The organism is Sphingomonas sp. (genome assembly GCF_042095875.1).
In the GTDB taxonomy this organism is placed as follows: domain Bacteria; phylum Pseudomonadota; class Alphaproteobacteria; order Sphingomonadales; family Sphingomonadaceae; genus Sphingomonas.
The window spans coordinates 1-55,701 of sequence record NZ_JBELMJ010000014.1; the positions used below are offsets into that span (position 1 = coordinate 1).

The window sequence follows — 55,701 nt, forward strand, 5'->3', positions numbered from 1 at the left end:
CGCGCCGATCCGCTGGCGCTCGCCGCGCTGCTGCCGGTCGCGGGGCATCTGGCGTTGCAGGTCGCGACGCTGGTGCCCGACAACGGTGCAGGCGCGCTCGCGCGGTTCCGCTCGAACCGGTTCGCGGGGCTGCTCATGTTCCTGGCGTGCGTGGTGGTGGGGACGCCGTTGTAGGTCTGCGGCAATCAAGAGCGGCTGGTGAACTAATTCGATCCGGCGCGTGTAGCACGGGACAAACTCCCCTCCCTGCAAGGGAGAGGTCGGGGGTGGGTCGAGGCGCGCGCCGCCGCTTCGAGGATTGCCGACATAACCCCGTCCGAATTGGCTAGCACGTCGTTGTTCCAGAAGCGGAGCACCGTCCAACCCTGCGTTTCCAAGTAGCAGGTTCGCTCCGCGTTGGTGACCAGCGTGGCGTGCTGACTGCCGTCGAGTTCGACGATGAGCTTGAGCGAGCGGCAGGCAAAATCGGCGATGTAGTGGCCGATGACGAGTTGGCGCGTGAAGCGCGGGTGGAGCGTGCGTAGGCAGTCAGCTCGGGTAGGATGCATTGCACATGGGGAAGCTTAGGACAGGGCAGCACGAGCCGCTACCCACCCCCGGCCCCTCCCTTCCAGCGAGGGGAGCTAGATCTGCATTCGGCTAATCCGTTAAGCCTCCAGCCCACACCCTAGCATCGCAGCGCCCTGCCCCCTAAGTCGCTCCGCATGCTTACCCCGGATCAAGCGCAGGAGCGCGCTCAGGATATCGTTCGTCGCGCCACTGCCGCGGGGGCCGACGCGGCCGACGCGGTGTTCGCCGCTGACGCATCGAGCGAGGTGTCGATCCGGCTCGGCAAGCTGGAGGATGTCGGCCGCTCGGAGGCGGAAGAACTGGGGCTGCGCGTCTTCGTCGGGCAGCGCTCGGCGAGCGTGTCGACCTCCGACCTGTCGTCGGCGGCGATGGATGAGCTCGCCGAGCGTGCGGTCGCGATGGCGCGCGAGGCGCCGGAGGACCAGTGGGCGGGGCTCGCACCTGCCGAGCGGTTGATGCACGGCGCGCCGCCGCTGCTCGACCTCGCCGACGACGGCGCGGTGACGCCGGCGGAGTTGCGCGAACTGGCCGCGCAGGCGGAGGAAGCCGCGCGCAGCGTGCCGGGCGTTACCAACAGCGAGGGCGGCGGCGCGGGCGCGTCGTCGGCCGTCTGGGCGCTCGCCACCAGCCACGGCTTCGCGGGCGCGTACGCGACGACCGGGTACAGCGTATCGGCGAGCGTGATCGCCGGACAGGGCGGCGGGATGCAGCGCGACTACGCGTTCCACTCGGCGCGGCACCGCGCGCGACTCGACGCGCCGCACGAGATCGGCCGGCGCGCGGGCGAGCGCGCGGTGGCGCGGCTCGACCCGTGCAAGGTGGCGAGCGGCGCGGTGCCGGTGGTGTTCGATCCGCGCGTGGGATCGAGCCTGCTGGGGCATCTGATCGGCGCGATCTCGGGCTCGGCGATCACGCGCAAGACGAGCTTCCTGCTGGACGCGCTGGGCACCGAGGTGTTCGCGCCCGGCGTGACGGTGTGCGACGATCCGCATCGCCCGCACGGGCTGCGCTCGCGCCCGTTCGACGGTGAGGGACTGCCGGTATCGCCGATGTCGATCATCGACAACGGGATGCTGGAGGCGTGGCTGCTCGACTCGGCCTCCGCGCGGCAATTGGGGCTGGCGCCGACCGGCCACGCCGCGCGCGGGGTGAACGGCGCGCCGGGCGTGACGACGAGCAACCTGTTCATGCAGGCGGGCCACGTGCCGGTGGCGACGCTGATCGCGGATATCGCGTCGGGCGTGTACGTCACCGAATTGATCGGACAGGGCGTGAACGGCGTGACGGGCGATTACAGCCGCGGCGCCGCGGGGTTCCTGATCGAGAACGGCGAGATCACGCGCCCGATTGCCGAGTTCACGATCGCGGGGAACCTGAAGGACATGTTCCGCGCGCTGGTGCCCGCGAACGACCTGGAGTTCCGGCAGGGGATCAACGTGCCGACGGTGCGCGTCGACGGCATGATGGTGGCGGGTGGCTGACGCCCCCACCGACACGAGCACGACCACCGGCGCCGACGCCCGCCACCTGCTCGCCGATGCCGTCGCCGACGCGGCGCGCGAGGCCGCGGCGATGGCGATGGCGCGCTGGCGCACCGATTTCGCGCGGACGGAGAAGAGCGACGGCAGCCCGGTGTGCGAGGTCGACTTGGACGTTGACCGGATGCTGCATGCGCGGTTGCGCGCGCTGCTGCCCGACGCCGGGTGGCTGTCGGAGGAAACGGCGGACAGCGCCGAGCGGCTGTCGGCGCGGCGGGTGTGGGTGGTCGATCCGATCGACGGCACGCGCGACTATATTCGCGGGCGCGCCGGATGGTGCGTGTCGGTCGCGCTGGTAGAGGACGGGCGCGTGGTGATCGCGGTGCTCGACGCGCCCGCGCGCGGCGAGGTGTGGCGCGCGGTCGCGGGGGGCGGTGCGACGCTCAACGGAGCGGTGCTGCGCGCGGGCAGACGCGACGCGATCACCGGCGCGCGGGTGCCTGCGGACGTGCTGCCCAGGGTTGATCGCGACCTGGTCGCGGTCGAGAAGCCCAATTCGATCGCGCTGCGGATGGCGATGGTGGCGGCGGATCGTGCCGACCTGGTCGCGACGATGCGCTGGGGCAACGAGTGGGACATCGCCGCCGCCGCGCTGGTGGCGCAGGAGGCGGGCGCGCGGGTTAGCGACGCGCTGGGTGCGCCGCTGCTGTTCAACAAGCCCCAACCGCGCGCGTTCGGCGTGCTGACCAGCACGCACGGGCTCCACGCCGCGGCGGTGGCGCGATTGGCGGAGCGGGCGAAGGCGGTGATCCGGTAGTCTTCGCGGTGCGGTTGGGTTGGCTGAGCGGCCGCTTTGCTAAGACTTGGCGTCTATCGTCTGGTCGCGGTCGCGTAGATGCGGTCAGCCTTCGTCCGAGTGTCTATTCGCGTTTCCTGGTAAATCCGATCCACACCCTTCCGTCACCCCGGACTTGATCCGCGGCCCTGCTTCTTCGCTAGAGCAGGAGAAGGCAGCGGGGTCCCGGATCAGGTCCGGGATCACGATAAAGGATCAGGTGGAAGCCGCCCTAGCCGACGATGATCGGCGGGTGGTCGCGCTCCGGTAATGAGCTGGCGGCGGTCGTGTGCTGCGCGACGTCGCGGGCGACCATCGGACGCAGGCGCACCGCCAGGCAGATGACCAATGGCCAGAACAGCGTGTTGGCGACGTCGCCGAGCGTGTCGGTCCAGCGCCACGAGCCGTAGTGGATGCGGTCGAGCAGCTCATTCGCGCCCTCTGCCGCGACCACGACCGAGAGCGGGATCAGCGTGCCGAGCGAGCGGCCGGTGACGAGCCGTGCGACGAGCAGCACGGCCAGCCCCGCGTGGACATGGAGGATGGTGTCGGGCAGGCCCGTGCCGTCGCCGACCCACACGGTGAAGTCGGTCCACAGCTTCGCCAGGTCCACGCGGATGCGCGCCTTATTTCTGGCAGGCGACGATCGTGGCGATCACCGACAAAGTGTCGTGCGGGTCGCGGACGCGGACGGTGTCGAGCCCGAGTTCCTTTGCCGGGTAATCGTTGCCGCCCGGGAAGATCGCATCGCCGATGAACATCATCTTGTCGAGCGCGATGCCGCTCTCGTCGCGCAGGCGCTTCAGGCCGTACGCCTTGTCGACGCCCTTCTGCGTGATGTCGATCGAGGTCGCGCCGCCCATGTTGATCGACAGCTCGGGCAGGCGCTTCTTCAGGTCCGCCTGGATCACCTTGCGCTTGGCGAAGTCGGGGTCCCACTTTTCCTTGGCCTCGACCGGCGCCTGCTGGCCGAGCGCGGAGAAGGTGATCTGTGAGCCGCGATCCTCGATCCGCTCGCCCCAGGTCTGCTCGGGCTTGAACCCGGTTTGATGGAGCGACGCGTCGAAGGCCTCGATGATCTTCTTCTTGGTCTCGTCCTCGAACAGCTCGGCGTAGACCGCCTTCCACGCGCCCGACTGGTGCGTGTAGAGCTTGGTGCCGGTGGTCGGCATCAGCCACAGCCGCGACAGGTCGGCGCGCGCGGGCAGGCGGCTCGCCACCTGCTTGTCGAACTGCGGCCAGTCGCCGCCCGAGATCACCGCGACGTGCGCGACCTGGAGCAGGTCGGCCATCGCCTCGGCCATGTCCTCCTTCATCGCCTGCTTGCTCTCGGCGAGCGTTCCGTCGAGGTCGAAGGCGACGAGTTCTTTCACTTGGATGTCTCCAGGCTGGGGAGGATGATCGTTTCGATGGCGTGCGCTACGCCATCCGCGTCGTTGTCGCGAGTGACATTGTGCGCCGCCGCCTTCACCTCGTCGGGCGCGTTGCCCATCGCGATCGGCAGCCCGGCGCGGGTGAGCATCGGCAGGTCGTTGCGCTGGTCGCCGATCACCGCGGTGTCGGCGAGGTCGACGCCGTTCGACCGGGCAAGCGCTGCGACGCCGTCGCCCTTGTTCGCTTCCAGCGCGGTGACGTCGAGGTAATAGGCCTGCGACTGCGCGATCGTCGCCTGCTCGCCGTAGCGGCCGTGCGTCTGCTCGTAGAGCGCGCGCAGCCGGTCCTCGTCGTCGCTGACGAAGGTGATCTTGTCCGCGCGCGCCAGCAGGTCGTCGAAGTCGGGGCGGACAACGGGTTCCTGGTTCGAGCTGACGCGCTCGCTCGCGGTATGCGGCCCCTCACCGTCGGTCGCGAACCACTGGTCGTCGGCGAAGACCCAGGTGTCGACCTGCGCGTCCGCCGCCATGTCGATCACCCCGCGCGCGACATTCTCCGCGATTGTGTGCCGGCTGACGACCGTGCCGTCGCGGCGGAAGATGACGCCGCCGTTGAACGCGCCGACATCCTCGTCGAGTTCGAGCGGTTCGAGCAGCGGCTGGACCCCCGACATCGGCCGCGCGCTGATGACGGTGAAGGCGATGCCAGCGTCGCGCAGCCGCTGCACCGCGGCAATCGTGCCGTCGGTCAGCTTCTTGTCCGCATCGACGAGCGTGCCGTCGACGTCGGAGACCACGAGGCGGATCGCGACCGCCTTCCTGTCTGCGTCGGCCATTACTGCGGCATCTCGACGTGCCCGCCGAAGCCGAAGCGCATCGCGGAGAGCACCTTGTCGCCGAACGTGTGGTCCACGCGGCTGCGATAACGCGCAAACAAGGCGGCGCTGAGTACGTTGAGCGGCACCGCTTCCTCCATCGCGGCGTCGATCGTCCAGCGACCCTCACCCGAATCGGCGACGTGGCCCGAGAAGCCTTCGAGCTTGCCGTCCTTGGCGAGCGCCAGCGCGGTCAGGTCGAGCAGCCAGGACGAGATCACGCTACCGCGGCGCCATACCTCGGCGATGTCGGTGAGGTTGAGGTCGTAGCGCTGATCCTCCGGCAGCTTGTCCGACGCCTTGCCCTTCAGCACGTCGAACCCCTCGGCATAGGCCTGCATCAGCCCGTACTCGATGCCGTTATGGACCATCTTGACGAAATGGCCGGCGCCCGCGGGACCGGCGTGGATATAGCCGTTCTCCGCGCGCGGGTCGGTCGCGTCGTCCAGCCGCCCATCGGTGCGCTCGATCGAACCGAGACCGGGTGCGAGCGTCGCGAAGATCGGGTCGAGCTGGCGCACGATCTCGTCCGGACCACCGATCATCATGCAATAGCCGCGCTCGCGACCCCAGACGCCGCCCGAGGTGCCGACGTCGACGTAGTGGACGCCCTTGCCGGCCAGCGCCTTCGCGCGGCGGATGTCGTCCTTGTAGAAGGTGTTGCCGCCGTCGATGACGATCTCGCCCTCGCCCGCGCCCTTGGCAATCGAGTCGATCACGCCGTCGGTGATCTCGCCGGCGGGGACCATCACCCACCAGACGACGGGCGAGCCCGCCTTGGCGCGCGCGTCGTCGATCGAGGTCGCGGCTTCGGCTCCCGCCTCGACCAGCTTCGCGACCGCGTCCTCGTCACGGTCGAAGGCGACGATCTCGTGCCCCTTGTCCATCAACCGGCGCGCCATGTTGCCACCCATTCGGCCGAGGCCGATCATCACCATCTTCATACAGCGCTCCTGACTTTACCCCGCCCAAAGCGGCAGCGTCGGCAAGGTTCCGCGGGCGGGCGGTCGGGCGTGGCGAAGGGTGGCGCGGTGTCGGCGGCGCGAAAGGTGAGGCGAAGGTGAGGCCAACGCGCGTCGTGGCGGGCCGTCCGATCGCTGGAAGGTGAGGCTAAGGTGAGGCCAATACGCGTTGTGGCGGGCAGGCCGATCGCCGGAAGGTGAGGCTAAGGTGAGGCTAAGGTGAGGCCTATACGCGTCGTGGCGGCGGGCGCTGGCGGCGGTGCGCGCGAGGAGTCGACGGTGTGAAAGAGCGGGCGCCGGGGCGCGTCGTGGGGCGTAGCGTGGGAAGCTCGTGTAGGACAGCGTGGGGGTGGGTCGGTTCTTCGAGGCTGGTTGGTCGTCGGAGGATGGATGGATGCTGAAACGAGTTCAGCATGACGGCGCTTGATGGGAGCTGGGTTGCTTCAGCCGTCGCCCCGGACTTGATCCGGGGTCCCGCTTTCTGGCGAGCTATGAGAAGGTAGCGGGATCCCGGGTCGAGCCCGGGATGACGGTGGGGCGGGGTGGCGTCAGCGCTTCACCGAGGCGGAGAAGGGGCGCGCGCGGCGGTCGGTGGCCCATTTGTAGTTCGGCTCGGCCGCCATCGCGAAGCGGAGCTCGCCGCCCGCCATGATCTCGTCGTGGGTCAGGTAGCTGCGCTCCAGCGCACGACCGTTGAGCGTCACCGCGCCGATATACGGGCGCGACTGGCCGACATTGTCGGCGACCATTGTGAAGCGCTTGCCGTTCGGCAGGGTGAGCGCGGCGCGGCGGACGAACGGGCGCCCGATCGCGTATTCCAGGCTGCCCGGCGTCACCGGATAGAAGCCGAGCGCGGTGAAGACGAGCCAGGCGGACATCTGCCCCAGATCGTCGTTGCCGGCGAGCCCGTCGGGCGCCGGCTTGTACTGCGAATTGACGATCTGCGTCAGGCGGTACTGCGTGCGCCACGGCTGGCCGGCGTGGTCGTAGAGGTAGGCGACGTGGTGGCTCGGCTCGTTGCCGTGGATGTACTGACCAATCAGCCCGGCGATATCTTCCGCGTGGGAGTAATCGAGCTTGGAATTGTCGTAGTCGAACATCCGGTCGAGCTTGGTCACTGCGGCCTCGTCGCCGCCCATCGCCTCGAACAGCGCGGCCTGATCCTGCGGCACGAACCAGGAATATTGCCACGCATTTCCCTCGGTATAGTCGGAGCCGTAATTGATCGCGGTGGGATCGAACGGTTCGCGGAAACTGCCGTCGGCGAGGCGCGCGCGGACGAAGCCGGTCTTGGAATCGAAGGTGTTGCGCCAGTAGCCCGAGCGCGCGTCGAACCAGGTGGCGACGTCGTCGCGCCCCATCGCGCGCGCCATCTGCGCGATCGTCCAGTCGTCATAGGCGTACTCGACCGTCTTCGACGCCGCCTCTGGCTCGCGGTCGATCGGCACGTAATGGAGCACGGGCAGGTCGGCGAGCCCGCCATAGGGCGCGTAGGTCGCGCTGCGGATCATCGCGGCGAGCGCCTCCGTCGCGTCGAAGCCGCGGATACCCTTCAGATACGCGTCGGCGATGACGGGGACCGAATGATAGCCGATCATCGTCCACGTCTCGCGCCCCTGGAACTGCCACACGGGAAGGATGCCGTCGGGCGAGTAGCGCTGGCTGGCGATGAGCGAGCGGATGATCTGCGAATTGACCTCGGCGGGCTGGACGAGCGTCAGGAGCGGATGCTCGGCGCGGAACGTGTCCCACAGCGAGAAGGTCGAGCGCTGCGTGTATCCTTCCGCGCGGTGGACCTGGTTGTCGGGGCCGCGCCAGCGCCCGTCGACGTCGCTCGTCACCGACGGCGCGATGAGGCTGTGGTAGAGCGCGGTCATCACGTTCTTGCGCATCGACGCGTCGCCGTCGACGTCGAGCACGCCGAGCGCCTGGCGCCACGCCGCGGTCGTGGCCTTGCGCACCGCGTCGAAGCCGCCGCTCTCGCCCTTGAGGTTGGCAACCGCGCCGTCCTCGTCGACGCTGGAGATCGCGACGGTGACCTCCAGCGGCTCGCCGAGCTTGCCGAAGTCGAACCGTGCGACGATCGCGCGCCCTGCCCGGTCCACCACGCGGTCGCTGCCGCGGCCGGGTCCCTGGAATCCCTTGTAGGTCACGTCCGCCTCGGTGCTGACGAAGGCGTGGCTGGTGATCGGACGCGAGAAGCGCATCGCGAAGAAGAGCTTGCGGTCGGGCGCCCAACCGCGCGTCTGGCGGCTGCCGGTGATCGTGCCGTCGGGGCGCAGCCGGATCGAGGACCAGAGCGTCTTGCCGGGGTAATTGTAGAGGCTGGATCGCAGGTCGAGGATCAGGTGCGCCTCGTCGCCGCTGCGAAAGGTGTAGCGGTGGACGCCGACGCGCGTGCCCGCGGTCAGCTCGGCACGGACGCGCGCGTCGTCGAGCTGGACCGAGTAATAGCCGGGCGTCGCCTGCTCGTTCCGATGGCTGAATCGCGAGCGGTAGCCCGAGCCGGGCTGTTTCGGGTCGCCCGGCTCCAGCTTGACCGCGTCGGCCGCACCGGTCGCGGGCATCAGCAGGAAGTCGCCGAGGTCGCTGTGCCCCGCGCCCGAGAAATGCGTGTGCGAGAAACCCTGGATCGTCGGGTCCTCGTAGCGGTAGCCCGCGGCGTGCGGGTAGCAGTCGCGCAACACGCAGGTGGTGTCGGTGTCGGGCGACAATTGCACCATGCCGAACGGCGCCACCGCGCCCGGAAAGGTGTGCCCCTGCCCGCCGGTGCCGATGAACGGATCGACCGACGCCAGTGGGTCGGCCTCGCGCTGCGCCGCCACCGGCGTGGCGAGCGGCGTCGTCAGCGAGAGGGCGAGGATGGCGGACAGGCAGCGGCGGGCGAGCGTCATGGCGCGCACTCTGCCCCGCCGCACGCGAGCGCGAAAGGGCCTCCTGCGCGGGCGTGAAGGTGTCGCGGCGCCAACCGACGGGTTTGTGCGAAACACGCACCCCGGTCGGCGCGTTGGGTGGATCAATCAGCACGAGTAGAGCCACGATGACCGACCCCAGCCGCCCGATGCGCCTAGGCTTCCCCGTCAAGGTGATGGGCAAGCCCGGCTTCAAGAGCAACGACACGCGGCGGTGGCAGAAGGACCCGCACCTCAAATGCTCGCTGGAGGAGGTGTCGAAGATCCTCGACTATCTCGCCAAGGAGAAGCTCGACATGTACCGGCTGTCGTCGGACCTCGCGCCATACGCGACGCACCCCGACATGCCGCAATTCCACAACATGGTGGCGGAGAGCGACGCGGAGCTCGCCGCGTTCGGCAAGAAGGCGCGCGAACTCGACATCCGGCTGTCGTTCCACCCGTCGCAATATGTGCTGCTCAACAGCCCCGACGCGGCGCTGACGGAGAAGAGCATCTGGGACCTGTCGAGCCAGGCGGAGATGCTCGACCGCATGGGGCTGGACGACGAGGCGGTGATGATCACGCACGTCGGCGGCGTGTACGACGACCATGACGCGAGCCGCGCGCGCTGGATCGAGGGATGGGAGAAATGCCCCGAGCACGTCCAGCGGCGGTTGGTGCTGGAGAATGACGATATCCGCTTCTCCGCCGCCGACGCCTTGTGGATCCACGAGCGGACGGGCGTGCGCCTGGTGTTCGACTACCAGCATTTCTGGTGCCTGAACCCCGAGCGGCTCGACATGCGCGCGACGTTCGAGCAGTTCCTGGCGACCTGGCCCGAGGGCGTGCGCCCGAAGATGCACTTCTCGTCTCCGCGGACCGAGATGCGCGAGGTGAAGCAGAAGATCACCGCGAAGCAGCGCGCGAGCGGCAGGACGACCAAGAAGGGCGAGCTGACCAAGGCGCCGGTCAAGGCCAACGCGCGCGTGAAGACGGTGCTGCGCCCGCCGATCTGGACCGGCCACGCCGATTTCACCAACCCGTTCGAGTTCGCGACCTTCATGCGGATGGCGGAAGGGCTCGTCTTCGACGTGATGATGGAGGGCAAGTCGAAGGACGTCAGCCTGTTGAAGCTGCGCCCCGACCTGCTGCGCTTCGCCCCCGACGTGGCGGCGCGGTTCGGCATCTATCCCGAGGACGCCGACGCGCTGGCGGCGGACGAGGCGGAGCTGGAAGGCGGCGTCGACGCGGAGGATACGCCCGACGTCGACGAGGGCGACGGCGAAGGTGGGAGCGGGGCGATGCTGGAGGCGGCGGAGTAAGCCGCCTCTCGGCTGGCGGCGGCGGAGTAGTCCGCCTCTGGGCTGGAGGCGGCGGAATAGCCCGCCTCCGGCGCGCTGGCGGCGGCGGCGTGACCCGTCGCTCGCGCGCTTACTCCGCGGCCTCGCGCACGCTGACCTCGGCGCCGACTTCCTCGGCGAACCATTCCGCGGTCATCGGCAGCCCTTCGCGCAACGAAACGCGCGGCGACCAGCCGAGCAGGCCCTGCGCGCGCGCGATGTCGGGGCGGCGGCGGCGCGGGTCGTCCTGCGGCAGAGGGGCGTTGACGACCTTGCCGGTGGTGGGGACGAGTTCGAGCACCATGTCCAGCAGCTCGTTGATGGTGAATTCGTCGGGGTTGCCGATGTTGACCGGCTCCAGCCCGTCGATCTCGCTCTCCATCAGCGCGATCAGCCCGCGCACCATGTCGGACACGTAGCAGAAGCTGCGCGTCTGCGTGCCATCGCCGTAGACGGTGATGTCGCGGCCCGTCAGCGCCTGGCAGATGAGGTTGGAGACCACGCGGCCGTCGTCGGGGTGCATGTGCGGGCCGTAGGTGTTGAAGATGCGCGCGACGCGCACCTGCGCGCGCCCCAGCCGCGCGAAGTCGAACGTCATCGCCTCCGCGGCGCGCTTGCCCTCGTCGTAGCAGGCGCGCGGGCCGGTGCAGCTGACCCAGCCGCGATAGCCCTCGACCTGCGGGTGGACTTCCGGGTCGCCGTAGACCTCGCTGGTGGAGGTGAGCAGGAAGCGCGCGCCGGTACGCTCCGCCAGCCGCAGCAGGTGGTTGGTGCCCACCACGTTGGTCAGCATCGTGTGCTCGGGGTCCGCCTGATACTGCGGCGGCGAGGCGGCGCAGGCGCAATTGTAGATGCGCGTGAGGTTCGCGGCCTCGGTCACGCTGGCGGGCAGCGCGTTGACGATATCGCCCTCGACGAAGGTGAAGTTGGGCAGGTCCTCCAGCAGCTTCAGGTTCGACGGCCGCGCGGTCTGGAGGTTGTCGAGGCAGATGACGCGGTGGCCGGCGTCGCTCAGCGCGCGGCACAGGTGCGATCCGATGAAGCCCGCGCCGCCGGCGATCAGGATGGTGTCCATGTTGTTCTCCCTCATGCCGGGACGCGCTTTCTGTCGCGCGCGTGCTCGGCGGCTTCGTGCAGGTGGCGCTCGAGCTCCTCGGCCCGGTGCGCGGCGGTGTGTTCGGCGAGCACGCGGGCGCGCCCGGCCTGCCCGATCTGGTCGAGGTCGCGGCGCGCCAGCGCGGCGAGCATGTCGGCGCAGGTGTCGACCAGCAGGATTTCGCGCCCGTCGCCCAGTATCTCGGTCAACCCGTCCCAGCGGTCGGAGATGATCGGCGTGCCGCACGCCGCCGCCTCGAAGATGCGGACCGAGGGCGACCAGCCGGCGGCGATCATGTCGGCGCGCGTCACGTTCAAGGTCGCGCGGCTCGCGCTGTAGAAGGCGGCGTGCTCGGCCGGAGGCAAATGCTCGATCCGCTCGACGTTGTCGGGCCACGCGATCGTGTCGGGATATTGCGGCCCCGCGACCGCGAAGCGGCGGTTGGGCGCGGCGCGCGCGACGTAGAGCAGCAGCCGCTCGAGCGTCGGCTGGCGATCGTCGCTGTAGGTGCCGAGATAGGTCAGGTCCCACTTCTTCGCCGCGCCGGTCGGCACGTAGGCATGCGCATCGACCGAGCAGTAGAGCGCGCGCGCCATCGGAGAGCCGTAATGGTCCTCCAGGTGGCGCAGCGTCGGACCGCCGGTGAACGACAGATAGACATCGTAACCGGAGATGACCGCGGGCGAGAGATACTCGAAATCGCCGCGCTCGAGCTTGGCGAGCGTGACGGGGGTGTCGATGTCGTAGAAGGCGGTGGTGCCCTCCGCCCAATCCTGCACGAGCTGGCCGACCGCGACGCCGTCGGGAACGTAGCTGCCGACGATCACCGCGTCGGCGGCGGCGATCTCGTCGCGCCACTCGGCCAAATGGTCCAGGTCGGAATAATAATCGAGGCGGCACCAGTCGGGGTCGACCAGGTCGCGGTGCGCGCCCGCGTACCACGGCACCTCGCGTTCGAGGAACACGATTTCGTGCCCGCGCGCGGCGAACGCCTTCAGGAGCGCGCGGAAAGTGGTGGCGTGGCCGTTGCCCCAGGACGAGCCGAGGCTGAGGCCGAGGACGACGAGCTTCATGCCGCGGTCACCTCGCGCGCGGCGTGGACCTTGAACAGCGCGTCGACCTGCTCCCCACGCAGATCATAGGTGTGTTCGGCGAGCACGCGTTTGAGCGCCGCCTGCCCGATCGCCGCGGCGCGCTCGGTGGTGAGCGCGGAGAGGTGGTCGGCGACGTCCTGCCCGTCGCGCGCGACCAGCACTTCCTCGTCGGGCTTTAGGAACAGCTCGATCCCCTCCCACGCGTCGGTGATGAGGCAGGCGGCGGCGCCCGCGGCCTCGAACACGCGGGTGGCGGGCGAGAAGCCGATGTGCGCCATCGAGTCGCGCGCGACGTTCAGCACCGCGCGCGGCGTGCAGTTGAACGCGTTGTGCTCGGCGGTGAAGACGTGGCCGCGGTGGCGGACGTTGCCGGGCATCGCCTTCGTCTCCCAGCCGTTGCCGCCGATCAGGAACTGCTGCTCGGGCAGGAGCGACGCGGGGCGGAGGAAGAACTCCTCCACGCGCGCCTCGCGGTCGGGCAGGCGGTTGCCGAGGAACGCGAGGTCGCAGGCGAAGCGCGGGTCCGGCTCGACGGGGTGGTGCGTCTGCGGGTCGAGCGCGTTATAGACCGGCACGCAGTCCTTCGCGCCGAAGCCGGTGTACGCGTCGACGACGGGCGCGCCGCCGCCGTAGGTCAGCACCATGTCGAGCCCGGGCAGCGCGGCACGTACGGGATGGCTCTGGTCGGCGCGCATCTCGTCGAGCGTTGCGGCGGCGTCGACGTCCCAGAAGATCTTGAGCGCGCGCGGGTTCGCATGGGCGATCACGCCTTCGAGCAGCTCGCGGTCGAACACGCCGACGCCGTTCGCCTTGACGACGATGTCGGCCGCCGCCGCCTCGGCCAGCACGCCGCGCATCGCCTCCTCGGTCGCGGGGTAGACGACGACCTTGGCATATTCGGGCGGGTCGATGTCGCGGTGCTGCTGCCGGTCGAACGCGTCGGGTTCGTAGAAGGTGATGTCGTAGCCGCGCTCGCCCAGCGCGCGCAGGATCCCGCGATAATAAGTGGCCGCGCCGTTCCAATAGGACGACAGCAGGCTCGATCCGTAGAAAGCGATCTTCATGCGGCAACTCCCACGCCGGTGTCGGTGCCCAGCGTGTCCAGGATGGTCATCAGTTCGTCGACGCGGTGCGCGCAGGTGTGGCGGGCATTGATCGTCTCCAGCCCGGAGGCGATCAGCGAGGCGCGCAGATCGGCGTCGTCGCGAATTTGGCGCAGCACGTCCGCCATCTGCTCGCCGTCGCGGGCGTAGAGGAAGTCCTGTCCGGGGCGGAACAGCCCCTCGGCATCGTCCCACGGTGCGCTGGCGAGCGGGATGCCGCAGGCGAGCGCCTCGAACACGCGGATCGTCGGGATGCCGGGCAGGATCGTGCGATAGTAATTGCGCGGGACGTGGACGGTCGCGCGCGCGCGCGCGAATATTTCGGGCGCGCGGGCGTTGGGCGCCCAGCCGTGATAGCGCGCGCCGTAGCGGGCGAGCATCGCGCGCGCCTCGTCCGGGTAGCGCACTCCGTAGATGTCGAGCGGCAGCTGCGCGGCCTGTGCGGGGCGGAGCAGGTAATCCTCGATCTCGCGCGTGCGCTCGCCGTCGCCCCAATTGCCGATCCACACGACGCCCTCGTGGCGGTCGCTGTCCAGCGGCTTGAAACGGCGCGTGTCGGCGGCCTCGTGCCACGTCCAGACGCGCTTGCCCCAGCCGCGCGCGCGATACTGCTCGGACAAGGTCTCGCCGAACGCGAGCACCCCGTCGTAGCCCGACAGGTCGTAGGCATCCATCTCGTGGGGCAAGCTGACGATGCGGTGGTGGGTGTCGTGGAACAGCAGTGTCCAGGGGGCACCCGCCTTGCGCAGGCGGCCGACCTCGGCGACGACGTCGTGCGCGTTCCACTCGTGGACGATCACCAGGTCGGCACCGTCGACCATCCGCGCGACGTCGTCATCTGCGCCGTAGCTGCGCGACGACAGTTCGGGATAGGACGCGCGATAGGGCGCGAGCGCGTCCTCGCCGCCGTCGGCGAGGAGGTTCTGCAGGCTCCAGCTGTCCGCCGGCTCCCACGCCTGCACGTCGTGGCCGCACGCGATCAGCTCCGACAGCACGCCGCGGACGAAATGCGCGTTGCCGTGGTTCCAGCACGAGGCAAGGCTGTGGGTGAAGTAGACGACCTTCATGCCGCGGCCCGGCGCTGCGGCGCGCACGCCTGCGCGTAGACGTCCGCCATGCCGCGCGCGTTGGCGGCGGGGGTGTAGCGCGCGGCGCGCGCGCGCGCGCGCTCGCCCGCCTCGCTCCGCCCGACCGGATCGGCGGCGAGCGCGTCGATCGCGAGCGCGAACGCGGCGTCGTCACCGGGTGCGACGAAGCGCGCCGCGCCGTCCCACAATTCACGGAAGGTCGGAATGTCGGACAGCACCAGCGCGCAGCCCGCCGAGGCGGCCTCGAGCACCGCGAGCCCGAACGGCTCGTAGCGCGCGGCCGAGGCGAAGATCGGGCGGGCGGAAAGGTGATCGGCGACGCTCTCGTCCGACAGCGCGCCGAGCGTGTCGAGCTGCGCGAAGGTGACCTGCTCGCCGTGGGGGCCGGCGAGCGGTCCGGCGGCCCTGACGGACGAGCGCGCGCGCGCGGCGGCGCGGTCGAGCGTGGCGACGTCCTTGCCGCGGTCCCACAGGCGGCCGGCGGTGAAGGCATAGTCGGCTAGCGCGCCGGTGCTCGGTATCGCGGTTCGGCCGTTGTGGACGACCCGCGGGCGGCGCGGCAGCGCGTAGACGCGCTGTATCGTGTCGGCGAGCGCGGCGGAGGGGCAGACGGCCACGTCGGCGCGCGCGAGGCCGTCGCCGGTCAGTGCCGCCTGCCACGCGAGATCGGCGGGGAGCGGCCCCTGCTCGACCGCGTCCCACCACGACGCGACGCAGGAATGCGCGACCGCGACGACCGGCATCGCGTAGTCGGCGAGCGCGAAGGCGGGCTGGTTGAGCTGCACCACGTCGGCGCCGTGCAGCGCGGCGGCGCGCGCGACCGCGGCGGCGGTGCGGCGTACGTCTGCGGCATCCTGCGCTAGCCAGTCGAGCGGCAGGCCCATCTCGGTGTACGTGACCCCGAGCGCGGCGGCGCGTTCACGCTGCGCGGGCGACAGCGCGGGGCCGATCAGCGCGAGGTGCGCGTCGACGCCGAGGGGGCTAAGCGCGGCGGCGAGTTCGAGCGCGTACTGCCACACGCCGCCGACCGCGTCCGCCGTCATCAGCAGGCGCAAGCTCACGCGGCGACCTCGAGTGCGGCATGCTCCTTGCGCAACCAGTCGGCGAGGCGGGCGACGCCGTCGCGCCAGTCGGTCCGGCGCTCGAGGCCGAGCGCTTCTTCCGCCGCGCGCGTGTCGGCGACGAAGTAGCGCTGGTCGCCCGCGCGCCAGTTGTCGTGGCGCACGTCGACCGCGCGGCCGGTCACCCGGGCGATATGGTCGAGCAGCAGGCGCAGGCTGACCGCATTGTCCGGCCCGCCGCCCAGGTTGAACGCGCGGCCCGAGATGTCGTCGATCCGCCGCCATGCCGCGAGATAGGCGTCGACCGCGTCCGACACGTCGAGGATGTCGCGCACCTGACAGCCGTCGCCGTAGAGCGTGATCGGGCGGCCCTTCAGCGCGCTGATCAGGAAATGCGCGACCCAGCCCTGATCCTCGGTGCCCATCTGGCGCTGGCCGTAGATGCAGCTCATCCGCATCACCGCGGTCCTGAGCCCGTAGCTGCGCGCGTAGTCGAGCACGTACTGGTCGGCCGCGCCCTTCGACACGCCGTAGGGGGTGTGGAAGTCGAGCGGGCGTGCCTCGGAGATGCCGTGCGCGCGCACCTCCGCGTCGACCGGCACGTAGCGGTCGCCCTCCAGCGCGAAGTCGAGGTCGGTCAGGTCGCCGTAGACCTTGTTGGTCGAGGCGAAGATGACGGGCGCCTCGGGCGCGTGCTGGCGCACCGCCTCCAGGACGTTGAGGGTGCCGGCGATGTTGGTCGCGAAATCGTCCATCGGGTCGGCGAGGCTGGTGGTGACCGCCACCTGCGCGGCGAAGTGGAACACCGCCGACGCGCCCTTCACCGCTTCCTGCACCCGGTCGGCGTCGCGCACGTCGGCCTCGACGAAGCGGACGCGATTGCCGTGGCGGCTGCGCAGCCAGTCGAGGTTGCGCCGCACGCCCGCGCGCGCGAGCGCGTCGTACACGATCACGTCGTGCCCGGTGTCGGCGAGGCGATAGGCGAGGTTCGCCCCGATGAACCCCGCGCCGCCGGTGACGAGAACCGGACCCTCTGAGATCGGCCCGGAGCTTTCCTCCGGCTCCGGCATCACGCGACCAGCCCGCGCTTGTCGAGCTCGGCGCGCATGGTCTCGACCTTGTCCTCGGCGGTCTGCTGCGCGACCCACTCGGCGAGCACGGCGAGCCCGGCCTGGAAGTCCTGGGTCGCCTCGAAGCCGAGCTGCTCCTTCGCCACCGTGGTGTCGCAGAAGCAGTGGCGGATGTCGCCGATCCGCGCCTTGCCGACGACCTGCGGCGAGATGTCGTTCTTGCCCATCGCCTGCGCCAGCTCGGTCGCGACCTCGCGCACCGAGCGATGGTGGCCCGAGCCGATGTTGAACGTGCCGCCCGCCGCCTGCGGCAGGGTGAGCGAATCGGCGAAGGCGCGCGCGACGTCGGAGACGTGGACGAAATCGCGGCGCTGCTCGCCATCCTCGAAGATCATCGGCTGCTGCCCGTTGAGCAGCCGCGAGGCGAAGATCGCGAGCACGCCGGTGTACGGGTTCGACAGCGCCTGGCCCGGACCGTAGACGTTGAACAGGCGCAGGCAGACGCCCTCCATCCCGTAGGGCGCGGCCATGATGTGCGTGGTGCGCTCCTGCACGTATTTGTTGAGCGCGTAGATCGAGGACAGGTTGGGGCGCTTCCACTCGGGCGTCGCGATCGCCTCCAGCGGGCGACCCTCGCCGTCGACTGGCTCCCAGTTGGTCAAACCGTCGCGCAGGCCCTTGCGCTCCGCGTCCTGCACGAGGTTGCCGTCGGCGTCGCGGTACAACCCCTCGCCGTAGATCGACATCGACGAGGCGGTCACGACGCGGCGCACGGGATTGTCGATCAGCTTCTCGAACAGCACCGCGGTGCCGACGTCGTTGGTCGAGGTGTAGCGCTCGACCTCGTACATCGACTGGCCGACGCCGACCTCGGCCGCGAGGTGGACGACGCTGTCGACGCCCTTCAGCGCCTTTGCCACCACATCGCCGTTGCGCACGTCGCCGCGGATCAGCTCGACCTCGTCGTTGAGGAGCGGCGGACGATCCACGTCGCCGTGCACCTGCTCGATCAAACTGTCGAGCACGCGCACCTTGTTGCCGCGCTCGAGCAGTTCGTCGGCGACGAAACGCCCGATGAAGCCCGCGCCACCCGTAATCAGAACCGTTTCCATCTTTCCCACCCCGCATTCGGTCGATGGGCGAAGCAGCATTGATCTGGATCAATGACAAAGCACGGCCATCGACGCCATGACATGAGGAGAACATCTTCTACTTAGCTTTGTTCCGCAAGTCGTTCCGGTGTCGTAATTTGCTCGGGGCCCGGTTGCCGCTCCGGCCGCGGCGTGGTTGAGCGATCGGCATGACCCGCACCATCCTGCTCGCGCGCCACGGCATCAACGCCGAGGTCGGCCACGTCCTGAGCGGCCGCTCCGAGATTGCGCTCGCCAACGAAGGGCGCGCGCAGGCCGAGCGGCTGGCGGTGTGGCTCAACCGTATCCGGCTGTCCTCGATCCACACCAGCCCGCGCGCGCGGACGCGGCAGACCGCGGCGCCCGCCGCCGCGCGCGCCGGGCTGGTGCCGGTGGTCGCGCCCGCGCTGGACGAGATCGACTTCGGCGCGTTCACCGGTCGCGACTTCGCCTCGCTCGACGCGGACGCGGACTGGCAGCGCTGGAACGCCGAGCGCGACACCGCGCGCTGCACGGGGGGCGAGACGATGGGCGAGGCGGTGGAGCGCGCGTGGCGCTACATTCACGCGATCCCCGCCGGCGACGCGCCCGCATTGTGCGTGACGCACTGCGACGTGATCCGCGGGCTGGTGGCGCGGCTGCTCGGCGTGTCGTTCACGCGCATCTACGCGTTCAACTGCGATCCCGGATCGGTCACGACGCTGGAGCTGGGTGCCTCGAGTACCAGGCTCGTCGCGCTCAACGAGCGGCCATGAGCCCTGCCCCGTTCGCGCGCGCCGGCGTGGCGACCGGCACCGGACGCATGTCGGCGTAGCTCTTCTCCTCGATCAGGTCGGAGCCCATCACCTCGTTGATCGCGCGCTTGATCGCCGCGCGCTCGTCGTTGCGGTGGTAGACCGCGCGCGCGAGGCCGATGAACTCGGCGCCGAACGTGCCTGCCGCCTCCTGCTCGCGGATCGCGTCCTCGATCTCCCACAGATCCTCGTTGACCGCCTTGAGCGTGGCGAACAGCGGGGCGACCCCGTCGCTGCGCAGCGCCATGTCGCCGAACTCGCTCAGCAGCCGGTGCTCGTTCATCACGTTGGCGCGCGCGTCGGGGCGCACGATCCGCTCGCGCTTGATCTCGAGGATGCTGATCTTGTCGAGCAGCTCGCCCCAGGAGACGGGAACGGTTGGGCTAATGCGGGAGGCCATGCGCTGCTTTCCTGTGGGGTGCTTGGAAGTCGGATAGGTCGCGCGCGATCGCGGCGACCACGCTCGCCCAGTCGCCCGCGCGCGGTTGCGCGTAGAGGCGCATCGTCGGGTACCAGGGCGTGTCGCGCGCGCCGGGGGTCCAGCGCCAGTCGGGCTCCGCCTTGAGCATCAGCCACGTCGGGCGGCCGAGCGCGCCCGCGAGATGCGCGATCATCGTGTCGACGGTGACGACCAGCGCGCAGGCCGCGACAAGCGAGGCGGTGGCTTGGATGTCGAACGGGCAGCCTGCGGGGTTGAGGACCGCGAGCTCGGTCGGCTCGGCAACGAGCGACAGGCAGCGGGCGCCGTCGCACAAGGGCGCGAGGAGCGTGGGCGGCACGCGACGGTCGTGATCCCAGTCGCCGGAGGAATAGCACAGGCCGATCGTGCCCGCGGGCAGCGCCGCCGGGCTCGCGCGCAGGTACGGTGCGCCTGCGTCGGCGGGCGTCGCGCGCAGCGCCTGCGGCAGCTCGGTGATCTCGAGGTCGCAGGCGAATGGCTTGGCGGGCGCGGCGTGATCGAAGGCGATCAGCCGGTCGACGCCGGGGATCGTCGCCAGCAGATCGTGCAGCCGCGCGGGCGCCTCCACCGTCACCGAGCGCGCGCGTTTGCTAAGCAGCGGGAGAAAGCGCGCGAACTGGATCGTGTCGCCCAGCCCGTGGTAGCAGCGCACCAGCACGTCCTCGCCGTCGAACGCGCGGCCGTCCCACACCCAGCGGCGGTAATAGTCGACGCTCGGATCGTCGCGCTCGGCGGGGTCACGCGCGGCGATCACCGCGTCGCCGATCGCGAACGCCGCGGCATAGTCGCCGCGGCGCATCGCGGCGGTCCACGCGTCGACCGGGACGGGATCGGCAGCATCTACCATCCCGGTGCAAATCCCCGGCGGGCGGCCGTTGTTCCATCGTTGCGGAGGCGTAATGCAGCTTTGTTGCTGGCGCTCCGGAACGGCACTGTGGCAGGATCGTTGGCCGACCGATTGCGAAGGGGGACGAATGAGCGAGACCGAGGAACGCGCGGGCACGCGCGAGGCGTTGCGGCAAGAGGTGGCGGCGCTGGCGCCGTGGTTCCACAACATCGACCTGGGCGGCGGGTTCCACACCGCGCCCGAGCATTTCCTGGGCGATTACCCCGCTTTCAAGTTCGCGATGTTCCGCGACTGCGTGCCCGACGACCTGACCGGCAAGACCGTGCTCGACATCGGGTGCAACGCGGGCTTCTACTCGATGGAGATGAAGCGGCGCGGCGCGACACGCGTCGTCGGGATCGATTCGGACGAGCGCTACCTGGCGCAGGCGCGGGTCGCAGCGCGCGCGCTGGGATTCCAGGACTCGGTCGAGTTCCGTAATCTGTCGGTCTACGACGTCGCGAAGCTCGGCGAGCGGTTCGACCTCGTGATCTTCATGGGCGTGCTCTACCACCTGCGCCACCCGCTGCTCGCGCTCGACCTGATCCGCGAGCATGTCGCGCGCGACCTGATGCTGTTCCAGACGATGCAGCAGGGATCGACCGAGGTGGCCGAGGTGCCCGAGGACCACCCTTTCTTCCTGCCCGACAGCTACACGCCGCCGCCGTATTTCGACGAGCCGGGCTACCCGAAGATGCACTTCATCGAGCGAAAGTTCGCGGGCGACTGGACCAATTGGTGGGCGCCCAACCGCGCCGGCTCGATGGCGATGCTGCGCGCCGCCGGCTTCGCGGTCGTCGAGAGCCCGCAGGACGACGTCTTCCTTTGCCGCGTCACCGACGTGCCTTATGCGAGCCACGGACCGGCCGCGGTATACCCGGCCAAGGGCGACAAGAACGACATGGGGGTGAACACGTGATCGAAGCGGCGATGATCTGGAACGAGCCGAACAACAAGTCGCACTGGGACCCGGAGGTCGACCCCGACTGGTCGAAGTTCGCCGACACGGTAAGCCGCACCGGAGCCGCGATTCACGCGGTCAACCCGGACGTGACGCGCGTGCTGGGCGGCATGTCGCCGATCGACCCAATGTGGGTGCGGCGACTGGAGGGGCACGGCTGTCTGGACGCAGTCGACGTGCTGGCGGTGCACGGCTTCCCGCTCGACTGGAATTTGTGGTCGATCCACGAATGGCCGAACAAGATCGCCGAGATCGAGGCGGTTACGACCAAGCCCGTCTGGGTGACCGAGGTGGGCGTCGGCTCGTTCGGCGCGGAGGAGGTGCAGGTATTCGGGGTCGAGAAGACCGCCGAGCTACTGATCGGCCGCGTGCCGCGCATCTACTGGTATTCGCTGTTCGACCTGCCGCAGGAATGGGGTGCGACGACGCGCCACCGCGAGGCGGAAGGGTCGAGCTACTACCGCCATTTCTACATGGGGCTGATCCGCGCCGACGGGACGCCCAAGCCGTCGCTCGACAGCTACGCCAAGGTCGCGAGCGAGATGGGGCTGATGCAGTGGTTCCACTACCACGATCCCAGACTGGACGACGCGGTCGCGTGGATGAAGCGGCTGGGCACCACCAAGCTGCGCACCGGGCTGTCCTGGGCCGACAGCTTCCGCCCCGACGCGATCGGCTGGTTCGACCGGCAGATGGAGGCGTTGCAGGATTTCGACACCACCGTCACCTTCTGCTTCACGCCCGAGCATCTCGGCATCCAGCCGCACCACACCAGTGCCGCGCGCGAGCCGCAGGCGTTCGCCGACTTCTGCGCGCAGATGATCGAGCGCTACGCACCCAAGGTGGCGGCGCCGAAGGCGGAGACGGTCGCGGCGTGATCGCATCCTGGTCGTCCCGGACTTGATCCGGTACCCCGCTTCCTCCGCGACCGGGCGGAGGCAGCGGACCCCCGGATCAAGTCCGGGGTGACGAGGCGGTTAGTCTACGGGTGGCGGCACGACGCCGTCGCCCAGAGCCTCCGCGCGGCGGACCGTGATCATCACGCCCAGGTCCGCGTAGCCGACGCGGCGCTTCGGGTCGGCCGCGTCGTCGGGGGCGACCGCGAGGCGGCGATTGACCTTGCTGCGGTGGTGCATCCGCGCGGTGTTCTCCTGACCGACGTAGCAGCCCTTGGTGAAGCTGACCCCGTTCAACTCGCGCGCGTTCGCCTCCAGCCACAAGGTCTCGCCCGAGCCGAGCTCGGCGACCCCCTCGGTCACGCCGAGCGACAGGCGGTGCGCGTGATATCCCTCGGCCGGCGCGCCCGGCGGCGCGATCCAGCGATGGCCGAGCGCAGCGAGCCGCGGGTCGGTTGCCGCGCCCGCGACCGGATCGCGCGACCAGTGCACCGCCAGCCCCTCGTCGCGCGCGATCGTCAGGGCACGGCGCAGGCGATAGATCGACAGGCGGCGCGCGAGCGCGTCGGCCTGCGCGCCCTCGACGTCGAGCAGCACGTCGTCGCCGTCCGCCCACATGATGAAGTCGAACAGGGCCTTGCCCTGCGGTGTCAAGAGCGCGGCATAGGCGGGCAGCCGCGCCGTATCGTTGGTGACCAGCCCCTGCAGGAAGCCGCCCGCATCCTCGCCCGAGACGCGCAGCACCGCGCGGTCGGCCAGGGTGGTGGCTGTATCGGTCGTCGGGGTGGCATCGCTCATGCACCCAAGTTAGGAGGGCGCATCACGCGACGAAAGGGCTGGCGATGGCGACCTGTGACCTGAAACTGACGGGCGGTACCGTCCACACGCCGGGCGGGCCGGTGCGCGCTGACGTCGCGGTGAGCGGCGGGCGGATCGTCGCGATCGGCAAGGCAGGCGACGCGGGGCGGACGATCGACTGCACCGGGCTCGACATATTGCCGGGCGTGATCGACACGCAGGTCCACTTCCGCGAGCCCGGGCTCGTTCACAAGGAGGACCTGGAGAGCGGCAGCGTCGCGGCCGTCATGGGCGGCGTGACGGGCGTGTTCGAGATGCCCAACACCAAGCCCAACACCGACAGCGCGGAGGCGATCGCCGACAAATTGTCGCGCGCCAAGGACCGGATGTGGTGCGACCACGCCTTCTACGTCGGCGCGACGCACCACAATCCGGCAGCACTCGCCGAGCTGGAGCGGATGCCGGGCACCGCAGGCGTCAAGATCTTCATGGGTGCCTCGACCGGCGACCTGCTGGTCAGCGACGACGCGACCCTGTCGCAGGTGCTCGCCCACGGCACCCGCCGCGTCGCGATCCACGCCGAGGACGAGGACCGGATGAACGCGCGCGAGAACGAGCGCGTGACCGGCGATGCCTCGTCGCATCCCGTCTGGCGCGACGACGAGAGCGCGATCCTCGCCACGCGCCGCATCCTGGGACTGGCGCGCACGGCCGGGCGGCGCATCCACGTGCTGCACGTGACCACGCCGGCCGAGCTCGAACTGCTAGGGCAGAACAAGGACATCGCGACCTGCGAGGTGACGCCGCAGCACCTGACGCTTGCCGGAGAGGAGGCGTATCCGCGGCTCGGCACGCTGGCGCAGATGAACCCGCCGATCCGATCGGGCGCGCACCGCGACGGATTGTGGCACTGGCTCAACCAGGGCGTGCCCGACGTGATCGGCTCCGACCACGCGCCGCACACGCTGGAGGAGAAGTCGAAGCCTTACCCCGCCTCGCCCAGCGGCATGCCCGGCGTGCAGACGCTGCTGCCGCTGCTGCTCGACCACGCGGCGAACGGACGGCTGACGCTGCAACGCGTGATCGAGCTGACCAGCGCGGGGGCGCAGCGCATCTTCGGCATCGTCGGCAAAGGCCGCATCGTCGCAGGCTACGACGCCGACTTCACGGTGGTGGACCTCAAGAAGCGCTGGACGATCGAGGACAAGTGGCTCGCCTCGCGCAGCGGCTGGTCGCCGTTCACCGGCATGGAACTGACCGGCAAGCCGATCGGCACGATCGTGCGCGGGCAGGTCGCGATGTGGGAGGACCAGCTCGGCGAGCGCGCACAGGGCGCGCCGATCCGCTTCGAGGCGACCGCGTTCGGGCGTTAGCGTTAATTCGCTGGGGTGCGCGCCCCAGCGACGTGCTACGCGCCGCGACGAAGGGGACGACGGTGCGCGACGAACGGATCACGCCGCTCACGGCTCGGCAATATGCGCTGGTCCTGCTGGGCTTGCTGATGCTGTGGCCCGCGGCGATCAACCGCGCGCCGTTCCTGTTCCGCGACACCACCGCCTACGTCCACGGCGCCGATGCCGCGATCATGCGCGCGACCGGCGCGACAACCGCGTGGAGCAACGAGGCGGTGCGCGCGACCGCGGCGCCGGCCAGCGCTGCTGAACCCGCCGGGTCGGTCGAGGAGGCGGCGGACGCGCCGGTGCTGCTGGGGCGCTCGATCTTCTACGGCGTGTTCGCGTGGCTGGGCGCGCTGACGGGAACGTTGTGGACGGTCGCGACCATGCAGGCGCTGCTCGTCGGCGCGGTCGTGCTGGGGCTGGTGCGGCACGTGGTCGATCCCGGCTCGCCGCGGTTCGCGCGCGCGGTGGTGATCGCGACGCTCGCGCTCGCCACCACGCCGCTCGCCTGGTTCACCGCGATGGTCATGCCCGACGTGCTGACCGGACTGGCGCTGGTCGCGGCGGCGGTGCTGCTGGTCGGGTGGCGGCGCGAGCGGGCGGGCGCGCGCGCGCTGTGGTTCGGACTCGCGAGCTTCGCCGCGCTGGCGCACAGCAGCCACGTGCTGATCCTGCTCGCGCTCGGGATCACCGGGCTGGCGGTCGAGCGCGCGCGCGTCGGCGCGGGCGTGCTGATCCTCGCCGCGCTCACCGGCGTGGCGGGCGAGGTCGCGTTCGCGCGCGCGGTCGAGATGCTGACCGGCAGCGCGCCGATCCGCCCGCCGTTCGTCACCGCGCGACTGGCGGAGGACGGGCCGACGCGCGCCTACCTCGACCGGCATTGCGCGACGGTCGAGTTCCACCTGTGTCGCTACGCGACGCGACTACCGCTCAACAGCGACCTGTTCCTGTGGAATGCCGAGCCCGCGCGCGGCGTATTCATGGCAGTGCCCGCGGCGGAACGGCGCGCGCTGGCGGCCGAGCAGCCGCGTTTCGTGTGGGCGGTGATGTGCGATCAGCCGCTGGCGGTCGCGCGCGTGGCAATGTCGGCGGTCGGGCGGCAGTTCGCCGCGTGGCGGTTGAGCGAGTTCAACCACGATCTCTACCCCGACGACGCGCGCGCGATCGCCGAGCGTTTGCCGCCGAACGAGCGCGCCGCCTTCGTCGCCAGCCGCGCCTTCGCCGGCACGATGCCGATTCACGTGGCGCAGGCGGCGGCGCTGCTGTGGGCGATCGCCGGCGTCGCCGTGGCGTTCTGGTCATGGGCGCGCGATCGGCGGTCGGCGCTGTCGACGACGGCGGCGGTGCTGGTCGCGGGATGGGTGCTCGACGTGGTGATCTGCGGCGCCTTGTCGACGCCGCACGATCGCTACCAGGCGCGCGTTCTGTGGGTGCTGGCGCTGCTGCCGGTGATGCTCGCGGGCAGGCGTCTCGCGCGGCGCGCGCCGGCCGCGTGACGGGCACCGCGGCGGCAGAACGCCGTCAAACCCGCGCCGCATCCTCCATGCCGTCGGTCACGAACGACAGTTCCGCCGCGCTGCTGATCTTCTGTTCGCCCGCGAAGATGCGGTCGATGCGCGCCTCGACCTCGCGGCGCTCATCGCGCGCGCAGTAGCGCCGGCTCGGGCCGATCAGCAGTTCGTCGGCGATCGCCTGCTTGATATTGGCGAGCGCGCCCTCGCTCAGCACCTCGGCGCGCCTCAGCTCGATGCACAATTGCACCAGTCCGACCGCGGTCGCCTGCGCGCGCAAGCCGACGTTGGTGACGTCGTGGTGCAATTGCTTCTGCCTGTCGATGGTCATGATCCGCTCCTCGCTTCGTGGCGCTTCCCGGCGCCTTGCCCGCCAACCTGACTCGATTCCGCCCGCCGATCAAAAGGAAACGTGCCGAACTCCATCAACGCCCCGCGCGCGGATGTCGGCGCGCCCGAGACCGCGCACCCGATAAGTACTGGCAGGCGCGCGGCGCGCGTGGCACATCGGACAGCCATTCGAGTTCAAGGTGTAAACGAATGCGCCTCGGTGCCTGCCTCATCGCCCTTCTCGCCACCGCTGCCACCGCGCAGACGCCCCCGACCACCGATGGCGGCACCAGCTACCACCGCGCGCCCGACGCGATCGCGCGGGCGCTGGAGGCGCCGCCGACCCCCGCGGTGCTGGTCAGCCCGAACCACGACACGCTCGCGATCCTGGGGCGCGAGAGCCTGCCGACGATCGCCAACCTGTCCAAGCCGATCCTGCGGCTCGCGGGCTATCGCATCGACCCCGCGACCAACGGCCAGGCCGAGGTGCGCGTGCAATGGCTGAACAAGCTGAGCTTCACCGACGTCGCGAGCGGTCGCACGGTCGAGGTCGCGCTGCCGGCCGGGCTGCGCTTCGCGGGTGCCGACTGGGCGCCTGACAGCCGCCGCCTCGCCTTCTACGCGCAGGAGCCGGACGCGCTGTCGCTGTGGATCGCGGAGCGTGACGGCCGCGCGCGCAAGGTCGCGACCGGGTTGAACGGCACGTTCGGCACGCCGTTCACCTGGATGCCCGATGGCCAGGCGCTGATCGCCTACACCGTTCCCGCCGGCCGCGGCGCGGCGCCCGTCGCTGCGACGACGCCGACCGGCCCGATCGTGCAGGAGAGCGCGGGCCGCACCTCCGCGGCGCGCACCTACGAGGATCTGCTCGGCGACGCACACGACGAGGCGCTGTTCGACCATTATTTCACCGGGCAGCTGACCCGCGTGTCGCTGGACGGCGGCACCCGGCCGATCGGCACGCCGGGCCTCGTGACCGATTTCAGCGTCTCGCCCGACGGCCGCTACCTGCTGACCGAGCGGCTGAAGCGGCCGTATTCCTACCTGCTGCCCGCCGCCTTCTTCCCGACCGAGATCGCAGTGACGACGATCGACGGCCAGCCGGTCAGGACCTTGGTCGACCGTCCGCTCGCCGACGACCTTCCGGTCGACTTCGACGCGGTGGTGAAGGGACCGCGCGAGGCGGCGTGGCGGTCGGACGCGCCGGCGACGCTCGTCTGGGCCGAGGCGCTGGACGGCGGCAACCCGCGCGCGCAGGTCGCCTTCCACGACAAGGTGATGATGCAGGCCGCGCCGTTCGACGCCGCCCCGGTCGAGCTGGCGCGAACGCCGGCGCGCTACGCGACGACGTGGTGGGGCGACGACGGGTTCGCACTGGTGGTCGACCGCGAGTGGCGGACGCGCACCGAGCACCGGCTGGCGGTGGCGCCGTCGCGGCCGGGACAGGCGCGCACGCTGGTGACGCGCAACTACCAGGACCAGTATAACGACCCCGGCCGCCCGATCCTGGAGGAGAATGCCGCGGGCAAGCCGGTCATGCGCTTCACGCCCGCGCACGACGCGGTGTTCGTGACCGGCGAGGGCGCGACCAAGGCGGGTGCGTTCCCGTTCCTCGCCACCATGCCGCTCGCCGGCGGCGCGCAGACGCGGCTGTGGACCGCGCGCGCGCCTTACTACGAGCCGGTGGTCGCGCTGCTCGACGCGGAGGGCAAGCGGATGCTGACGCGGCGCGAGAGCGCCAAGCTGCCGCCCAACTATGTCGTGCGCGGCGTGACGGGCGGCAGTGCCAAGGCGATCACCGCCTTTGCCGACCCGGCGCCGGTGTTCGCGGGCGTGACCCAGCGGACGATCACCTACGCGCGCGCGGACGGCGTGCCGCTGTCGGGCACGCTCTACCTACCCGCGGGCTATGACGCGCGGCGCGATGGGCCGCTACCGACCTTGCTCTGGGCCTATCCGGCCGAATATACCGATGCCAAGGTCGCCGGGCAGACGGTGGACCAGGGCAACCGCTTCGTTCGCCCGCGCGGGATCAGCCACCTGTTCCTGCTGACGCAGGGCTATGCCGTGCTCGACGATCCGGCGATGCCGATCATCGGCGAAGGCGGCGCGGAGGCGAACGACACCTACGTCAAGCAATTGCGCGAGGACGCGCAGGCCGCGGTCGACGCGGTGGTCAAGCTGGGCGTCGGCGACCGCGCGCGCATGGCGGTGGGCGGGCACAGCTACGGCGCGTTCATGACCGCCAACCTGCTCGCCCACACCGACCTGTTCCGCGCCGGCATCGCGCGGTCGGGCGCGTACAACCGCACGCTGACGCCGTTCGGGTTCCAGGCCGAGCAGCGCACCTACTGGCAGGCGACCCCGACCTATACCGAGATGTCGCCCTTCACCTACGCCGACCGGATCAAGGCGCCGGTGCTGCTGATCCACGGCGGCGCCGACGACAACAGCGGGACCTTCCCGATCCAGTCGGAGCGGATGTACGCCGCGCTGAAGGGCAATGGCGCGACGGTCCGCTACGTCGTGCTGCCCAACGAGCCGCACGGCTACCGCGCGCTGGAATCGACCGGGGAAACGCTGTGGCAGATGACCGACTGGCTGAACCGCTACGTCAAGCCGCAGCCGGCGGCGCAGAAGGCCGCGGCGGCGAACTGACGCGCGGCGAACCTAGGCGCATTTGGCATCCAACCCGTCGCCCCGGACTTGATCCGGGGTCCCGCTTCTTGAACCGGCACGAAAGGCAGCGGGATCCCGGATCAAGTCCGGGATGACAATCACTCAAATCGGTCGGAACTACTGGTCGGCGCGCAGCCGGTAGCCGACGCCCAGCTCGTTGGCGATCACGCTGCCGACCGGTGCGGGTGCCTCCAGCTTCTGGCGCAGGTTGCGGATCACGATGCGCAGGTACTCGACGCGCGGGTCCTCGTCCGCGCCCCAGCACGCCGCGAGCACGCGCTCGTGCGTGATCACCCGCCCGATATGGCGCGCGAGCAGGCCGAGCACGTCGTGCTCCTTGCGGGTGAGGTGGAGCTCTACCCCGCCGCGACAGACGACCCGCCGGTCGAGATCGATGGACAGGTCACCGCGCCGCACCAGCTTGGGCGTCGCGTGGCCGACGTGGCGGTGGCGAAGCGCGACCCGCAGCCGCGCGAGCAGTTCCTCGGTGTCGAACGGCTTGGTGACGAAATCGTCCGCGCCCAGGTCGAGTGCGGCGACCTTCTCGTTCACCGCGTCGCGCGCGGACACCACCAGGACCACCGCCTCGCCCTTCGCGCGCAGCTGCGGGATGATGGCGAGCCCGTCGCGATCGGGCAGCCCCAGGTCGAGCAGCACCGCGTCGGGATGCTCGGCGGCGTTCTGGTGCAATGCGGCCTTCGCGTCCGCTGCCTCGACGACCGCATAGTCCGCGCGCAGCAACGTGTTGCGCAGCAGCCGCCGGATCGCGGCATCGTCGTCCACCACCAGAATCTTGGCCGGCATGTCAGGCGTGCTCAGTCACGAGATCGCGAACGATCAGCTTCGGGGGAAATACCAGCGTGAAGGCGGCACCATTGGCGTCGGAACGGTTAGTCGCCTCCACACTCATCCCCATCGCATCGGCGAACGCCTTCACGATGGCGAGCCCCAGGCCGGTGCCGCCAACCGCGCGGTCCGACCCTTCCAGCCGCCTGAACGTCTCGAACACCTCGCCCTCGCGCCCCGGCGGAAGGCCAGGGCCGAGATCCAGCACCGCCAGCCGCAGCTCGCCGAAACGGTTGCGCCCTTCGATCACGACCGTCGAGCCCGGCTCGCCGTAGCGGCCGGCATTGTCGAGCAGGTTGAGCAGGCAGTGGTGGAGCAATTGCGGGTCGGCGCGCACCAGCGGCAGGTCGGGCGGCACGTCCAGGCGCACCGCGTGCCCCTCCAGCGCGCGCCGTGCGTCGTGCGCCGCGCCCGTCACCGCGTCGCTCAAGTCGGTCGCCTCGATGTTAAGCTTGAGCGCGCCCGCCTCGACCCGCGCCATGTCGAGCAGATTGGCGACGAAGCGGTTGAGCCGCTGCGCTTCCATCTCGATCGTGCCGATCAGTTCGGGCGTGGCGCCGTGGTGTAGTTCGGCCGCGGCCGCGATCACAGCGGTGAGCGGCGTGCGCAGGTCGTGGCTGACCGACGACAACAGCGCGGCGCGCAGCCGGTCGCGGGTGCGCACCATCTCCAGGTCGCGCATCTCGCCCTGCAATCGCAACCGTTCCAGCACCAGCGCTGCCTGGTCGATTAGGCTGCTGAGCAGCGGGAGCTGGTCGGCACGTACCGGGCTGCCGGTCCGGTCGCTGGCGACGCCCAGCACGGCGACGACGCGGTCGCCCGCCTTCAGCGGCTGGAACAACCACTCGGACGCGGCGAGCGTGCCCGATCCCTTGCCCGCGGGGCTGCCGGTGTCGAACGCCCAGCTCGCCGCGGCACCGTCCATCGCGTCGAGCCGGTAGGCCGGGTCGCTGGCGGCGAGGATCGACAGCTCGGCGCCGCTCGCGCGGTCGAGCAGCACGACCTGCACGTCGAGCAGCCGGCGCACGTCGTCGCAGATCATCTGCGCCGCGGTGTCGGGATCGTTGACTGCGGCGATCTGGCGCAGGAAGCCGGCGAGCGTCGCGTTGGTGCGCGCGCTGGCGGTGGCGAGGTCCGCCTGCGCGCGGACGCGCGAGGTCAGCTGCCCGGTCGCGACCGCGATGCCGAGCAGCACGATGACCGAGACGACATTCTCCGGATTGCTGATCGTCAGCGTGCCGGTCGGCGGCAGGAAGAAGAAGTTGTACGCCAGACTCGACGCGATCCCGGCGTACAGCCCGGTCCTGAGCCCGAACAAGCTCGCCGCCGCCATCACCGGCAGCAGGTAGAGCAATGCGACGTTGCCGAGGTCGAGGATCTGGAACAAAGCGCTGGCGAGCGCGGTGACGCCCGCCACCATCGTGGTCGTGACCGCGTACCCCGCGGCCGTATCCCGCTGCCCGGCGCGGCGACCGGTGCTGCGCGCGCCGCTCCGATCCGCCACCTGCGCCGGCATCGGCAGGACGTGGACGGTGACGTCGGGCGTGTCGCGCACCAGTCGGTCGACGACCGAGCCGTGGCGCAGCTCGAACCAGCGCGACCGGTTCGACTTGCCGAGCACGAGCTGCGTCGCGCGCAGGTCGAGCAGCACCGACTGGATGCCCGCTACGACGTTCTCGGCCGGCACGGTCGCGACCGCGCCGCCCAGTTGCGTCGCCAGCGTCATCGTCGCGGCGACGCGGGCGTGCTGCGCGTCGGTGAAGTGCGCCGCGCGCGGCGTTTCCACGAACACCGCGGTCCACGGGCCGCGCAGTCCGTCGGCGACGCGCTTGGCCGCGCGCACCAGCGCGTCGCATCCCGGCAGCTCGCTGATCGCGACCACGATCCGCTCGCTGCCCGCCCAGGTGCCGCCCAGGCCCAGCGCGCGCACGTCGTCGAGCATGCGCGCGTCGACCGCCTGCGCCGCGCGGCGCAATGCCAGCTCGCGCAGCGCCGACAGGTTCGATTTGGAGAAGAAGTGCCCCAGCGCACGGGTCGCCTCGGCGGGCAGGTAGACCTTGCCCGCCTTAAACCGCTCGATCAGCTCGTCGGGCGGGATGTCGACGACCTCGATCTCCGCCATCTCCAGCACGCTGTCGGGCACCGTCTCGCGCACGCGCACGCGGGTGAAGCTGGCGACGACGTCGTTCAAACTCTCGACGTGCTGGATGTTGACAGTGGTGTAGACGTCGATCCCGGCGGCGAGCAGTTCCTCGACGTCCCCGTAGCGTTTCGGATGGCGGCTGCCCGGCGCGTTGCTGTGCGCGAGCTCGTCGACGAGCGCCAGGCGGGGCGCGCGCGCGAGGATCGCGTCCAGGTCCATCTCGTGCAGCGTGCGGCCCTCGTACGGCACCGCGCGGCGCGGCACCGCCTCGTGCCCGCGGGTCAGCGCCTCGGTCTCGGCACGGCCGTGCGTTTCCACCACGCCGATCACCACGTCGACGCCGTCGCGCCGCCGCACCGCACCTTCCGACAGCATCTCGTAGGTCTTGCCGACGCCCGGCGCCGCGCCGAGAAAGATCTTGAGGCGTCCCCTGCCCTCCTGCGCGGCGGCGCGCAGCAGGGCGTCGGGATCGGGCCTGGCGCCCCCTGGTCCTGATCCCGCTGCCGCCATCAGCGCCCCGGTGAGCCCGCCTGCGCGCGCGCCAGCGCGTCGAGCGCGCGGTTGAGCGCCAGCACGTTGACGAATGGGTCGCCGAGCAGCGGCCGGACCGTCAACTGCGCCACCAGCGCGCGCACGCGGGCGAGCGGCAGAGCGCGGACGCGTGCCACGCGTGCCGCCTGCGCCTGCGCGGCCGCGGGCGACAGGTCGGGGTCGAGCCCCGAGCCGCTGGCGGTGACGAGGTCGGCGGGCACCGGCCCGGTCACGCCTTCGCCCTGCCGCTTCGCGACGTCGGGCTTCACGCGGTCGACCAGCGCCTGCGACGCCGGGCCGAGGTTCGAGCCCGACGAGGCGAGCCCGTCGTAACCGCCCTTGTCACTTGCGCCCGCCGCCGAGGGCCGTGTCTGGAAATAGCGGTCAGCGGTGAACGCCTGCCCGACCACGCTCGAACCGATCACCTGCCCGCCGGCATCGTGCACCAGGCTGCCGTTCGCCTGGCGTGGGAACAGCAACTGCCCGATGCCCGTCATCGCCAACGGGTAGGCGAGCCCCAGGAGGGCCGCGAACAGGATCGTCATGACGATCGCGGGTCGCAGTGCGGAGGAGAAATCCTTGCCCATCATCTTGTCCTTACGCGAGGCCGAGGCCACCGACCACCAGGTCGATCAGCTTGATGCCGACGAACGGGGCGAGCAGCCCGCCCAGTCCGTAGACGGCGAGGTTGCGCGCCAGCAGCGGCCCGGCCGCCATCGGCCTGTAGGCGACGCCCTTCAATGCCAGCGGCACCAGCAGCGGGATGATGACCGCGTTGAAGATGATCGCGCTGAGGATCGCCGACTGCGGCGTCGCCAGTCCCATCACGTTCAGCACGCCGAGACCCGGATAGAGCGCCACGAACATCGCCGGGATGATCGCGAAATATTTCGCCACGTCGTTCGCGACCGAGAAGGTGGTCAGGCTCCCTCGCGTCATCAGCAGCTGCTTGCCCAGCCCCACCACCTCGATCAGCTTGGTCGGGTCGCTGTCGAGGTCGACCATGTTGCCCGCCTCGCGCGCGGCCTGCGTGCCGGTGTTCATCGCCACGCCGACGTCCGCCTGCGCCAGCGCGGGCGCATCGTTGGTGCCGTCGCCGCACATCGCGACCAGCTTGCCGCCCTGCTGCTCAGCCCGGATCAGCGCGAGCTTGTCCTCGGGCGTCGCCTGCGCGAGGAAGTCGTCGACGCCGGCCTCCGCGGCGATCGCGGCGGCGGTCAGCGGGTTGTCGCCGGTGATCATCACCGTGCGGATGCCCATCTGGCGCAGCTCGCCGAAGCGCTCGCGGATGCCCGCCTTGATCACGTCCTTCAGGAAGATCGCGCCGAGCAGGCGGCCGTCCTTCGCGACCGCCAGCGGCGTGCCGCCCGCGCGCGCGATCTCGTCGGTGATGCGGCGCAGCTCGGTCGCCGCCGCGGTCGCGCCCGACCCTTCGTTGGCGCGCAGGATCGAGTCGACCGCGCCCTTCTGGATCAGGGTCTCGCCGAAGCGGACGCCCGACACGCGCGTCTGCGCGGTGAAGGGGATCACCTCCGCGCCCGCGGGCATCGGGCGTTGCAGGTCGAATTTGTCGCGCGCCAGCACCACGATCGAGCGCCCTTCCGGCGTCTCGTCGGCGAGGCTGGCGAGCAGCGCGGCCTCGGCCAGCTCGGCCGCGCTCGTGCCGCCGACGCTACGAAACTCGCTCGCCTGGCGGTCGCCGATCGTGATCGTGCCGGTCTTGTCGAGCAGCAGCACGTCGACGTCGCCCGCCGCCTCCACCGCACGGCCCGATTTCGCCAGCACGTTGAAGCGCACCAGCCGGTCCATCCCCGCGATGCCGATCGCCGACAGCAGCGCCGCGATGGTGGTCGGGATCAGCGTGATGAGCAGCGCCGCCAGGATCGCGACCGGGATGCTGCCGCCCGCGTAGGAGGCGAAGCCGGAAATCGTGCCGACCGCGATCAGGAAGATGATGGTGAGCCCGACGAGCAGGATCGTCAGCGCGATCTCGTTCGGAGTCTTCTGCCGCTCCGCACCCTCGACCAGCGCGATCATGCGGTCGAGGAAGCCCTTGCCCGGCTCCACCGTCACCTGCACGCGGATCTCGTCGGAGATGACGCGCGTGCCCGCGGTGACGGCCGAGCGGTCGCCGCCCGCCTCGCGGATCACCGGCGCGCTCTCGCCGGTGATCGCGGCCTCGTTGACGGATGCGACGCCCGACACGACCTCGCCGTCCGACGGGATCAGGTCGTTCGTCTCGACCAGCACGACGTCGCCGACCTTCAGCTGGCTGGCGGGGACGTCGTCGTACTGCCGGCCGTCACCCTTCAGCCGCTTGGCGGTCAACTCCGCCTTGGTGGCGCGCAAGGATGCGGCCTGCGCCTTGCCGCGGCCCTCGGCGAGCGCCTCGGCGAAGGTGCCGAACAGGACGGTCAGCCACAGCCAGACCGCGAGCTGCGCCTTGAACGCGACGCTCAGGTCGTCCTGGCCGATGACGAGCAGCACCGTCATCAGCAGCGCGACCGCGGCGGTGACGAACATCACCGGGTTGCGCACGAGTTCGCGCGGCGCGAGTTTCAGGAACGACGCCCGGATCGCGGGCACGACGAGGTCGGCCGTGAACAGGCTCTTGGCCGAAGTTTTCTGGGATTGGGTCTTCGCCATGATGGCCCCCGGATCAGGAAAGCTGGCCGCGGATCATGTTCAGATGATCCGCGATGGGACCGAGCGCGAGGCTCGGCAGGAAGGTGAGACCGCCCAGGATCAGGATGATCCCGACGAGCAGCCCGACCCAGAGGCCGCCGGTGGTCGGGAACGAGCCCGCGCTCTCCGGCGTGTACTTCTTGGCCGCCAGACTCCCGGCGATCGCCAGCATCGGCACGATGACGAAGAAGCGGCCGAACCACATCGCGACGCCCAGCAGCCCGTTGTAATAGGGCGTGTTGGCGGTCAGCCCCGCGAAGGCCGAGCCGTTGTTACCCACCGCGCTGGTGAAGGCGTAGAGGATCTCGGAGAAGCCGTGCGGCCCCTCGTTGAGCGGGCCCGCCAGCCCCTGTTGCAGCACGCTCGACAGCGCGGTGAACCCCAGGATGACGAGCGGCAGCACCGCGATCGCCAGCACCGCGAGCTTCACCTCCCGGCTCTCGATCTTCTTGCCGACATACTCGGGCGTGCGCCCGACCATCAGGCCCGCGACGAACACCGCCAGGATCGCGAACAGCAGGAAGCCGTAGATGCCCGCGCCGACGCCGCCGATCACGACCTCGCCCAGCTGGATGTTGAACAACGGGATCATGCCGCCGAGTGCGGTGAAGCTGTCGTGCATCGCGTTGACCGCGCCGCACGACGCGGCGGTGGTGACGACGGAGAAGAGCGCGGACGCGGCGATGCCGAAGCGCACCTCCTTGCCCTCCATGTTGCCGCCCGCGACGCCGAGCTGGTGCAGGATCGGGTTGCCGGCTGCTTCCTGCCAGTAGGTCACAGTGACGCCGGCGAGGAACAGGATCACCATAGCGCCCAGGATCGCCCAGCCCTGCCGCGTGTTGCCGACGGCCTTGCCGAACGTCCACGTCAGGCCGAAACCGATGACGAAGATCGACAGCATTTCGACGAAATTGGTCAGCGCATTCGGGTTCTCGAACGGGTGCGCCGAATTGGCGTTGAAGAAGCCGCCACCGTTGGTGCCGAGCATCTTGATCGCTTCCTGGCTGGCGACGGGGCCGAGCAGGATCGACTGGCGGACACCTTCCAGCGTTTGCACGTCAACCACGCCCGCCATCGTCTGCGGCACGCCGCAAGCGACCAGGAAGATCGTGTACACGACGCAGATCGGCAGCAGCAGGTAGAGCGTGACGCGGGTCACGTCCGCCCAGAAATTGCCTACCGTCTTCGCCTCGCGCCGCGCGAACCCGCGGAACAGCGCGAAGGCGAGCGCGATGCCGGTCGCCGCCGACAGGAAATTGTGGATCGCGAGACCCAGCATTTGGGCAAGGTTCGACATGGTCGCCTCGCCGCCGTAGCTCTGCCAGTTGGTGTTGGTGGTGAAACTGACCGCGGTGTTGAACGCGAGGTCGGGCGACAGGCCGGCGAGCCCCTGCGGATTACCCGGCAGCACGCCCTGCAACCGCAGCACCGCGTAGGTCAGCAGCAACAACCCGACATTAAAGACGAGCATGTGAAGCGCATAGCGGCGCCAGCTTTGCTCGGCGCTCGGATCAATGCCCGCCAGCTTGTAGAAACCGCGCTCGACGGGGGCGAGTACGACATGGATGGGCGTGCGCCGCCCCTCGTACAGTACGTGGAGCCACAGCCCCACGGGCTTGGTGAGCGCCAGCAGGATGCCGACGAACAGGAGGATCAGGAACCAGCCCTGCATGGTCATGGAACCGCTCCTTTCAGAAGCGTTCGGGGCGGATCAGCACGCCCACGAGATAGACGAGAAGGCCAAGCGCGGTCAGCGCCGCGAGCCAGAGATCGAGCGTCATGGCCGGGCCTCCTTCACGCGTTGTCGCACAGGCGGGCGTAGGCGAGCGTCAGTGCGAACAGTCCGACGATGATCGCAATCCACAGCAGGTCCTGCATGGATGTCCCCTTTTCTGCTCAGAAGGCCGCGGTCAGCGACACGACGATCGTGCCGTTGGCGATGTTGCCGGTGCCGTCCTGGCCCTTGCTGAAGCTCGGGCGCAGATAGCCCGCCTCGCGCGCCGAGATGTCGGTGTCGACGTAGCTGACGTTGAAGGTGAGGTTGCGGTAGGTCGCGTCGGCGCCGAGCGACCAATCCCAATATTCGCCGGTCGGCGACACCGCGGTCGCGTTCGGGCCCAGGCCGTTTTGCCCCCAGCTGTGGCCGACGTGCGCCCTGGCGGTGATCGGCGCGCCCGCGAGCGCCAGCGCGCCGTCACCCCACAGGTAGAGGTTGTCGTCCTTGGCGCCCGGATCATTGTACACGCCCGCCGCCGCGTCGGCGCCGCTGTTGTACCATTTGCCGATCGCCTGCTGTTTTGGCGCGTAGGCGACGCCCGCGGTCAGCGTCGCGGGCCCGGCGGTGCCCGTCAGCTTGGCATAGGGTTCGGCGAAGTCGGTGTTGTCCGCGCCGCCCGGGTACATGTACCAGGTCAGACCGACGTCGATCGTCGCGTTGTCGGCGAGCTTCGCCTTGTAGCCGCCGATCAGGTCGAGCTCCATGTTGGCGCCACCGAACGTGCCCCAACCGGCGAGGTTCGACGCCCAGGCGCCGGCGTAGACGCCGCTGTCGTGCGCCACGGTGATCCCGCCCTGGACCGCCATCTCGCGGTCGGACTGCGACACGCCGCGGAAGCGGTAATCGGACGCGATCGCGGCCGATCCGCTGACGGTAATCGCGGGTGGCGGCGTCGTCTCCGCCGTGTCTTGCACCGTCGATTGCGCGTGCGCGGCCATCGGCAGCGCGGATAGCGCGGCGGCAACGACGGCGTGATGAAGCTTCATGTGTGCACCCTTCAAGGTGCGATCGTCCCATAACGGTCGCGTTCCAGCGCCACGCGATTAGGCGCACCGCGCGTTTGAATCCGAGAGCGATTCCGGCAAATCGCATAGTGCGCGCGTATGTTCGTCGCTTTTTCCCGGGCGGCACCGCGCCCCTGACAGCGCGCGCGGACCTGTAAGAAAATGCAGTTGCTGTGCGGCGTGGCGCGTGCACACTCGCGCGGTCGATCGGGGGGTCGATGTAAATGGGGGAGGAACAATGACGCTCGCGAAGCTGCTGGTGGCCGTGCTGGCCAGCGCCATGGTCGTCACCGCACCGGCCGCGACCGCGCAGGAGCGTACCGCGGTTCGGAAGGGCTTCGATCCCGCCGCCGCCACCAACAAGACGATCCTGCTGCTGCGCCCGACCGTGCGCGTCGGCGCGCAGTCGACCGGCGGCATGTTCGAGCCCAACGGCGAGTGGACCGACCAGTCGCGCAAGAACATCGACGCCGCGCTCAGCAAGATTCAGGGCAGGATCGGCAACCGCATCGTCGTCGCGCCGGAGAGCTACGGCGCCGACGCGCGGCTCGCCGACGAATATGCCGCGCTGTTCGCCTCGCTGTCGCAGTCGGTGATCGCGTACCAGTTCTTCCCGGGCAACCGCCTGCCGACCAAGAAGCGCGACAACAAGGCGGAGGTGTTCGACTGGTCGCTCGGCCCCGGCGTTGCCGCACTGCCCGGCGCGAAGGACGCCGACTACGCATTGTTCATCTACAACAAGGACGCCTACGGCTCGACGGGACGCAAGCTGCTGCAGATGGTGGCGCTGCTGGGGCCGGGCATCGCGGTGAAGTCGGGCGAGCACGCCGGCTACGCGGGGCTGATCGACCTGAAGACCGGCGACGTGCTGTGGCTGAACGCCGACGGCGCGATGGGCGGCGACGTGCGCACCGCCGAGGGCGCGGACAAGCGCGTCGGTCAATTGCTCGAAGGACTGCCCGGCAGCCGGCTCGAGCCCGCCGCCACCGCAGTCGCGGCGGCGAAGCCGTGAAGCGGCGACTGTCGCTCGCCGCGCTGGCAACGATCGCCGCGGCCTCCGCCAGCGCGGCGCCGCGCGCGGTCGTCGCACCCCCGCCCCCTCCCTACGCCGGCGCGTACCAGCCGCAGGGCACCGACGAGATCGGCATGTGGCGCGACGCCGACGAGGACGAGCGCCGGCTGGCGAACGCGCCGCTGGTGCTCCGCGACGAGGCGCTGAACGGCTACGTCCGTGAAACCCTGTGCAGCGCGGTCGGCGCCGATCGCTGCAAGGCGGCGCGCATCTACATCCTGCGCACGCCCGTCTTCAACGCCACCATGTCGCCCAACGGCACCATGCGCGTCTTCACCGGGCTGCTGCTCCGGATGCGCAGCGAGGCCGAGCTCGCCGCCGTGCTGGGGCACGAATTCGGCCATTTCGAGCGCCGCCACAGCCTCGCCGGCTTCAAGGCGCAGCGCAGCGGCTCCGACCTGCTCAGCTGGGCGGGCGTGCTGACCGCCATGTCGGGCAGCTACCAGGCGCAGTCGAGCTTCAACAGCGTGCAGATGTCGATCTACGGCGGGCTGTACCGCTACCAGCGCGACAACGAGCGCGAGGCCGACCTGCTCGGGCTCGGCTATCTGAACGCCAGCACGCTGCGCCCGCAGGCGGCGGCGCAGGTGTGGCGCAACGTCATGGCGGAGGCCGAAGCGTCGGCGAGTGCGCGCGGGCTGAAGAAGCCGCGCTTCGACGCGATCGCCTTCACCGCCTCGCACCCGCCCGACGCGGAGCGCGCCGCCTATCTGGGCGACCTCGCCGCACCCGACGGTGCCGCACGCGACGACGGCGCGGCGCGCTACCGTGAGGCGATGGCGCGCTGGATGCCGCTGTTTCTCGACGATCAGATCAAGCTCAACGATTTCGGCGCCAGCGAGCATATCATCACGAGCCTAGCGGCGGACGGCTGGACCGCACCGCTGTGGCTCGCGCGCGGCGACCTGTACCGCGTGCGCGGCAACCCGCGCGACCTGGTCGCGGCGGGCGAGTTCTACGCCAATGCCGCGGCGCTCGACCCGGCGCTCCCCGAGGCGCAGCGCGGGCTGGGGCTCTCGCTGCTCAAGACCGCGCGCCCGGCCGAGGGGCGCGCGGCGCTCGGCCGCTACCTGGCGCTACGCCCCGACGCGCCGGACGCGGCGATGATCACGATGCTGACCAAGGGAGAGAATTGATGCGGCCCGCGCTTCGCACCCTTACCCTCGCGGCGACGCTCGCCGCCTCCGCGCTGCTCGCCTCGCCCGGCATCGCGGGCAATGCGCTGCGCGAGCAGGGCAAGCCCGCTGTTATCGCCGACACGACGCTCACCGTCACGCCGTCGCGCGACTGGAACCGCCTCGCCTTTGCGCCGGGCAAGAACACCGAATTGTGGACGCTCGACGGCGAGAATCTGAACGACGTGACCTTCTTCGCCGGGATCGAGCCGGGCAAGCCGCTGATCCGCGAGGTGAGCAAGAAGCGCAAGCCGCTGCCCAAGTTCACGCGCGAGACGTTGCTGGTCGAGGTGCCCGAGCTGCTGGAGGGCACCTATCGCGCGAGCAAGGAGATCGCGACCTTCACGATCACGGGCGCGAAACCTGATCGCTTCCTGGGCCAGGAGGGTATCCGCTTCACCTTCGACTACGTCGACCAGGATGGGCTGGGGCGGCTGGGCGAGGGGCGCGCGGCGCTGATCGGGGGCAAGCTCTACATGGCGACGTTCAGCGCGCCGCGGCTGCATTATTTCGAGCGCTCGATCGCCGACTTCCGCGCGCTGACCGACGCCGCGACACTCGCCGCCCCTCCCGCACGCTCGTGACCGGCCACGCGCGGCGAGGCTGACCACCCGCCGCGTTGGCGCTAGGGCATGATCGACAAACAGCGACACGTCCGACCGCCCCGCACGTCTGTTTGAACGAATCGCGCGCCCTCACAACCGGGTGACCACCGACGATACGCCGTTGTAGCCTCGCGTCGATCGGGCGCGCCTGGCCCGCCCCGGATTTCGCGGGTCGCGCGCGCGCGCTGCCCGCGCGACCGGCTTGGCGGCGGCACCTGCACGCGGTAAGCGCGCCGTCATGGACCGTATCCTTATTCGCGGCGGCAATCGCCTGTCGGGCACGCTGCCCATCTCGGGCGCGAAGAACGCCGCGCTCACGCTGATGCCGTGCGCGATCCTGACCGACGAGCCGCTGACGCTGCGCAACCTGCCGCGGCTCGCCGACGTCGACGGCTTCGGCCACCTGCTCAACCAACTCGGCGCCTCGACTCGGATTGAGGGCTCGCGCCCCGACGAGTTCGGCCGCGTGATGACGATCCGCGCCGGGCAGCTGACCAGCGCGGAGGCCCCCTACGATATCGTGCGCAAGATGCGCGCCTCGATCCTGGTGCTCGGCCCCATCCTCGCGCGCGCGGGCGAGGCGCGCGTGTCGCTGCCCGGCGGCTGCGCGATCGGCAACCGCCCGATCGACCTGCACCTGAAGGCGCTGGAGGCGATCGGCGCCAAGCTGGAGATGAGCGCGGGCTACGTCACCGCGTCGGCGCCGGGCGGACGCCTGTCGGGCGGCGTGTACCGCTTCCCCGTTGTCTCGGTCGGCGCGACCGAGAACGTCGTCATGGCCGCGGTCACCGCCAGCGGCCCGACGCGGATCGAGAATGCCGCGCGCGAGCCCGAGATCGTCGACCTGTGCCGCTGCCTCGTCGCGATGGGCGCGCAGATCGAGGGGATCGGCACCGAGACGCTGGAGATCGAGGGCGTGCGCGAGCTCCACGGCGCGACCTACTCGGTCATGCCCGACCGGATCGAGGCGGGCAGCTACGCCTGCGCCGCCGCGATCACCGGCGGCGACGTGACGCTGACCAACATCGGCGCGGACGAAATGGGCGCGACGCTCGACGCGCTGCGCGAGGCGGGCGTCGAGGTCGAGACGGGCCGCGGCACGATCCGCGTCGTCGCGCCCAATCGCCTGCGCCCGCTCAACATCACCACCGCGCCCTTCCCCGGCTTCGCCACCGACATGCAGGCGCAGTTCATGGCGATGCTGTGCCGCGCCGACGGTGCCAGCGTGCTGACCGAGACGATCTTCGAGAACCGCTACATGCACGTGCCGGAGCTGGCGCGGATGGGCGCCGACATCCAGGTCCGCGGCCGCACCGCGGTGGTCCAGGGCGTCGACCGCCTCGTCGGCGCGCCCGTCATGGCGACCGACCTGCGCGCCTCGATGAGCCTGATCATCGCCGGCCTGGTCGCGGACGGCGAGACGCAGGTCAGCCGCATCTACCACCTCGACCGCGGCTACGAGCGGCTGGAGGAGAAGCTCTCCGCGGTCGGCGCCGACATCGAGCGCGCCGGCGACGGGTGAGGCGCTAGGAAGCAGCGCCCGACGCACGAGAATCTAGCTTCCATTCCTCTCTCGTCATCCCGGGCTCGACCCGGGATCCCGCTTCTTCTCACGCCGCCACCATCACCCGATCCGCTCGTACAGGTCCTCCCACGCCGGATTACCACGCTCGATCAGATCGAACCTCCACGCCCGCGCCCACCGCTTCTCATGCGCGATGCAGTCGAGCATCCTCGCACCGCGCTCCGCCCACACCAGCCGGCGCACTCCGTAACGCGCGCAGAAGTCCGACCCCGCACCGGCACGATGCTGCGCAAACCTCGCCGCCAAATCGGCCGTCACACCGACGTACATGGTCCCACGATACCGGTCGGCCATGATGTAAACCCACCCGCCGCGCTCATCCATCGGCGCAGGAGAGAAGAAGCGGGACCCCGGGTCAAGCCCGGGGCGACGAGAAGTTGTGGAACCTCACCCCAGTCATCCCGGCCTTGAGCCGGAATCCCGCTTCTTCTCTCCTACTTGGGGCATCCTCAACAATCGCCAGCCTCTCTCATCTCGCCAGCCCCCCCTCACTCACACCGCCTGCGCCGCGGCCCAGCCGCTCGCCCAGGCCCATTGGAAATTATACCCGCCGAGCCAGCCGGTGACGTCCACCGCCTCGCCGATCGCGAACAGGCCGGGCAGGTGGCGCGCTTCCATCGTCTTGGACGACAGGCCGGCGGTCGCGATGCCGCCGACGGTCACCTCGGCCTTGGCGAACCCTTCGGTGCCGTTCGGGTGAAATTGCCAGTCGGCCAGCCGGCGCTCGGCATCCTCCAGCGCGCGGTCGGTGGCACTGCCCAGTTCGCCGACCCCGATCACCTCGGCCAGCGCGTCGCCCAATCGTCCCGGCAGCGGCAGTGCGGCGGCGAGCGTCGCGCGCGGGCGCGCGCGCTTCGCCGCGCGCAGCCAGCCCGGCGCCGCGCCCGGCACTAGGTCGATCGCCACCGCTTCGCCAGAGCGCCAGTAGGACGATACCTGCAGGATCGCGGGGCCGCTCAACCCCTTGTGCGTGAACAGCGCCGCCTCCGCGAACGAGGCGCCGCGTCCCGCGCCGTCCTTGCCCTTCGCCGGGCGCGACGCGGCGACCACCGGCGTCGCGACGCCCGACAGCGCGCGGAACAGCGCCTGCTCGCCCGGCAGCGTCAGCGGCACCAGCGCGGGGCGCGGCTCGACCACCTTCAACCCGAAGCGCCGCGCGAGGTCGTAGGCGAAGCCGGTCGCGCCCAGCTTGGGGATCGACGGCCCGCCGGTCGCGATCACCAGCGACGGTGCCGTGTAGCGCCGCCCGTCGTGCTCGACCGTGTAACGCGCGTCGGCGTGCGCGATCTCGCCGATCTCGCCGCCGAGCCTGAGCGTCACCTGCCCCTTGTCGCACTCGTCCAGCAGCATCGCGACGATCTGCCTGGCCGATCCGTCGCAGAACAATTGCCCCAGCGTCTTCTCGTGCCACGCGATCCCGTGCCGCTCGACCAACTCGAGGAAATCCTGCGCGGTGTAGCGGCCGAGCGCGGACTTGGCGAAATGCGGGTTGGCCGAGACGTAGCGCTCGGGGATCGCCTCGCGGTTGGTGAAATTGCACCGCCCGCCGCCCGAGATGACGATCTTGCGACCCGGCTCGGTGCCGTGGTCGAGCACGACGACGCGCCGCCCGCGCTGCCCCGCGACCGCGGCGCACATCAGCCCCGCGCCGCCGGCGCCGAGCACGATCGCATCGAACTGTTCCATGACGCGCCGCCTGCCACACATCGCGCCGCGGCGCGAGCGACGATCCGCCCGGCCCGGCCGCGCCGCATGTTCACACCAGCCGACGCACATTCTCCGTCACCCCGGACCTGATCCGGGGTCCCGCTTCTTAGACGAAGCAGGAGAAGGCAGCGGGATCCCGGACCAAGTCCGGGATGACGAGGTAGCAGGAAGAGGATTGCTCCGGCTTCACACCGAAGCACCAAGCCCTTCGCCGCATCGTCGCTCTGCGGGACGAGCGTCCCCTGCCCAGCCACCACGTCGCGCGCGCCAGTCGCGCTGTCCTACACTCGGGCGATGCTGTAGCGCCGCGCGTCCAGGCTCTTTCACATTATCAATCAAGCAATTGCGCGCCACCCCGACCTGCCCCCGGTCGGGCAGCGCATTGGCCTCGCCTTTGCCTCACCTTCCGGCCCGCGCCGTCGGCTCCGGCGAAGCTACTCCCGCTCGCCACGGCGCGCGTTGGCCTCACCTTTGCCTCACCTTCCGGCCCGCGTCGTCAGCCCCGGTGAGGCTAACCCCCGCTCGCCACGGCGCGCGTTGGCCTCACCTTCCGACCCGCGTCGTCGGCCCCGGCGAGTCCAACCCCGCTCGCGACCGCGCGCGTTGGCGTGACCTTCGCCTCACCTTCCGTGTCGCGCGCGGCACGTTCGCGTCGCCGCACGCCCCGCGCGGCAGAACGATCGGGTCGCCGCCGCGCGCCGGTTTCGGAACGCAGCGGCGACCGCGCCGCAGTTCAGATCGCCGCCAGCGCCTGCTCGAAGTCGGCGATCAGGTCGTCGGCGTCCTCGACCCCGATCGAGATGCGCACGAGGTTGTCGGTGATGCCCAGCGCCTGCTTGCGCGCGTCGGCGACCGACAGGTGCGTCATGCCCGCCGGGTGGCTCGCCAGCGTCTCGGTCCCGCCGAGCGACACCGCCAGCTTGGCGATCTTGAGCGCGTCGAGGAAGCGGAACGCCTCCGCCTCGCCGCCCTTGAGGTACAGCGAAAAGGTCGAGCCGCCGCCGGTGCAGTTGCGGCGATAGATGTCGGCCTGCCGCCCCTCCGCGCCTTCGGTGCTGCCCTCGGCCAGGAAGCCCAGATATCCGACGCGCTCGACCTGCGGCTGGTCGCGCAGCCAGGTGCACACCTTGGCCGCATTCTCGCCCGCGCGGCTCATCCTGAGTTCAAGCGTCTCCAGGCTGCGCAGCAGCATCCACGCGGTGTTGGGGTCGCAGATCGTGCCGATCGTGTTGCGCATCGCGCGGATCGTGTTGATCTGCTCCTTCGACCCCAGCACGCCACCCGCGACGAGGTCGGAGTGGCCGCCGGCGTACTTGGTCAGCGAGTAGACGACGATGTCGGCGCCGTGCTTGAGCGGTTGCGACCAGAGCGGCCCCAGGAACGTGTTGTCGATCGCGATCGGCGGCTTGCTCTCGTGGTCGGCGAACACCGCGTCGCGGCTCGCCGCCACCACCTCGACGTCGACCAGCGCGTTAGTCGGGTTGGCCGGGCTCTCGAGGTAGATCAGCGCGACGTGGCCCGCGTCCGCCGCCTTCTGCATGACGGCGTCGATCTCCTCGCGCGTCGCGCCCGCCGGGAAGTCGAGCCAGTTGATGCCGAACTTGCCCAGCACGCGCGCGATCAGCGTCTCGGTCGCGGCGTAGAGCGGTCCCGAGTGGACGATCGTGTCGCCCGGCTTGACCATCGACAGGAACAGGGTCGCGATCGCCGACATGCCGCTGGAGAAGGCGAGCGCGTCCTCCGCCCCCTCCCAGATGCCGAGCCGGTCCTCCAATATCTCCTGGTTCGGGCCGTTGAAGCGCGAGTAGACCAGCCCCTCGGCCCCGCCCGGACGCTTGCCGGTCACGCCCTCGAAATGCCGCTTGCCCGCCGCCGCGTTGGGGAACACGAAGGTCGAGGTCAGGAACACCGGCGGCTTGAGCGAGCCTTCCGACAGAGCGGGATCGTAGCCGTGCCCCATCATCAGCGTCGCGGGCTTGAGCGTGCGCCCGCCGATCGCATCCACCTCCGGCTTGGGGCTGATGCGCTGTTCGACGCCGGTCATGTCGGCTTCGGTCTGGTCGGGCATTCGTTTCCTCTCTCGTGGCGGCGAACCGCTCAGGGCTTGGTATAGGGCGTGAACATGCCCAGCGCGCAGCTGCCCGTCGGGACGTTGGGCGGCAATTGCACGGTTTGCGCGATATCGCCGCTGCACGCGCGGGTCTGATACCGGCGCGAGATCAGCGCGTCACCCCGCGCGACGCCCTGGCACCCGCCGTTGGTCTCGTTGACGTAGACCAATTTGTCGCTGACCCGGTAGATCAGCTTGTTGCCGTAGGCGCTCAACTGCGGCTGGCGGAAGCGCGTGTCGATGCACGATTGCGGCTTGCCCGCCACCTTGCCCGCGATCAGTTTCCGGTACGCCAGCTCGGGCGTGTCGCGCTTGGCGAGCGCCGCGCCACCCGCGCCCAGCCCGACACCCGCGACCAGCAGCATCAACGGCAATTTGCGCATCGCATCCACTCCTCATTCCGATAGCTGCTGAACGCAGCTAGCCGCGAAAAGAATCCTTCGCCTCGCGCAACCGCTTGAATTCGGCGGCGTCCGCGGCGCGCATGAACGGGTTGGTCGCCCGCTCCTCGGCGATCGTCGTCGGCACGGTCGGTTCGCCGCCGGCGCGCAACCGGTCGACGTCGGCTATCCGCGCGACCAGCGCCTCGTTGTCGCGGTCGATCGACAGCGCGAAGCGGCCGTTCGACTGCGTATACTCGTGCCCGCAATAGACGCGCGTCTCACCGGCCAGGTCGGCGTAGCGGCGGAAATTGTCGAACATCTGCTCGGGGCTGCCCTCGAACAACCGGCCGCATCCCAGCGCGAACAGCGTGTCGCCGGTGAAGATCGCGGCGTCGTCGGCCATGTGAAAGGCGATGTGCCCCGACGTGTGGCCGGGCACGTGCATCACGCGCGCCTCGTGCGCGCCGATCGACACCGTGTCGCCCTCCCCCACGCCGCGGTCGAGCGCGCCGATCTTGGCGCGCTCCGCCTCGGGGCCGATCACCGTCGCGCCGGTCGCCGCGACGACGGCCGCGTTGCCGCCGACGTGATCGGGGTGCCAGTGCGTCGTCCAGATCGCGCCGATCGTCCAGCCGCGCGCGGCGGCGGCGTCGAGCACCGGCTGCGCCTCGCCCGGGTCGACCACGATCGTCGCGCCGCTGTCGGCATCGTGGACCAGCCACGAATAATTATCCGACAGGACGGGAACGCGGACGATCTCCAGACCGCGCGCAGGCGACCCGGCCACCCTCACCAGCTCCCGGTGTTGGGCATCGACTTCCACGGCTCGGCCGGCTCCTTCGCCCCGCCTTCCTGCAGCAGCTCAATCGAGATGCCGTCGGGCGACTTCACGAACGCCATGTGCCCGTCGCGCGGGGGGCGGTGGACGATGTGCCCCGCGTCCTGCACCCGCTGGCACGTCTCGTAGATGTCGTCGACGTGATAGGCCAAATGGCCGAAGTTGCGCCCGCCGCTATACTCCTCTGGCGCCTCGCCCTCCTTCGGCCAGTTATAGGTCAGCTCGACCTCGGCACGGGCGCGCTCGCCGGGCGCGTTCATGTCCTCTGGCGTCGCGAGGAAGATCAGCGTGAAGCGACCCGCCTCATTCTCCATCCGGCGCACTTCCTTTAGGCCCAGCACCTCGAAGAAGGCGATCGTCTTGTCCGGATCGGCGACGCGGATCATCGTGTGGAGGTATTTCACTGCTTCGGGTCTCCTGCGAACTGCGTGAGTGCGTTGGCGGCTGAACGCCCGGCAGGCGCATCGGGTGCCAGCCGCGCAGCTTGCGTCCACGCCGCCCGCGCGCGCTCCGCCTCGCCGCCCGCCGCGGCGATGTTGCCCGCCTCCAGCTGCACCGACGCGTCGTCGGCCGAGCGCCGCAGCGCCTGCGCGATGTCGAGTTTCGCGCGCGGCAGGTCGCCCATCCGCCTGGCCAGCGTCGCCGACAGCAGCCAGGCGAGCGGATCGTCGGCCGCGTCCTTCACCGCCAGGTCGAGGTCGACGCGCGCCGCCTTCAGGTCGCCGGTCGCGACCAGCGCGCGCGCGCGGTCGAGATACGCCTCGCCGCGGTTCAGGGCGGTCAGCGTCCCCGCGGCCAGCGCCGCGTCGAGCGCCGCGCGCGCCTTGGCCGCGTCGCCCGCCGCCAGCCACGCATTCCCCGCCTGCGCCCAGTAATCCGCCGCGCGCACCTCCTTCGCCAGCTCGGCATTGCGCGCCGCCGCTGTGAAGGCGGTTGCCGCGCCGGCGTAATCGTCCTGCCCCGCGAGCGCCACGCCGCGGCACGCCTCGCCCGCGCGGCCGAGCGTGCGCGCGACCTGCTCCGCCCCGGCTGGGTCGCGCTGCGCCTGCGCGACGCAGGCCTCGAGCTGCTCCGCAGGCGACGTTGGGGGCCTGCCCGCGGCTTGCGCGGCGAGCGCGGCGACGAGCAGGAGGATCACGGCAGCACGTCCTCGACCGCGCGGATCAGCAGCGCGACGTCGCCGTCGCGCGACAGGCGGTGGTCGCCGTCCTTGACCAGCCACGTCTGCACGTCGCTCGATGCCAGCATCTCGGCCAGGCGGCAGGTGCGGTGCCACGGTACGTCCGTGTCCTTCTGCCCCTGCAGGAACCGCACCGGGCAGGTGATGCCGATCTCGCCGAACATCAGCCGGTTGGCCTCGCCCGACTGCCAGAACCGCCGCGTGTAGACGGTCGGCTCGGGGCCGTAGGGGTTGGGGCGCTCGAGCCGCCCGTGCTGGAGCAGGTACATCTTCTCGTCCGACGAGAAGCCCCAATCGGTGAAGTCGGGCGCGGGCGCGATGCCGACCAGCGCGTGGACGCGCTCGGGCCGCGCCTTGGCCGCGAGCAGCATGATCCACCCGCCCATCGACGACCCGACCAGCACCGCTGGCCCTTCCACCGCATCGTCGATCATCGCCAGCGCGTCGTCGCGCCAGTCGGCGAGGCTCTGTTCCTCGAACTTCCCCTCCGACGCGCCGCAGCCGGCATAGTCGAAGCGCAGGAAGGCGCGACCGTTCGCCTTCGCCCAGGCCTCCAGCGCGACTGCCTTGGTGCCGGACATGTCGGACGCGTAGCCCGGCAGGAACACGATCGCGGGCCCGCGCCCCTCGGTCAGGTGGTAGGCGAGGCGCGGCCGCTCGGGCGCGTGGTGGGGAGTGTCCGGCATGCCCGCTGCCATAGCGGCGCGCGCACCCTCGCGCAAAACACGGCTGCCGCGGCGATCGAACGCTCAGTCGCGCCGTGCCAGCGACTCCACCATCTCGGCCGCGAGCAGGCTCAGCGTGTCGTCGCGCGCGCCCATCACGACGATGCGGTCGCCCGCCCTCGCCTCTGCGACCAGATGCGCCGCCGCCGCCGCGCGATCGGGCATGTGCAGCGCGGCACGACCGCCGAGCGTCACGTCGCGGACGATGTCGGCGCTCGTCACCTCGCGGCTGGTCGTGCCGCCGTGGTAGACGGGGTCGGGCATGACGAGCAGGTCGTCCGCCGCTAGCGCGCGCGCGAAGGTCGCGACGAGTTCGCGGCTCATCACCTTGAGCGGCCCGAAACCGTGCGGCTGGAAGAGCACCAGTAACCGCCCCGGAAAGGCGTGCAGCGTGTCGAGCGTCGCGGCGATCTTGTCCGGATTGTGCCCGAAATCGTCGATGACCGACACGCCCGCGGCCTCGCCGACCAGGTCGAAGCGACGCCTGAGCCCGGTGAACCGCTCCAGCGCCGCGACCGCCTCCGCCAGCGGCACCCCCGCCGCGCGCACCGCGCCGAGCGCCGCGAGCGCATTGGACACGTTGTGCCGCCCCGGCACCTGCAAGCGGACCGGCACCGCGCCGCCATCGTGATGCAGCGTGAACGCGATCCCGAACGGCGCCTCATCCAAGTCGCGCGCGACCAGATCACCTGCGCCCTCGACCGAGAAGCGCGTCACCCTTGCCGCGGGCAGCGTCATCGCGAGCGCGGCCGCGTCGGTGTTGTCGGCGTTGACCACCGCGTGGCGCGCGTGGGCGATGAAATTGCCGAACAAGCGGTTGAGCTCGTCCAGCGCCTTGTGGTCGAGGCTGACGTTGTTGAGCACCGCGACGCGCGGGCGATAGAGCGCGATCGATCCGTCGCTCTCGTCCACCTCGCTGACGTACGCCTCACCCGCACCGACCAGCGCGCTGGCGAACGGGCGGTCGGCACGCGCGAAATCCTTCATCACCGCGCCGTTCATCACGGTCGGGTCGCCGCCGGTCTTGTGCAGGATCGCCGCGATCATGCCGGTGACGGTCGACTTCCCGCTGGTGCCCGCGACACCGATGCCGAGCGGCGCGGCGTTGAACAAAGCCGCGTTGAGTTCCGCCCGCGTCATCCGCGCGCAGCCGACGCGCGCCGCCGCGACCATGTCGGCGACCGTGTCCTCGACCGCGGCCGAGGCGACGACGATCTGCTCCGCGGACACGATGCCGCTGCCGTCCTGTGCGAACAGCTCGATTCCCAGCGCGCGCAGCGCGTCGAACTTCGCGGGCACGCGCCCTTGATCGAGCCCGCGGTCCGAGCCCGCGACCACCGCGCCGCGCTCAGCGAGGATCATCGCGAGCGGCATCATCCCCGACCCGCCGATGCCGACCAGGAAGAAGCGTTTGCCGCGCACCGCATCGATGGTGTCGCCTGGACCTGCATTGCCGTCTCGCATAGCAACGCGCTATCGGCGCTCCGGTTGATTGGGGCAAGCCGGGGAGCGGACGAGAACATGCGGATCGGCGTCGTAGCGGCCTCCAGCGTCGCCAATCCGGACGTGGTCGCTCCCGTCTCCGCGCTGGCGGCGATCGCCTTTCCGGAGGTCGACCTCGTCTTTCATCCGAGCGCGTTCGCGCAGGACGGCCATTTCGCCGGATCCGACGCGGTGCGCGCCGCCGCCTTCGTCGAGTATGCCAACGACCCGACGATGGCGGCCGTCTGGTTCGTGCGCGGCGGCTATGGCGCGAACCGCATCCTCGCCGAGGCGATGCCGCGGTTGAACGACGCCGCGCGCGCGAAGACGTATCTAGGCTATTCCGACGTCGGCTTCCTGCTCGGCGCGCTCTACGCGCGGCGCATCGGGCATCCGGTGCACGGGCCGATGGCGAGCGATATCCGCCGCAAGGGTGGCGACGAGACGGTCGCGCGCTCGCTCGGCTGGATGGCCAGGCGCGACCGAATCGCGCTCGAACCCGGGCTGGCGGGGCACCCGTCCGCCGCGTTCAACCTGTCGATCCTCTCCGCGCTGATCGGCTCGCCCTACCTGCCCGACCTCGCCGACCACGTGCTGATCGTCGAGGAAGTCTCGGAGGCAATGTACGCGATCGACCGGATGCTGTTCACCATGGCCAACGCGACCCAGTTGCGCGGGATCGCCGGCGTGCGGCTCGGCGCGGTCACCGCGGTCAAGCCCAACGAACCCGACTGGGGCGAAACGCTGGAGCAAATGATGGAACGCTGGTGCCGGGACATGCACGTGCCGTTCCTCGGCCGTGCCGAGATCGGGCATACGCAGACCAATCGGGTGGTGCCGTTCGGCGTTGCCTGAGGCAGTGTGCGAAGCTTATCGCTGCCGAGTCGCGGCCGTGGAATCTATTATCCCGCTTGATCTGCCTCGCAGCACCTAGCAGGCTGGGACGATGATCGGCGGCAAACGGCTGTTCGAGAATGGAGCGGGTGAAGGGAATCGAACCCTCGTCGTAAGCTTGGGAAGCTTCTGCTCTACCATTGAGCTACACCCGCATTTCAGCAACTCGGCGCTGAAATGGCCGCCTCCCACCCCTATTTGTCGTCGGAATGGCAACCAGTCGGGCTGGCATTGCCATGAGCATCATACTGCCGTCAATACGCGTAAAGATACGGATGCGCGAGATGGTCGGCCTCCTTTCGCTGGAGGCGGCGTGCGCGACCGACCTGCTCGGCTATTTGCCGTCCGAACATCGCGATTTGATCGCAACGCAAGCCCTGCCCAATGCGGTGCGCGACGGCTATTGGGAGGGCAAGGTGGCCATTTGCCGCTTCGGCGACACGTGCCAGTCCTCTACAATCTTTTCCCCATCCGCGACGCGGACGGCGCGAGCACCCATTTCGCCACCGTCACCCGCGACCTGACCGAGCGCAAGGCGATCGACACGACACTGCCCGAGACGAAGGAGCGCTACCGTCTCCCCACACGCGCCACCAACGACGCGATCTGAAAATCCAATCGCGACCGCTCGGCGGCTATTTCCTGTCGCATCGAATCGTCGGAGCGCCCGCGTACGAGACATGAACAGCGCTCGCCCACTCGCGTGCAGCGCCGGATCGGGGGGAGGAACGTCAGCAGCCCGGATGCGCTTCCGTAGACCGGGAAGATGTCGGCACGCGATGAGCGAGAATTTGCCGTCGGTGGTGATCAAAGCTCAGCATCCGAGCGGCAGACCCGCAGCCGTTCCCGGCAGACACCCGCCGAAGGCGATCGGCACGACATGAAGGAGCGACCGTGATCGACAGCGAAGCCTATTGGATTCACCTGGTCACCCGCGTGGTGGAGATCGCGGGCACGGCGATCATCGTCGTCGGCGCGTTCGGGTCGCTGGCAGTCTTCCTCTCACGCCTTCTCCGGCGCGGCGCCGACCTCACCCCCCTCATGGCGGCTTTCCGTTCCAGCCTCGGCCGATCGATCCTCCTCGGGCTCGAATTTCTCGTCGCCGCCGACATCATCAACACGGTCGCTATCGAACCCACGGTGCAGAGCCTGATCGTGCTCGCCGGAATCGTGCTGATCCGAACGTTCCTCAGCTTCTCGCTGGAGGTCGAGATCGAAGGTCGCTGGCCGTGGCAGAAGCCCCGACCGGGCGAGCCGTCGCGCTGATCCGTCGGCGGATATCAGCCGCCGGTTCGTAGTCACGCCCCGCTCGACCATATGATTTCAGGTCATCGCGGCGACCGGACAATCACCGCCGCGTCCGGTGCGACACCCGTCGCGAACCGCCCCGTGACCTTCCAGGCGCGCAGGTCGACGATCGCCACGCGGTCATCCTCCAGCGACGCGTAGAGCGTGTCGTCGGCGAGGTTCAGGCCGGGCGCACCCGTGCCGAGCGGCAGCCGCCCCTCCTCGGCGAGCGTGACGGGATCGAGCCGCGACAGGCTCTTGTCGGCAAGGTTCGAGACGATCAGACGGCCGTCCGCCTGCGTCACGACGCGGACCGCCTCGCCGCGCATCGTGCGACGCCCCCGCTCCTCCAGCGTCGCGGCGTCGAGCGCGTGGATCGTCCCGCTCGGCCGGTCGATGACGTAGAGCGTCCGCTCGTCGCGGCTGAGTGTCATCCCCTCGGGCGCGGTGCCGATCCGCTTGCGCCGCGGCAGCACCTCCATGTTGTCGGGATCGACCATGATCACCGCGCCGCTCAGCGTGTCGGCGACGTAGGCGCGCGCGCCGTCGCGGCGTACGACCAGATAATGGCTGCGCGCGCCGCCGACCGGGATCAGCCGCGACGGCGCCTCGTCGCGCACCGGGTCGTCGAAGCGGATCAGCATGCTGTCCTTCTCCGACAGCACGTACAGCCGGCCGCGATCATCGACCCGCACCGCGTGCAGGCGCCCGAACGGCGCGAGATCGATCGTCCGGGCGAGCGTTTGCTGCGCGAGATCTACCACCCAGACTTCGCTGCCGCCGGCACCCGGCGCCTTCCAGCTCTTCACGCCGTAGTGGCCGACGAAGGCGTAGCGCCCGGTGCGATCCGCGACGATCTCGTGCGGTTGCGTGCCCAGCGCCACCGCGCCCAGCCGAGTGCCGCCGGGAAGCGCGTAGAAGGCGACGCACCCCGCCCCTTTCTCCACCAGCGCCAGCGTTTCAGCCGTGCCGCTGGACGGCACGGTGCGGGCCACCGCGCGCGCGCCGACCGCCATTGCCGCGACGACCCCGCCGGCGAGCATCCACATTCCTTGGCGACGATCAACACGTGGCATCTGCTCCCTCTCCATCGGCGCTCGATCGCGCGCTGCCCGCACGGTCAAAGCCGAACCTCCAGCGCGCACCTCGCACGCAGACGAACGATGCGGCGCCTCGATCGTTGCCCGGCGTCGTAGTTGCTCCCGTGCGGAGCGATCAGGCGGAAGGACGTTTGGCTGGATCGCGTCAGCTACAGCAATGCTTCTGCTTTTTCCCCGATCCGCACGGGCACGGGTCGTTGCGACCCACCTTCGCCCTCGTCACCGGTCCCGGCGCGATCTTGGCCACATCACCATCGCGCGTGCCCGCGGCGTAGAGGAGCTGGACGGCGTTCGTCATCTCTTCCACCGCCGCATCCTCGATCGCGTTGATCTGCACGCTGTCGAGGTCGCTCTCCTCGCGCGCCACCGCGATCAGCAGCTGGAGGCGCTCCAGCGGCGCGGCCGCCCTGCCGTCAGCCGCGAGCGCCTGCCACGCGTCGGGTCGCAGCGCCATCGCCGCAGCGACACCGTCGATCCAATATGCCCACAGCACCTCGCCACTGCGTTCATCGATGTCGAGGATCGGCCGCAACCTGCCGCGACCCAGATCGCGGGCAATCTCGTGCCGCCGTGCCGCGACGGCGTCGGCGAACCACTGCACGTCGAGCGGATCGTCGAAGGGCGGGACGCCGTCCGTCTCGGCGCCCCAGATGACCGACATCCACTCGTCGGATGGGATCGCTTCCGGGCAGACGAGCAGCCCGGTGAGGAAGCCGTCCAGCTCGGTGAGCAGCATCGGCTCCTCGACCGGCAGATCGGCCAGCGCGCCGTCGAGGCGGCGGAAACGCGAGGGCGCGCGCTTCACAGGCCGATGCTCCGTCGCTGCATCTCCGCCGCCGCGATCTCGCGAAGCGGGGTCGGGTTCCCTTCCGCGAAGATGTCCGCGAGATCGAGCAGGTCTTCATCACCCAACGCCGCGACTGCCGCCTCGATGGCATCGAGCCGGCTGAGCGCGCGAGCGGCCTGCGCGGCGGCGCGCTTTTTTCTGAACTTGAGCATGATCTCGCGCTAGCAGCCTCGGCGGCGGTTGACAGGGCCTTATACTGGCGCAGTGCGGCACGAGCGCGCCGGACCACCGGATGAGCTTGACGCGCGCGTCGCGGATGCCGACCTGCCCGGTGAACAGGAGGCGCACATGGTTGAAGCAAGATGGAACGGTTCGCGCATCGCCAGCAGCGACGACACCGTCGTCGTCGAAGGCAACCATTATTTCCCGATCGAGAGCGTCGACGCGGCACTGCTGCGACCAAGCAACACGACCAGCATCTGCCCGTGGAAGGGAACCGCGCATTATTACGGCCTGCACGTCGACGACGCCGACAATCCCGACGCCGCCTGGTATTATCCCGATCCCAAACCCGAAGCGGAAACGATCCGCGGCCGTGTCGCCTTCTGGAAGGGCGTGACCGTCGAATGAGACTAGCGCCTGTGCGTCGGGGCTGATGATCAAGCCGCGTGATGAACTTGGCGGCTCACCCAACCTGGATTACCGGGGCAGACGGCAGCCTCCGCCATGACGCCCGTTCAAGCAGTTGAGAGGCAGCTCGCCGGGCGTACGTGGTGAGATGCGGGTCGGTTGCGAGGTCGAGATGCGATATACGCGAGAAAGACGTTGCTCGATAGGCGCAACTACTCCGACCAAATGGCGTCGCGGCATATCGCGTCGCGGGCAAGCCGACCTTCGCGCAGTCCATGTCGCCTTCGACAAGCATCTGTCCGGCACCATCGCCGTTGCGCATCCAATGTCTGACGAGGCATGGCAGGTGGTCGACAGCACCATTCGCGCTGCGTAATGCGCGCGCTGCGAGACGAGTGATCGTGCGCGCAACCGAGCATGAGGGACTGTCGCTGATCGGCTGGGTGGACCCGATCGCCTGCCCGCTTCTAACCC

At 70.0% G+C, this 55,701-nt stretch carries 53 protein-coding genes, 1 tRNA gene and 1 pseudogene; 18 read left to right on the forward strand and 37 right to left on the reverse strand.

All coding sequences use genetic code 11. The features are described from left to right. Positions 1-174, forward strand: a pseudogene (locus ACFDS6_RS06920) (4-hydroxybenzoate octaprenyltransferase); the annotation flags it as partial. 29 nt (positions 175-203) lie between these two features. Here ACFDS6_RS06920 and ACFDS6_RS06925 read toward each other — a convergent pair. Continuing rightward, positions 204-548, reverse strand: a complete 345-nt coding sequence (locus tag ACFDS6_RS06925; RefSeq protein ID WP_375271394.1) for a DUF559 domain-containing protein — start codon at positions 546-548, stop codon at positions 204-206. A 156-nt stretch (positions 549-704) separates the two neighbouring features. On the opposite strand from ACFDS6_RS06925, the gene ACFDS6_RS06930 reads away from it, so the two are divergent. Both ACFDS6_RS06930 and ACFDS6_RS06935 read left to right on the forward strand, forming a co-directional pair. Continuing rightward, a complete protein-coding gene (locus ACFDS6_RS06930) occupies positions 705-2,051 on the forward strand; it encodes a TldD/PmbA family protein (RefSeq protein WP_375271395.1) in 1,347 nt (448 codons plus the stop codon). Further along, positions 2,044-2,865 (forward strand): 3'(2'),5'-bisphosphate nucleotidase CysQ, encoded by an 822-nt coding sequence (locus tag ACFDS6_RS06935; protein ID WP_375271396.1) that lies wholly within the window; start codon positions 2,044-2,046, stop codon positions 2,863-2,865. Before ACFDS6_RS06930 ends, ACFDS6_RS06935 begins: the two co-directional genes overlap by 8 nt. 250 nt (positions 2,866-3,115) lie before the next feature. Here the strand turns inward: ACFDS6_RS06935 and ACFDS6_RS06940 are convergent, their stop codons facing one another. From ACFDS6_RS06940 to ACFDS6_RS06960, 5 genes are all read right to left on the reverse strand, one after another. Beyond that, entirely contained in the window at positions 3,116-3,496 is a 381-nt protein-coding gene (locus ACFDS6_RS06940; RefSeq protein ID WP_375271397.1) for a hypothetical protein, read from the reverse strand. 13 nt (positions 3,497-3,509) lie between these two features. Continuing rightward, on the reverse strand, positions 3,510-4,256 hold the full coding sequence (locus tag ACFDS6_RS06945; RefSeq protein ID WP_375271398.1) for an HAD-IIB family hydrolase: 747 nt from the start codon (positions 4,254-4,256) through the stop codon (positions 3,510-3,512). After that, positions 4,253-5,092: a Cof-type HAD-IIB family hydrolase gene (locus ACFDS6_RS06950; RefSeq protein WP_375271399.1), complete on the reverse strand. Its 840-nt coding sequence runs from the start codon at positions 5,090-5,092 to the stop codon at positions 4,253-4,255. Before ACFDS6_RS06950 ends, ACFDS6_RS06945 begins: the two co-directional genes overlap by 4 nt. Beyond that, entirely contained in the window at positions 5,092-6,075 is a 984-nt protein-coding gene (gene gnd / locus ACFDS6_RS06955; RefSeq protein ID WP_375271400.1) for a phosphogluconate dehydrogenase (NAD(+)-dependent, decarboxylating), read from the reverse strand. Before gnd ends, ACFDS6_RS06950 begins: the two co-directional genes overlap by 1 nt. A 566-nt stretch (positions 6,076-6,641) precedes the next feature. Then, positions 6,642-8,987 carry a GH92 family glycosyl hydrolase gene (locus ACFDS6_RS06960; RefSeq protein ID WP_375271401.1) on the reverse strand — a complete coding sequence of 782 codons (2,346 nt, stop codon included), beginning with the start codon at positions 8,985-8,987 and terminating at the stop codon, positions 6,642-6,644. A 146-nt stretch (positions 8,988-9,133) separates the two neighbouring features. On the opposite strand from ACFDS6_RS06960, the gene uvsE reads away from it, so the two are divergent. Beyond that, positions 9,134-10,309 carry a UV DNA damage repair endonuclease UvsE gene (gene uvsE, locus ACFDS6_RS06965; protein ID WP_375271402.1) on the forward strand — a complete coding sequence of 392 codons (1,176 nt, stop codon included), beginning with the start codon at positions 9,134-9,136 and terminating at the stop codon, positions 10,307-10,309. Between the two features lie 109 nt (positions 10,310-10,418). Here uvsE and ACFDS6_RS06970 read toward each other — a convergent pair whose 3' ends face one another. The 7 genes from ACFDS6_RS06970 to ACFDS6_RS07000 are packed head-to-tail and all read right to left on the reverse strand — an operon-like array spanning position 10,419 to position 17,951. Continuing rightward, a complete protein-coding gene (locus ACFDS6_RS06970; protein WP_375271403.1) occupies positions 10,419-11,402 on the reverse strand; it encodes a UDP-glucuronic acid decarboxylase family protein in 984 nt (327 codons plus the stop codon). 11 nt (positions 11,403-11,413) lie between these two features. Further along, positions 11,414-12,496: a glycosyltransferase gene (locus ACFDS6_RS06975; RefSeq protein ID WP_375271404.1), complete on the reverse strand. Its 1,083-nt coding sequence runs from the start codon at positions 12,494-12,496 to the stop codon at positions 11,414-11,416. Next, entirely contained in the window at positions 12,493-13,581 is a 1,089-nt protein-coding gene (locus ACFDS6_RS06980; RefSeq protein WP_375271405.1) for a glycosyltransferase, read from the reverse strand. The genes ACFDS6_RS06975 and ACFDS6_RS06980 overlap by 4 nt, the downstream gene beginning before the upstream one ends. After that, entirely contained in the window at positions 13,578-14,714 is a 1,137-nt protein-coding gene (locus tag ACFDS6_RS06985; RefSeq protein ID WP_375271406.1) for a glycosyltransferase, read from the reverse strand. The genes ACFDS6_RS06980 and ACFDS6_RS06985 overlap by 4 nt, the downstream gene beginning before the upstream one ends. Continuing rightward, positions 14,684-15,769, reverse strand: a complete 1,086-nt coding sequence (locus tag ACFDS6_RS06990) for a glycosyltransferase family 4 protein (RefSeq protein WP_375271407.1) — start codon at positions 15,767-15,769, stop codon at positions 14,684-14,686. Before ACFDS6_RS06990 ends, ACFDS6_RS06985 begins: the two co-directional genes overlap by 31 nt. Then, positions 15,766-16,839: an SDR family NAD(P)-dependent oxidoreductase gene (locus ACFDS6_RS06995; RefSeq protein WP_375271463.1), complete on the reverse strand. Its 1,074-nt coding sequence runs from the start codon at positions 16,837-16,839 to the stop codon at positions 15,766-15,768. Before ACFDS6_RS06995 ends, ACFDS6_RS06990 begins: the two co-directional genes overlap by 4 nt. Then, positions 16,839-17,951 (reverse strand): NAD-dependent epimerase/dehydratase family protein, encoded by a 1,113-nt coding sequence (locus ACFDS6_RS07000; RefSeq protein WP_375271408.1) that lies wholly within the window; start codon positions 17,949-17,951, stop codon positions 16,839-16,841. The genes ACFDS6_RS06995 and ACFDS6_RS07000 overlap by 1 nt, the downstream gene beginning before the upstream one ends. 188 nt (positions 17,952-18,139) lie before the next feature. On the opposite strand from ACFDS6_RS07000, the gene ACFDS6_RS07005 reads away from it, so the two are divergent. Next, positions 18,140-18,724 (forward strand): histidine phosphatase family protein, encoded by a 585-nt coding sequence (locus ACFDS6_RS07005; RefSeq protein WP_375271409.1) that lies wholly within the window; start codon positions 18,140-18,142, stop codon positions 18,722-18,724. On the opposite strand, the gene ACFDS6_RS07010 is transcribed toward ACFDS6_RS07005, so the two are convergent. After that, complete coding sequence (locus ACFDS6_RS07010; RefSeq protein WP_375271410.1) at positions 18,708-19,163, reverse strand: DUF6165 family protein; 456 nt, start codon at positions 19,161-19,163, stop codon at positions 18,708-18,710. The two genes, ACFDS6_RS07005 and ACFDS6_RS07010, sit on opposite strands and share 17 nt — an antisense overlap. After that, the gene (locus tag ACFDS6_RS07015; RefSeq protein ID WP_375271411.1) at positions 19,147-20,070 is read right to left on the reverse strand and encodes a glycosyltransferase family 9 protein; all 924 of its coding nucleotides are present in this window, start codon (positions 20,068-20,070) and stop codon (positions 19,147-19,149) included. The genes ACFDS6_RS07010 and ACFDS6_RS07015 overlap by 17 nt, the downstream gene beginning before the upstream one ends. Before the next feature lie 127 nt (positions 20,071-20,197). Between ACFDS6_RS07015 and ACFDS6_RS07020 the strand changes: the two genes are divergently transcribed. After that, complete coding sequence (locus ACFDS6_RS07020; RefSeq protein ID WP_375271412.1) at positions 20,198-21,028, forward strand: TIGR04290 family methyltransferase; 831 nt, start codon at positions 20,198-20,200, stop codon at positions 21,026-21,028. Continuing rightward, entirely contained in the window at positions 21,025-21,948 is a 924-nt protein-coding gene (locus tag ACFDS6_RS07025; RefSeq protein WP_375271414.1) for a glycosyl hydrolase, read from the forward strand. Before ACFDS6_RS07020 ends, ACFDS6_RS07025 begins: the two co-directional genes overlap by 4 nt. A 99-nt stretch (positions 21,949-22,047) precedes the next feature. Here ACFDS6_RS07025 and ACFDS6_RS07030 read toward each other — a convergent pair whose 3' ends face one another. Then, on the reverse strand, positions 22,048-22,764 hold the full coding sequence (locus tag ACFDS6_RS07030; protein WP_375271415.1) for a YgfZ/GcvT domain-containing protein: 717 nt from the start codon (positions 22,762-22,764) through the stop codon (positions 22,048-22,050). A gap of 44 nt (positions 22,765-22,808) precedes the next feature. Between ACFDS6_RS07030 and ACFDS6_RS07035 the strand changes: the two genes are divergently transcribed. Both ACFDS6_RS07035 and ACFDS6_RS07040 read left to right on the forward strand, forming a co-directional pair. Next, entirely contained in the window at positions 22,809-24,137 is a 1,329-nt protein-coding gene (locus ACFDS6_RS07035; RefSeq protein ID WP_375271416.1) for a dihydroorotase, read from the forward strand. Positions 24,138-24,199: 62 nt separating this feature from the next. Continuing rightward, entirely contained in the window at positions 24,200-25,657 is a 1,458-nt protein-coding gene (locus ACFDS6_RS07040) for a hypothetical protein (RefSeq protein WP_375271418.1), read from the forward strand. A 25-nt stretch (positions 25,658-25,682) separates the two neighbouring features. Here ACFDS6_RS07040 and ACFDS6_RS07045 read toward each other — a convergent pair whose 3' ends face one another. Continuing rightward, complete coding sequence (locus ACFDS6_RS07045; RefSeq protein WP_375271419.1) at positions 25,683-26,003, reverse strand: hypothetical protein; 321 nt, start codon at positions 26,001-26,003, stop codon at positions 25,683-25,685. A 209-nt stretch (positions 26,004-26,212) separates the two neighbouring features. Here ACFDS6_RS07045 and ACFDS6_RS07050 point away from each other — a divergent pair, with 209 nt between their 5' ends. Continuing rightward, the gene (locus ACFDS6_RS07050) at positions 26,213-28,660 is read left to right on the forward strand and encodes a prolyl oligopeptidase family serine peptidase (RefSeq protein ID WP_375271420.1); all 2,448 of its coding nucleotides are present in this window, start codon (positions 26,213-26,215) and stop codon (positions 28,658-28,660) included. A 138-nt stretch (positions 28,661-28,798) separates the two neighbouring features. On the opposite strand, the gene ACFDS6_RS07055 is transcribed toward ACFDS6_RS07050, so the two are convergent. From ACFDS6_RS07055 to ACFDS6_RS07085, 7 genes are all read right to left on the reverse strand, one after another. Then, positions 28,799-29,485: a response regulator transcription factor gene (locus tag ACFDS6_RS07055; RefSeq protein WP_375271421.1), complete on the reverse strand. Its 687-nt coding sequence runs from the start codon at positions 29,483-29,485 to the stop codon at positions 28,799-28,801. Between the two features lies 1 nt (position 29,486). Next, complete coding sequence (locus tag ACFDS6_RS07060) at positions 29,487-32,180, reverse strand: DUF4118 domain-containing protein (RefSeq protein WP_375271422.1); 2,694 nt, start codon at positions 32,178-32,180, stop codon at positions 29,487-29,489. Then, positions 32,180-32,788, reverse strand: a complete 609-nt coding sequence (gene kdpC / locus ACFDS6_RS07065) for a potassium-transporting ATPase subunit KdpC (RefSeq protein ID WP_375271423.1) — start codon at positions 32,786-32,788, stop codon at positions 32,180-32,182. Before kdpC ends, ACFDS6_RS07060 begins: the two co-directional genes overlap by 1 nt. Positions 32,789-32,798: 10 nt before the next feature. After that, positions 32,799-34,847 (reverse strand): potassium-transporting ATPase subunit KdpB, encoded by a 2,049-nt coding sequence (gene kdpB / locus ACFDS6_RS07070; protein ID WP_375271424.1) that lies wholly within the window; start codon positions 34,845-34,847, stop codon positions 32,799-32,801. 13 nt (positions 34,848-34,860) lie between these two features. Beyond that, positions 34,861-36,564, reverse strand: coding sequence for a potassium-transporting ATPase subunit KdpA (gene kdpA / locus ACFDS6_RS07075; protein ID WP_375271425.1), 1,704 nt, complete (start codon positions 36,562-36,564; stop codon positions 34,861-34,863). 13 nt (positions 36,565-36,577) lie between these two features. Then, complete coding sequence (gene kdpF / locus ACFDS6_RS07080; RefSeq protein WP_056397559.1) at positions 36,578-36,667, reverse strand: K(+)-transporting ATPase subunit F; 90 nt, start codon at positions 36,665-36,667, stop codon at positions 36,578-36,580. A gap of 115 nt (positions 36,668-36,782) precedes the next feature. Further along, positions 36,783-37,649, reverse strand: coding sequence for a TorF family putative porin (locus ACFDS6_RS07085; protein WP_375271426.1), 867 nt, complete (start codon positions 37,647-37,649; stop codon positions 36,783-36,785). A 256-nt stretch (positions 37,650-37,905) separates the two neighbouring features. Between ACFDS6_RS07085 and ACFDS6_RS07090 the strand changes: the two genes are divergently transcribed. The 4 genes from ACFDS6_RS07090 to murA all read left to right on the forward strand — a co-directional run bounded on the left by ACFDS6_RS07090 (position 37,906) and on the right by murA (position 42,041). Continuing rightward, complete coding sequence (locus ACFDS6_RS07090; RefSeq protein WP_375271427.1) at positions 37,906-38,679, forward strand: hypothetical protein; 774 nt, start codon at positions 37,906-37,908, stop codon at positions 38,677-38,679. Beyond that, complete coding sequence (locus ACFDS6_RS07095) at positions 38,676-39,875, forward strand: M48 family metalloprotease (protein WP_375271428.1); 1,200 nt, start codon at positions 38,676-38,678, stop codon at positions 39,873-39,875. The genes ACFDS6_RS07090 and ACFDS6_RS07095 overlap by 4 nt, the downstream gene beginning before the upstream one ends. After that, complete coding sequence (locus ACFDS6_RS07100; protein ID WP_375271429.1) at positions 39,875-40,498, forward strand: hypothetical protein; 624 nt, start codon at positions 39,875-39,877, stop codon at positions 40,496-40,498. Before ACFDS6_RS07095 ends, ACFDS6_RS07100 begins: the two co-directional genes overlap by 1 nt. Positions 40,499-40,757: 259 nt before the next feature. Continuing rightward, the gene (gene murA / locus ACFDS6_RS07105) at positions 40,758-42,041 is read left to right on the forward strand and encodes a UDP-N-acetylglucosamine 1-carboxyvinyltransferase (RefSeq protein ID WP_375271430.1); all 1,284 of its coding nucleotides are present in this window, start codon (positions 40,758-40,760) and stop codon (positions 42,039-42,041) included. Between the two features lie 102 nt (positions 42,042-42,143). On the opposite strand, the gene ACFDS6_RS07110 is transcribed toward murA, so the two are convergent. The 9 genes from ACFDS6_RS07110 to ACFDS6_RS07150 all read right to left on the reverse strand — a co-directional run bounded on the left by ACFDS6_RS07110 (position 42,144) and on the right by ACFDS6_RS07150 (position 50,511). After that, the gene (locus tag ACFDS6_RS07110) at positions 42,144-42,428 is read right to left on the reverse strand and encodes a GIY-YIG nuclease family protein (RefSeq protein WP_375271431.1); all 285 of its coding nucleotides are present in this window, start codon (positions 42,426-42,428) and stop codon (positions 42,144-42,146) included. A gap of 168 nt (positions 42,429-42,596) precedes the next feature. Then, on the reverse strand, positions 42,597-43,790 hold the full coding sequence (locus ACFDS6_RS07115) for an NAD(P)/FAD-dependent oxidoreductase (RefSeq protein ID WP_375271432.1): 1,194 nt from the start codon (positions 43,788-43,790) through the stop codon (positions 42,597-42,599). A gap of 754 nt (positions 43,791-44,544) precedes the next feature. Continuing rightward, positions 44,545-45,879 (reverse strand): cystathionine gamma-synthase family protein, encoded by a 1,335-nt coding sequence (locus ACFDS6_RS07120; RefSeq protein WP_375271433.1) that lies wholly within the window; start codon positions 45,877-45,879, stop codon positions 44,545-44,547. A gap of 29 nt (positions 45,880-45,908) precedes the next feature. After that, entirely contained in the window at positions 45,909-46,304 is a 396-nt protein-coding gene (locus ACFDS6_RS07125) for a hypothetical protein (RefSeq protein ID WP_375271434.1), read from the reverse strand. Between the two features lie 37 nt (positions 46,305-46,341). Beyond that, on the reverse strand, positions 46,342-47,091 hold the full coding sequence (gene gloB / locus ACFDS6_RS07130) for a hydroxyacylglutathione hydrolase (protein WP_375271435.1): 750 nt from the start codon (positions 47,089-47,091) through the stop codon (positions 46,342-46,344). A gap of 2 nt (positions 47,092-47,093) precedes the next feature. After that, entirely contained in the window at positions 47,094-47,546 is a 453-nt protein-coding gene (locus ACFDS6_RS07135; protein ID WP_375271436.1) for a VOC family protein, read from the reverse strand. Further along, a complete protein-coding gene (locus ACFDS6_RS07140) occupies positions 47,543-48,280 on the reverse strand; it encodes a hypothetical protein (protein WP_375271437.1) in 738 nt (245 codons plus the stop codon). Before ACFDS6_RS07140 ends, ACFDS6_RS07135 begins: the two co-directional genes overlap by 4 nt. Beyond that, positions 48,277-49,008, reverse strand: a complete 732-nt coding sequence (locus ACFDS6_RS07145; RefSeq protein ID WP_375271438.1) for an alpha/beta hydrolase — start codon at positions 49,006-49,008, stop codon at positions 48,277-48,279. The genes ACFDS6_RS07140 and ACFDS6_RS07145 overlap by 4 nt, the downstream gene beginning before the upstream one ends. Before the next feature lie 63 nt (positions 49,009-49,071). Continuing rightward, complete coding sequence (locus tag ACFDS6_RS07150) at positions 49,072-50,511, reverse strand: glutamate ligase domain-containing protein (RefSeq protein ID WP_375271439.1); 1,440 nt, start codon at positions 50,509-50,511, stop codon at positions 49,072-49,074. A gap of 57 nt (positions 50,512-50,568) precedes the next feature. On the opposite strand from ACFDS6_RS07150, the gene ACFDS6_RS07155 reads away from it, so the two are divergent. Further along, positions 50,569-51,384, forward strand: a complete 816-nt coding sequence (locus ACFDS6_RS07155) for an LD-carboxypeptidase (protein WP_375271440.1) — start codon at positions 50,569-50,571, stop codon at positions 51,382-51,384. A 120-nt stretch (positions 51,385-51,504) separates the two neighbouring features. Here the strand turns inward: ACFDS6_RS07155 and ACFDS6_RS07160 are convergent. Continuing rightward, a tRNA-Gly gene (locus tag ACFDS6_RS07160) sits at positions 51,505-51,578 on the reverse strand. A gap of 269 nt (positions 51,579-51,847) precedes the next feature. On the opposite strand from ACFDS6_RS07160, the gene ACFDS6_RS07165 reads away from it, so the two are divergent. Together ACFDS6_RS07165 and ACFDS6_RS07170 are read left to right on the forward strand one after the other, a co-directional pair. Further along, entirely contained in the window at positions 51,848-52,033 is a 186-nt protein-coding gene (locus ACFDS6_RS07165; RefSeq protein WP_375271441.1) for a hypothetical protein, read from the forward strand. A 284-nt stretch (positions 52,034-52,317) separates the two neighbouring features. Further along, positions 52,318-52,689, forward strand: coding sequence for a DUF1622 domain-containing protein (locus tag ACFDS6_RS07170; RefSeq protein ID WP_375271442.1), 372 nt, complete (start codon positions 52,318-52,320; stop codon positions 52,687-52,689). Between the two features lie 62 nt (positions 52,690-52,751). Here ACFDS6_RS07170 and ACFDS6_RS07175 read toward each other — a convergent pair whose 3' ends face one another. From ACFDS6_RS07175 to ACFDS6_RS07185, 3 genes are all read right to left on the reverse strand, one after another. Then, on the reverse strand, positions 52,752-53,753 hold the full coding sequence (locus ACFDS6_RS07175) for a PQQ-binding-like beta-propeller repeat protein (protein WP_375271443.1): 1,002 nt from the start codon (positions 53,751-53,753) through the stop codon (positions 52,752-52,754). A 202-nt stretch (positions 53,754-53,955) separates the two neighbouring features. After that, positions 53,956-54,615 (reverse strand): UPF0149 family protein, encoded by a 660-nt coding sequence (locus ACFDS6_RS07180; protein ID WP_375271444.1) that lies wholly within the window; start codon positions 54,613-54,615, stop codon positions 53,956-53,958. Beyond that, positions 54,612-54,809 (reverse strand): hypothetical protein, encoded by a 198-nt coding sequence (locus tag ACFDS6_RS07185; RefSeq protein WP_375271445.1) that lies wholly within the window; start codon positions 54,807-54,809, stop codon positions 54,612-54,614. The genes ACFDS6_RS07180 and ACFDS6_RS07185 overlap by 4 nt, the downstream gene beginning before the upstream one ends. 136 nt (positions 54,810-54,945) lie before the next feature. Between ACFDS6_RS07185 and ACFDS6_RS07190 the strand changes: the two genes are divergently transcribed. Beyond that, positions 54,946-55,227, forward strand: coding sequence for a DUF427 domain-containing protein (locus ACFDS6_RS07190; RefSeq protein ID WP_375271446.1), 282 nt, complete (start codon positions 54,946-54,948; stop codon positions 55,225-55,227). Positions 55,228-55,701 lie beyond the last annotated feature (474 nt).

Excerpts from the sequence above, each read along its gene's own strand:
- ACFDS6_RS07015 (WP_375271411.1), bottom strand. The coding sequence starts at position 20,070 with ATGGTAGATGCTGCCGATCCCGTCCCGGTCGACGCGTGGACCGCCGCG.
- ACFDS6_RS06975 (WP_375271404.1), bottom strand. The coding sequence starts at position 12,496 with ATGAAGCTCGTCGTCCTCGGCCTCAGCCTCGGCTCGTCCTGGGGCAAC.
- kdpB (WP_375271424.1), bottom strand. The coding sequence starts at position 34,847 with ATGGCGAAGACCCAATCCCAGAAAACTTCGGCCAAGAGCCTGTTCACG.
- ACFDS6_RS06925 (WP_375271394.1), bottom strand. The coding sequence starts at position 548 with ATGCATCCTACCCGAGCTGACTGCCTACGCACGCTCCACCCGCGCTTC.
- ACFDS6_RS07150 (WP_375271439.1), bottom strand. The coding sequence starts at position 50,511 with ATGCGAGACGGCAATGCAGGTCCAGGCGACACCATCGATGCGGTGCGC.
- ACFDS6_RS07115 (WP_375271432.1), bottom strand. The coding sequence starts at position 43,790 with ATGGAACAGTTCGATGCGATCGTGCTCGGCGCCGGCGGCGCGGGGCTG.
- ACFDS6_RS06950 (WP_375271399.1), bottom strand. The coding sequence starts at position 5,092 with ATGGCCGACGCAGACAGGAAGGCGGTCGCGATCCGCCTCGTGGTCTCC.
- ACFDS6_RS07045 (WP_375271419.1), bottom strand. The coding sequence starts at position 26,003 with ATGACCATCGACAGGCAGAAGCAATTGCACCACGACGTCACCAACGTC.
- ACFDS6_RS07000 (WP_375271408.1), bottom strand. The coding sequence starts at position 17,951 with ATGGAAACGGTTCTGATTACGGGTGGCGCGGGCTTCATCGGGCGTTTC.
- ACFDS6_RS07005 (WP_375271409.1), top strand. The coding sequence starts at position 18,140 with ATGACCCGCACCATCCTGCTCGCGCGCCACGGCATCAACGCCGAGGTC.
- kdpF (WP_056397559.1), bottom strand. The coding sequence starts at position 36,667 with ATGACGCTCGATCTCTGGCTCGCGGCGCTGACCGCGCTTGGCCTTCTC.
- ACFDS6_RS07050 (WP_375271420.1), top strand. The coding sequence starts at position 26,213 with ATGCGCCTCGGTGCCTGCCTCATCGCCCTTCTCGCCACCGCTGCCACC.
- uvsE (WP_375271402.1), top strand. The coding sequence starts at position 9,134 with ATGACCGACCCCAGCCGCCCGATGCGCCTAGGCTTCCCCGTCAAGGTG.
- ACFDS6_RS07010 (WP_375271410.1), bottom strand. The coding sequence starts at position 19,163 with ATGGCCTCCCGCATTAGCCCAACCGTTCCCGTCTCCTGGGGCGAGCTG.
- ACFDS6_RS07030 (WP_375271415.1), bottom strand. The coding sequence starts at position 22,764 with ATGAGCGATGCCACCCCGACGACCGATACAGCCACCACCCTGGCCGAC.
- ACFDS6_RS06995 (WP_375271463.1), bottom strand. The coding sequence starts at position 16,839 with ATGCCGGAGCCGGAGGAAAGCTCCGGGCCGATCTCAGAGGGTCCGGTT.
- ACFDS6_RS07035 (WP_375271416.1), top strand. The coding sequence starts at position 22,809 with ATGGCGACCTGTGACCTGAAACTGACGGGCGGTACCGTCCACACGCCG.
- murA (WP_375271430.1), top strand. The coding sequence starts at position 40,758 with ATGGACCGTATCCTTATTCGCGGCGGCAATCGCCTGTCGGGCACGCTG.
- kdpC (WP_375271423.1), bottom strand. The coding sequence starts at position 32,788 with ATGGGCAAGGATTTCTCCTCCGCACTGCGACCCGCGATCGTCATGACG.
- ACFDS6_RS07145 (WP_375271438.1), bottom strand. The coding sequence starts at position 49,008 with ATGCCGGACACTCCCCACCACGCGCCCGAGCGGCCGCGCCTCGCCTAC.
- ACFDS6_RS07175 (WP_375271443.1), bottom strand. The coding sequence starts at position 53,753 with ATGCTCGCCGGCGGGGTCGTCGCGGCAATGGCGGTCGGCGCGCGCGCG.
- ACFDS6_RS06960 (WP_375271401.1), bottom strand. The coding sequence starts at position 8,987 with ATGACGCTCGCCCGCCGCTGCCTGTCCGCCATCCTCGCCCTCTCGCTG.
- ACFDS6_RS07125 (WP_375271434.1), bottom strand. The coding sequence starts at position 46,304 with ATGCGCAAATTGCCGTTGATGCTGCTGGTCGCGGGTGTCGGGCTGGGC.
- ACFDS6_RS07110 (WP_375271431.1), bottom strand. The coding sequence starts at position 42,428 with ATGGATGAGCGCGGCGGGTGGGTTTACATCATGGCCGACCGGTATCGT.
- ACFDS6_RS06970 (WP_375271403.1), bottom strand. The coding sequence starts at position 11,402 with ATGGACACCATCCTGATCGCCGGCGGCGCGGGCTTCATCGGATCGCAC.
- ACFDS6_RS07155 (WP_375271440.1), top strand. The coding sequence starts at position 50,569 with ATGCGGATCGGCGTCGTAGCGGCCTCCAGCGTCGCCAATCCGGACGTG.
- ACFDS6_RS07055 (WP_375271421.1), bottom strand. The coding sequence starts at position 29,485 with ATGCCGGCCAAGATTCTGGTGGTGGACGACGATGCCGCGATCCGGCGG.
- ACFDS6_RS07060 (WP_375271422.1), bottom strand. The coding sequence starts at position 32,180 with ATGGCGGCAGCGGGATCAGGACCAGGGGGCGCCAGGCCCGATCCCGAC.
- ACFDS6_RS07120 (WP_375271433.1), bottom strand. The coding sequence starts at position 45,879 with ATGCCCGACCAGACCGAAGCCGACATGACCGGCGTCGAACAGCGCATC.
- ACFDS6_RS07100 (WP_375271429.1), top strand. The coding sequence starts at position 39,875 with ATGCGGCCCGCGCTTCGCACCCTTACCCTCGCGGCGACGCTCGCCGCC.
- ACFDS6_RS06980 (WP_375271405.1), bottom strand. The coding sequence starts at position 13,581 with ATGAAGATCGCTTTCTACGGATCGAGCCTGCTGTCGTCCTATTGGAAC.
- ACFDS6_RS07190 (WP_375271446.1), top strand. The coding sequence starts at position 54,946 with ATGGTTGAAGCAAGATGGAACGGTTCGCGCATCGCCAGCAGCGACGAC.
- ACFDS6_RS07020 (WP_375271412.1), top strand. The coding sequence starts at position 20,198 with ATGAGCGAGACCGAGGAACGCGCGGGCACGCGCGAGGCGTTGCGGCAA.
- kdpA (WP_375271425.1), bottom strand. The coding sequence starts at position 36,564 with ATGACCATGCAGGGCTGGTTCCTGATCCTCCTGTTCGTCGGCATCCTG.
- gnd (WP_375271400.1), bottom strand. The coding sequence starts at position 6,075 with ATGAAGATGGTGATGATCGGCCTCGGCCGAATGGGTGGCAACATGGCG.
- ACFDS6_RS06930 (WP_375271395.1), top strand. The coding sequence starts at position 705 with ATGCTTACCCCGGATCAAGCGCAGGAGCGCGCTCAGGATATCGTTCGT.
- ACFDS6_RS07090 (WP_375271427.1), top strand. The coding sequence starts at position 37,906 with ATGACGCTCGCGAAGCTGCTGGTGGCCGTGCTGGCCAGCGCCATGGTC.
- ACFDS6_RS07085 (WP_375271426.1), bottom strand. The coding sequence starts at position 37,649 with ATGAAGCTTCATCACGCCGTCGTTGCCGCCGCGCTATCCGCGCTGCCG.
- ACFDS6_RS07185 (WP_375271445.1), bottom strand. The coding sequence starts at position 54,809 with ATGCTCAAGTTCAGAAAAAAGCGCGCCGCCGCGCAGGCCGCTCGCGCG.